Origin of the sequence: Microbacterium sp., from assembly GCF_046295495.1 — a bacterium.
In the GTDB taxonomy this organism is placed as follows: Bacteria; Actinomycetota; Actinomycetes; order Actinomycetales; family Microbacteriaceae; genus Microbacterium.
This window is the reverse complement of record NZ_JBKBNC010000011.1, coordinates 1-57211: the sequence shown is the minus strand read 5'-3', so window position 1 is coordinate 57211 and position 57211 is coordinate 1. Positions and strand designations below refer to the sequence as shown.

The 57211-nt window shown below is 67.1% G+C and carries 51 protein-coding genes and 3 tRNA genes (1 of these 54 cut by a window edge); 25 read left to right on the top strand and 29 right to left on the bottom strand.

The window, feature by feature from the left end; genetic code table 11:
• Positions 1-229, bottom strand: partial view of a class E sortase gene (locus tag ACK4LS_RS06430; protein ID WP_409714886.1) — the 5' portion only. Its footprint begins 563 nt before the window's first position; only the first 229 of its 792 coding nucleotides appear in the window; its start codon is at positions 227-229; its stop codon lies beyond the left edge, outside the window.
• A 54-nt stretch (positions 230-283) separates the two neighbouring features.
• On the opposite strand from ACK4LS_RS06430, the gene ACK4LS_RS06425 reads away from it, so the two are divergent.
• Positions 284-523 carry a cell division protein CrgA gene (locus tag ACK4LS_RS06425; protein WP_076673116.1) on the top strand — a complete coding sequence of 80 codons (240 nt, stop codon included), beginning with the start codon at positions 284-286 and terminating at the stop codon, positions 521-523.
• A 51-nt stretch (positions 524-574) separates the two neighbouring features.
• Here ACK4LS_RS06425 and ACK4LS_RS06420 read toward each other — a convergent pair whose 3' ends face one another.
• Positions 575-1501, bottom strand: a complete 927-nt coding sequence (locus ACK4LS_RS06420) for a rhomboid family intramembrane serine protease (protein ID WP_409714883.1) — start codon at positions 1499-1501, stop codon at positions 575-577.
• Positions 1502-1519: 18 nt separating this feature from the next.
• Positions 1520-2077 (bottom strand): peptidylprolyl isomerase, encoded by a 558-nt coding sequence (locus ACK4LS_RS06415; RefSeq protein ID WP_409714880.1) that lies wholly within the window; start codon positions 2075-2077, stop codon positions 1520-1522.
• Positions 2078-2177: 100 nt separating this feature from the next.
• Between ACK4LS_RS06415 and ACK4LS_RS06410 the strand changes: the two genes are divergently transcribed.
• Entirely contained in the window at positions 2178-2750 is a 573-nt protein-coding gene (locus ACK4LS_RS06410) for a DNA helicase (protein ID WP_409714877.1), read from the top strand.
• Positions 2747-3220: an aminoacyl-tRNA deacylase gene (locus ACK4LS_RS06405; RefSeq protein WP_409714875.1), complete on the top strand. Its 474-nt coding sequence runs from the start codon at positions 2747-2749 to the stop codon at positions 3218-3220. Before ACK4LS_RS06410 ends, ACK4LS_RS06405 begins: the two co-directional genes overlap by 4 nt.
• Positions 3221-3224: 4 nt before the next feature.
• On the opposite strand, the gene ACK4LS_RS06400 is transcribed toward ACK4LS_RS06405, so the two are convergent.
• Positions 3225-3656: an NUDIX hydrolase gene (locus tag ACK4LS_RS06400; RefSeq protein ID WP_409714872.1), complete on the bottom strand. Its 432-nt coding sequence runs from the start codon at positions 3654-3656 to the stop codon at positions 3225-3227.
• Positions 3657-4108: 452 nt separating this feature from the next.
• On the opposite strand from ACK4LS_RS06400, the gene ACK4LS_RS06395 reads away from it, so the two are divergent.
• The gene (locus tag ACK4LS_RS06395) at positions 4109-5224 is read left to right on the top strand and encodes a tyrosine-type recombinase/integrase (protein ID WP_409714869.1); all 1116 of its coding nucleotides are present in this window, start codon (positions 4109-4111) and stop codon (positions 5222-5224) included.
• A 212-nt stretch (positions 5225-5436) separates the two neighbouring features.
• On the opposite strand, the gene ACK4LS_RS06390 is transcribed toward ACK4LS_RS06395, so the two are convergent.
• The 4 genes from ACK4LS_RS06390 to ACK4LS_RS06375 form a co-directional block, all read right to left on the bottom strand.
• On the bottom strand, positions 5437-6315 hold the full coding sequence (locus ACK4LS_RS06390; RefSeq protein ID WP_409714866.1) for an MT-A70 family methyltransferase: 879 nt from the start codon (positions 6313-6315) through the stop codon (positions 5437-5439).
• A 76-nt stretch (positions 6316-6391) separates the two neighbouring features.
• Complete coding sequence (locus tag ACK4LS_RS06385; protein WP_409714863.1) at positions 6392-7258, bottom strand: BglII/BstYI family type II restriction endonuclease; 867 nt, start codon at positions 7256-7258, stop codon at positions 6392-6394.
• Between the two features lie 27 nt (positions 7259-7285).
• Positions 7286-8656, bottom strand: a complete 1371-nt coding sequence (locus tag ACK4LS_RS06380) for a 5-methylcytosine restriction system specificity protein McrC (RefSeq protein WP_409714860.1) — start codon at positions 8654-8656, stop codon at positions 7286-7288.
• Positions 8653-10392 carry an McrB family protein gene (locus ACK4LS_RS06375; protein WP_409714857.1) on the bottom strand — a complete coding sequence of 580 codons (1740 nt, stop codon included), beginning with the start codon at positions 10390-10392 and terminating at the stop codon, positions 8653-8655. Before ACK4LS_RS06375 ends, ACK4LS_RS06380 begins: the two co-directional genes overlap by 4 nt.
• A 100-nt stretch (positions 10393-10492) precedes the next feature.
• Between ACK4LS_RS06375 and ACK4LS_RS06370 the strand changes: the two genes are divergently transcribed.
• Positions 10493-11290, top strand: a complete 798-nt coding sequence (locus tag ACK4LS_RS06370) for a hypothetical protein (protein WP_409714854.1) — start codon at positions 10493-10495, stop codon at positions 11288-11290.
• Between the two features lie 105 nt (positions 11291-11395).
• On the opposite strand, the gene ACK4LS_RS06365 is transcribed toward ACK4LS_RS06370, so the two are convergent.
• Positions 11396-11971: a recombinase family protein gene (locus ACK4LS_RS06365; RefSeq protein ID WP_409714851.1), complete on the bottom strand. Its 576-nt coding sequence runs from the start codon at positions 11969-11971 to the stop codon at positions 11396-11398.
• 191 nt (positions 11972-12162) lie between these two features.
• Between ACK4LS_RS06365 and ACK4LS_RS06360 the strand changes: the two genes are divergently transcribed.
• The gene (locus ACK4LS_RS06360; protein ID WP_409714848.1) at positions 12163-12645 is read left to right on the top strand and encodes a hypothetical protein; all 483 of its coding nucleotides are present in this window, start codon (positions 12163-12165) and stop codon (positions 12643-12645) included.
• 71 nt (positions 12646-12716) lie between these two features.
• Positions 12717-13559, top strand: coding sequence for a hypothetical protein (locus tag ACK4LS_RS06355; protein WP_409714845.1), 843 nt, complete (start codon positions 12717-12719; stop codon positions 13557-13559).
• Positions 13560-13691: 132 nt separating this feature from the next.
• Here ACK4LS_RS06355 and ACK4LS_RS06350 read toward each other — a convergent pair.
• From ACK4LS_RS06350 to ACK4LS_RS06340, 3 genes are all read right to left on the bottom strand, one after another.
• Positions 13692-13763, bottom strand: a tRNA-Arg gene (locus tag ACK4LS_RS06350).
• Positions 13764-13776: 13 nt separating this feature from the next.
• The gene (locus ACK4LS_RS06345) at positions 13777-14157 is read right to left on the bottom strand and encodes a helix-turn-helix domain-containing protein (protein ID WP_409714842.1); all 381 of its coding nucleotides are present in this window, start codon (positions 14155-14157) and stop codon (positions 13777-13779) included.
• Between the two features lie 714 nt (positions 14158-14871).
• Positions 14872-15294 carry a hypothetical protein gene (locus ACK4LS_RS06340; RefSeq protein WP_409714840.1) on the bottom strand — a complete coding sequence of 141 codons (423 nt, stop codon included), beginning with the start codon at positions 15292-15294 and terminating at the stop codon, positions 14872-14874.
• A gap of 901 nt (positions 15295-16195) precedes the next feature.
• Here ACK4LS_RS06340 and ACK4LS_RS06335 point away from each other — a divergent pair.
• The gene (locus ACK4LS_RS06335) at positions 16196-17161 is read left to right on the top strand and encodes an Abi family protein (protein WP_409714837.1); all 966 of its coding nucleotides are present in this window, start codon (positions 16196-16198) and stop codon (positions 17159-17161) included.
• A gap of 146 nt (positions 17162-17307) precedes the next feature.
• On the opposite strand, the gene ACK4LS_RS06330 is transcribed toward ACK4LS_RS06335, so the two are convergent.
• The 9 genes from ACK4LS_RS06330 to dnaA all read right to left on the bottom strand — a co-directional run bounded on the left by ACK4LS_RS06330 (position 17308) and on the right by dnaA (position 27356).
• Positions 17308-17380, bottom strand: a tRNA-Ala gene (locus ACK4LS_RS06330).
• Positions 17381-17393: 13 nt separating this feature from the next.
• Positions 17394-17467 (bottom strand) — tRNA-Ile (locus ACK4LS_RS06325).
• A 68-nt stretch (positions 17468-17535) separates the two neighbouring features.
• Positions 17536-17937 carry a DUF3566 domain-containing protein gene (locus ACK4LS_RS06320; RefSeq protein WP_409714834.1) on the bottom strand — a complete coding sequence of 134 codons (402 nt, stop codon included), beginning with the start codon at positions 17935-17937 and terminating at the stop codon, positions 17536-17538.
• Complete coding sequence (gyrA, locus tag ACK4LS_RS06315) at positions 17934-20564, bottom strand: DNA gyrase subunit A (protein ID WP_409714831.1); 2631 nt, start codon at positions 20562-20564, stop codon at positions 17934-17936. Before gyrA ends, ACK4LS_RS06320 begins: the two co-directional genes overlap by 4 nt.
• Before the next feature lie 46 nt (positions 20565-20610).
• Positions 20611-22647, bottom strand: coding sequence for a DNA topoisomerase (ATP-hydrolyzing) subunit B (gyrB, locus tag ACK4LS_RS06310; protein WP_409714828.1), 2037 nt, complete (start codon positions 22645-22647; stop codon positions 20611-20613).
• 119 nt (positions 22648-22766) lie between these two features.
• Positions 22767-23255, bottom strand: coding sequence for a DUF721 domain-containing protein (locus tag ACK4LS_RS06305; protein ID WP_409714825.1), 489 nt, complete (start codon positions 23253-23255; stop codon positions 22767-22769).
• A complete protein-coding gene (recF, locus tag ACK4LS_RS06300) occupies positions 23248-24402 on the bottom strand; it encodes a DNA replication/repair protein RecF (protein ID WP_409714822.1) in 1155 nt (384 codons plus the stop codon). The genes ACK4LS_RS06305 and recF overlap by 8 nt, the downstream gene beginning before the upstream one ends.
• A gap of 45 nt (positions 24403-24447) precedes the next feature.
• Entirely contained in the window at positions 24448-25599 is a 1152-nt protein-coding gene (dnaN, locus tag ACK4LS_RS06295; protein WP_409714819.1) for a DNA polymerase III subunit beta, read from the bottom strand.
• Between the two features lie 449 nt (positions 25600-26048).
• Positions 26049-27356 carry a chromosomal replication initiator protein DnaA gene (dnaA, locus tag ACK4LS_RS06290; RefSeq protein WP_409714975.1) on the bottom strand — a complete coding sequence of 436 codons (1308 nt, stop codon included), beginning with the start codon at positions 27354-27356 and terminating at the stop codon, positions 26049-26051.
• 417 nt (positions 27357-27773) lie between these two features.
• Here dnaA and rpmH point away from each other — a divergent pair, with 417 nt between their 5' ends.
• The 9 genes from rpmH to ACK4LS_RS06245 all read left to right on the top strand — a co-directional run bounded on the left by rpmH (position 27774) and on the right by ACK4LS_RS06245 (position 37837).
• Positions 27774-27911: a 50S ribosomal protein L34 gene (rpmH, locus tag ACK4LS_RS06285; RefSeq protein WP_055952712.1), complete on the top strand. Its 138-nt coding sequence runs from the start codon at positions 27774-27776 to the stop codon at positions 27909-27911.
• A gap of 8 nt (positions 27912-27919) precedes the next feature.
• Positions 27920-28258: a ribonuclease P protein component gene (gene rnpA / locus ACK4LS_RS06280; protein ID WP_409714815.1), complete on the top strand. Its 339-nt coding sequence runs from the start codon at positions 27920-27922 to the stop codon at positions 28256-28258.
• The gene (gene yidD, locus ACK4LS_RS06275) at positions 28255-28611 is read left to right on the top strand and encodes a membrane protein insertion efficiency factor YidD (RefSeq protein WP_409714812.1); all 357 of its coding nucleotides are present in this window, start codon (positions 28255-28257) and stop codon (positions 28609-28611) included. The genes rnpA and yidD overlap by 4 nt, the downstream gene beginning before the upstream one ends.
• A 2-nt stretch (positions 28612-28613) precedes the next feature.
• Positions 28614-29687: a membrane protein insertase YidC gene (gene yidC, locus ACK4LS_RS06270; protein WP_409714809.1), complete on the top strand. Its 1074-nt coding sequence runs from the start codon at positions 28614-28616 to the stop codon at positions 29685-29687.
• A 15-nt stretch (positions 29688-29702) separates the two neighbouring features.
• Positions 29703-30206 (top strand): protein jag, encoded by a 504-nt coding sequence (locus ACK4LS_RS06265; RefSeq protein WP_409714806.1) that lies wholly within the window; start codon positions 29703-29705, stop codon positions 30204-30206.
• 8 nt (positions 30207-30214) lie between these two features.
• The gene (rsmG, locus tag ACK4LS_RS06260; RefSeq protein ID WP_409714803.1) at positions 30215-30844 is read left to right on the top strand and encodes a 16S rRNA (guanine(527)-N(7))-methyltransferase RsmG; all 630 of its coding nucleotides are present in this window, start codon (positions 30215-30217) and stop codon (positions 30842-30844) included.
• A gap of 4666 nt (positions 30845-35510) precedes the next feature.
• Positions 35511-36440, top strand: a complete 930-nt coding sequence (locus ACK4LS_RS06255; protein WP_409714972.1) for a ParA family protein — start codon at positions 35511-35513, stop codon at positions 36438-36440.
• Positions 36440-37408 carry a ParB/RepB/Spo0J family partition protein gene (locus tag ACK4LS_RS06250; protein WP_409714801.1) on the top strand — a complete coding sequence of 323 codons (969 nt, stop codon included), beginning with the start codon at positions 36440-36442 and terminating at the stop codon, positions 37406-37408. Before ACK4LS_RS06255 ends, ACK4LS_RS06250 begins: the two co-directional genes overlap by 1 nt.
• Positions 37409-37489: 81 nt before the next feature.
• Positions 37490-37837: a tryptophan synthase subunit alpha gene (locus tag ACK4LS_RS06245; RefSeq protein WP_409714798.1), complete on the top strand. Its 348-nt coding sequence runs from the start codon at positions 37490-37492 to the stop codon at positions 37835-37837.
• A gap of 500 nt (positions 37838-38337) precedes the next feature.
• Here ACK4LS_RS06245 and trxA read toward each other — a convergent pair whose 3' ends face one another.
• From trxA to ACK4LS_RS06225, 4 genes are all read right to left on the bottom strand, one after another.
• Positions 38338-38661 carry a thioredoxin gene (trxA, locus tag ACK4LS_RS06240; RefSeq protein WP_409714795.1) on the bottom strand — a complete coding sequence of 108 codons (324 nt, stop codon included), beginning with the start codon at positions 38659-38661 and terminating at the stop codon, positions 38338-38340.
• Positions 38662-38724: 63 nt separating this feature from the next.
• Positions 38725-39711: a thioredoxin-disulfide reductase gene (trxB, locus tag ACK4LS_RS06235; RefSeq protein WP_409714792.1), complete on the bottom strand. Its 987-nt coding sequence runs from the start codon at positions 39709-39711 to the stop codon at positions 38725-38727.
• A 75-nt stretch (positions 39712-39786) separates the two neighbouring features.
• Positions 39787-41382 carry a murein biosynthesis integral membrane protein MurJ gene (gene murJ, locus ACK4LS_RS06230; protein ID WP_409714789.1) on the bottom strand — a complete coding sequence of 532 codons (1596 nt, stop codon included), beginning with the start codon at positions 41380-41382 and terminating at the stop codon, positions 39787-39789.
• Positions 41379-43598, bottom strand: a complete 2220-nt coding sequence (locus tag ACK4LS_RS06225) for a DUF6049 family protein (protein WP_409714786.1) — start codon at positions 43596-43598, stop codon at positions 41379-41381. The genes murJ and ACK4LS_RS06225 overlap by 4 nt, the downstream gene beginning before the upstream one ends.
• Positions 43599-43704: 106 nt before the next feature.
• Between ACK4LS_RS06225 and ACK4LS_RS06220 the strand changes: the two genes are divergently transcribed.
• Both ACK4LS_RS06220 and ACK4LS_RS06215 read left to right on the top strand, forming a co-directional pair.
• Positions 43705-45216, top strand: coding sequence for a methyltransferase (locus ACK4LS_RS06220; protein ID WP_409714783.1), 1512 nt, complete (start codon positions 43705-43707; stop codon positions 45214-45216).
• Positions 45217-45321: 105 nt separating this feature from the next.
• Positions 45322-46749: a CCA tRNA nucleotidyltransferase gene (locus tag ACK4LS_RS06215; protein ID WP_409714780.1), complete on the top strand. Its 1428-nt coding sequence runs from the start codon at positions 45322-45324 to the stop codon at positions 46747-46749.
• Positions 46750-46826: 77 nt separating this feature from the next.
• On the opposite strand, the gene ACK4LS_RS06210 is transcribed toward ACK4LS_RS06215, so the two are convergent.
• Positions 46827-47861, bottom strand: a complete 1035-nt coding sequence (locus ACK4LS_RS06210) for an NAD(P)-dependent alcohol dehydrogenase (protein ID WP_409714777.1) — start codon at positions 47859-47861, stop codon at positions 46827-46829.
• 265 nt (positions 47862-48126) lie between these two features.
• Between ACK4LS_RS06210 and ACK4LS_RS06205 the strand changes: the two genes are divergently transcribed.
• From ACK4LS_RS06205 to ACK4LS_RS06190, 4 genes are all read left to right on the top strand, one after another.
• Entirely contained in the window at positions 48127-49413 is a 1287-nt protein-coding gene (locus tag ACK4LS_RS06205) for a GAF domain-containing protein (RefSeq protein WP_409714774.1), read from the top strand.
• Positions 49414-49490: 77 nt separating this feature from the next.
• The gene (locus ACK4LS_RS06200; RefSeq protein WP_409714771.1) at positions 49491-50015 is read left to right on the top strand and encodes a hypothetical protein; all 525 of its coding nucleotides are present in this window, start codon (positions 49491-49493) and stop codon (positions 50013-50015) included.
• 309 nt (positions 50016-50324) lie between these two features.
• Complete coding sequence (locus ACK4LS_RS06195) at positions 50325-51875, top strand: aldehyde dehydrogenase family protein (protein WP_409714768.1); 1551 nt, start codon at positions 50325-50327, stop codon at positions 51873-51875.
• A 127-nt stretch (positions 51876-52002) separates the two neighbouring features.
• Entirely contained in the window at positions 52003-52395 is a 393-nt protein-coding gene (locus ACK4LS_RS06190; RefSeq protein WP_409714765.1) for a DUF779 domain-containing protein, read from the top strand.
• 13 nt (positions 52396-52408) lie between these two features.
• Here ACK4LS_RS06190 and ACK4LS_RS06185 read toward each other — a convergent pair whose 3' ends face one another.
• The 3 genes from ACK4LS_RS06185 to ACK4LS_RS06175 all read right to left on the bottom strand — a co-directional run bounded on the left by ACK4LS_RS06185 (position 52409) and on the right by ACK4LS_RS06175 (position 54531).
• Positions 52409-53239 carry a class I SAM-dependent methyltransferase gene (locus ACK4LS_RS06185; protein WP_409714762.1) on the bottom strand — a complete coding sequence of 277 codons (831 nt, stop codon included), beginning with the start codon at positions 53237-53239 and terminating at the stop codon, positions 52409-52411.
• Between the two features lie 65 nt (positions 53240-53304).
• Positions 53305-53580: a hypothetical protein gene (locus ACK4LS_RS06180; RefSeq protein WP_409714759.1), complete on the bottom strand. Its 276-nt coding sequence runs from the start codon at positions 53578-53580 to the stop codon at positions 53305-53307.
• Positions 53581-53583: 3 nt separating this feature from the next.
• Positions 53584-54531 (bottom strand): hypothetical protein, encoded by a 948-nt coding sequence (locus ACK4LS_RS06175; protein WP_409714757.1) that lies wholly within the window; start codon positions 54529-54531, stop codon positions 53584-53586.
• A gap of 294 nt (positions 54532-54825) precedes the next feature.
• Here ACK4LS_RS06175 and ACK4LS_RS06170 point away from each other — a divergent pair, with 294 nt between their 5' ends.
• A complete protein-coding gene (locus ACK4LS_RS06170) occupies positions 54826-55767 on the top strand; it encodes a RimK family alpha-L-glutamate ligase (protein WP_409714754.1) in 942 nt (313 codons plus the stop codon).
• Positions 55760-57073, top strand: a complete 1314-nt coding sequence (locus ACK4LS_RS06165) for an O-acetylhomoserine aminocarboxypropyltransferase/cysteine synthase family protein (RefSeq protein WP_409714751.1) — start codon at positions 55760-55762, stop codon at positions 57071-57073. The genes ACK4LS_RS06170 and ACK4LS_RS06165 overlap by 8 nt, the downstream gene beginning before the upstream one ends.
• Positions 57074-57211: the final 138 nt, after the last annotated feature.

Here is a 57211-nt window from a genome sequence, read left to right as displayed (position 1 = left end):
GGGCGACCGGATCGCTCGCCCACTGCTCACTCAGATCGCGCCCCTGGTCTTTGAACTGTGCACCGATGATGGCGTCGCCGATCCACAACTGCCAGACCACGAAGAGCAGCACGAGCACACCCGCCGTGACCAGCAGATCACCGATCACACCGATCACCGAGACGCCGCGGCTTGCCGCACGCGTGGGCCGTCGACTGCGACGGGTCTGCGGCTGCGTGACGGTGTGCACGAGGCGATTCTAGTTCCGTGGGTTCACGCACGCCGGAGCATTAGACTGTGCCGCATGGCTCGAACTGGCAAAGGCGAAGACCCGATCGCCGAACGCAATGACGGTGGATCCGCCCCGAACCCGGTGTGGTTCCTCCCCATCATGATCGGCCTGATGCTCATCGGCCTCGTGTGGGTGCTGGTGTTCTACCTCAGCAACTCGCAGTTCCCCATCCCCGGGATCGGCCCGTGGAACCTCGTCATCGGCTTCGGCATCGCCTTCGTCGGCTTCCTGATGACCACGCGGTGGCGCTGACTTACACGCGTGTAATTCATCCCCACCTGTGGATGAGCCTGTGGATAACTCTTACAGGTAGGCCACGGCGGGGATGGCCAGCAGGGCGACCAGCACGACGCTGAAGCCCACGAGCAGACCCGTTTGCAGACCGCGCTGACGCGGTGCGCGAGTCCGTGAGTAGATGAGGCCCACCACGGCGCCGGTGAGCAGCCCACCGAGGTGCGCCTGCCAGGAGATGCCGACCGCGGCGAGGGAAGCGGCGAAATCACCCGAGCCGATCGCATTGATACCCGCGAGCACGAACGGCCATGCGAAGTTGATGCCGATCAAGATCGCGATCACCCGGATGTCGGCGCCGATGTGGCGACCGATCACGAGCAGGGCGCCGAACAGCGCGAAGATCGCGCCCGACGCCCCGACCGTCCAGACGCCGGGCGCGAGAAGCGCGACGGCTACGGACCCGCCCAGGGCGCCGATCAGATACAGCGCCAGGAACCGGGAACGACCGAGAAGCGGCTCGAGACTGCGGCCGATGAACCACAGAGCGAGCATGTTGAGCCCGACGTGGAAGAACCCGTCGTGAACGAGGGCGACCGTGAGCAGACGCCACGGCTGGATGACGCCGGCCTGCGGGAGCAGGAAGATGCTGTTGAACGCGAGGGCGTTCGTCAGGATCGAGCCGACCCCCGGAATGAGCGAGATGATGTACGCCAACCCGGTCACGGCGATGATGCCGAGGGTCATCGTCGGACGCTCGGACGACACCGCGGCCATCGGCCGCGAGGCCCAGCGCCTCTGCGCCTTCTTCTGCGCCGGGGTCTGCGAAGCGCGTTGCTGCGCCATGCACTCCGGGCAGATCACGCCGACGGCGGCGGGGGTGCGGCACTCCGAGCACACCGTGCGCATGCACCGCTGGCACAGCACGAAACTCTGCCGGTCAGGATGCCGGTAGCAGAAGTTCTCGCTGTTGCGACGGAACTCCTCGGTCGTGGACACCCGCCGCCGCCCGCTCGGTCAGACCGAGACGACGTCGACCGACTGCAGGACGACGTCTTGCTTCGGACGGTCCTGCGCACCGGTGGGCACCGCGGCGATCGCGTCGACGACGGCCTTGGAGGCGTCATCGGCGACCTCGCCGAAGATCGTGTGCTTGCCCTGGAGCCACGGGGTGGGGTCGGTGGTGATGAAGAACTGCGAGCCGTTGGTGCCCTCGGCCTGACCCGTGATGGCGTTGCGACGCAGGCCGGCGTTGGCCATGGCGAGCTTGTACGGAGCCGTGAAGTCGAGCTCGGGGTGGATCTCGTCGTTGAAGTTGTACCCGGGACCGCCGACGCCCTGACCGAGCGGGTCGCCGCCCTGGATCATGAAGTTGGGGATGATCCGGTGGAAGATGACGTCCTTGTAGAGCGGTCCGTCGCCCTTGGAGCCGGTGGCCGGGTCGGTCCACTCCTGGGTTCCATCGGAGAGTCCGATGAAGTTGCGGACGGTGCGCGGGGCATGGTCGCCGAACAGGTTGACGACGATGTCGCCGTGGTTGGTGTGCAGGGTCGCGACGGCGGTGTGGTTGGCCATGGGTACATTCTCTCAGAGTTATCTGCAAGGGTCGGCGGCGCAGGCGACCCGTTCTGGCAAGATGAACGAACGTACATCCCATCGACAGGGAGGATGAGCCGTGGGCCTCAGCCGCAAGAGCAAGAAGGAACTGCGCAAGCTCCAGAAGCACGCCGCCAAGGTGTGGGAGTCGCAGCAGGTGCTGCTGGGCGAGAGCGGGAAGGTCGCTCGTGAAGCGGGCCACCAGCTCGGTCGCTTCAGCCGCGAAGACCTCGTCCCCGCCGTGCAGGACGGGTACTCCAAGTACGCCGCACCGTACGTCGACAAGAGCGTGAAGTACAGCAACCGCTTCCTCAGCAACAAGGTCGTCCCGGCCGCAGGTGCTGTGGTCGGCGGTGCCATGTCCGTGTGGGACGCCGCAGGCGACACCCGCGATCGACTCGCCAAGGGCCGTGGCTTCGAGCTCGACGCCCACAAGTACGCCAAGCGCGCCGAGAAGTACGGCAAGCAGGCGTCGAAGCGTTTCGCCAAGAAGCTGCCCTCCCAGAACGACGGCATCGGCGCCGGTGGCGTCATCGCGATCATCCTGGGCGTCGTGGCCGCGGCCGGCGTCGCGTACGCCGCCTGGCAGACGCTGCGTGCCGACGACGAGCTGTGGGTGGCCGACGATCCGCTGCGTGCACCGGACGCGTGAGCGACCCCACCATCAGAGTCCGAGAGGCCGCGCGTGAGCGCGGCCTCTCTGTCGATGTGCGTGAGCGCCCCGCGGCCTCGACCCTCGATGAGGCCGCCGAGCTGCTCGGCATCCCGCCTGCATCCATCGTGAAGACCCTCGTCGTGAAGCGCTCCGACGATACGTACCTGTTCGCCCTCGTCCCGGGTGATCGCGCGATCTCCTGGCCGAAGCTCCGCTCGGTCGTGGGCGTGAACAAACTCCGACTCCCCGAGCCGGATCTCGCCCTGGCCGCCACCGGCTACGAGCGCGGCACCATCGTGCCGATCGGCAGTTCCACGGCGTGGCCCGTCTTCGCCGACGAGCGTATCGTCGGCACGCGCATCGCGATGGGTGCCGGCGCGCACGGCTACAGCCTGTTCGTCGACGCCGACGACCTCATCACCGCCTACGGCGCTGTCGTGGCCGACATCACGACCGAGCGCTCCTGACTTCTCAGCTGCTCGTCAGACCAGCCATCCGCAGGGCCACGTCGACGAGCTGGACGCGACGCACCTTGTGCACGGCGGGCAGGGTGAACCAGTCCGCCCGGTCGGTCGATCCGTCCGCCTCGGCGCGCAGACGCCCGCCGACGATCCGGGCGCGGTAGACGATCCGCAGAGCATGCAGCGGACCTGACGAGTCGGCAGCCAGTCGAGCCTCGGCCGGTATCACCCGGGAATGGATGCCGAGGAGGTCGCCCACCGTCACGCGGAAACCGGTCTCTTCTCGGACCTCGCGACGCACGGCGTGCGCGGGATCCTCCCCCGGCTCCAGACCGCCCCCCGGTAGCGTCCAGGACGCCCGACGCCCGTCGATCCAGTGGGCCAGCAACACGCGGTCGTCGGCGTCGGTGATGACGGCGTACGCGGCCACCCGCATGTCCATGTGCAGACTCTAGCGAAGCGTTCAGGGCGCGGATGCGCGAACGACGCCCGGGAAAGAGAAGAAGCCGGCCCGAGGGCCGGCTTGATCGTTCTCGATTGTGGAGCCTAGGAGATTCGAACTCCTGACATCCTGGCAGGAAGTCAAACAACCCGAGGGATGCTGAACCCTCTCTCAGCAGTGTTCACGCACTTGCGGTGGTCGTCTGAGCGAGTCGGACTGGTGGGATGCTTGATACCCGCTTGAATACTCGCTACTCAAACAGCATCCCCTTGCATAGCCGTGCGCTACTGAATCCCGCGTGGGCGCGGAGCCTGCCACTTGGGCGAGGTGCGCGGGCATACCCCCGCGCCCGCGCACCCTATGGGTGGGCGGAGGTCAGTAGTTGATTACTTTCTCCCCGGGTCGCAGACTGACGAGGGGGATGCAACAGCGGACTCTCCGACGAGGTTTCTATGGGCAGCGTAACGGCCTATCAAACGGCGCGCGGCCGCCGATACCGCGCGCGGTATCGGAAGCCCGACCACACCGAGGGCGAGAAGCGCGGTTTCGTGACCATCCGCGAAGCGCAGCTCTTCTTGGCTTCGGTGACCGTGGCGTCGGCGTCAGGTTTATACATCGACCCGTCACTATCCAAGGTTGCCCTGGGCCATTTTGCGGAGGCGTGGTTCCGGTCGAAGCGACCGCCGATGCTGGCACCGTCCTCATTCACGGCCCTCGAACACGCCTGGCGGGCGCACGTTGCACCCCTTTGGGCGCATCGAGAACTTGCATCCATTCACCGTTCGGAAGTTCAAGCATGGGTGGCAGACCTGGGCGTGCGTCGATCTCGTACCGTGGTGCTGCGCGCGCTCGGCGTGCTCGCCGGCATCCTGGACACGGCGGTTGACGACCATCGGCTCACGGAGAATCCCGCGCGGAATATCCGCAACCTTCCCCGCCGTTCCCTCGGCAGGAATCGCGTCTATCTGTCGCATGAGCAGGTGGGTTGCCTCGCGGCAGAATCCAAGCATCCTGCCCTAGTGCTGGTGCTCGCCTACACCGGACTGCGGTGGGGTGAGGCAACTGCCTTGCGCGTGCGCCACGTCAACCTTGCGCGCCGACGGCTAGCCATCGAGGAGAACGCCGTGCTCGTTGGCTGGGAGATTCATGTTGGACCACCGAAAAGCCATACGAGACGCTCGGTCCCCTACCCGGAACGTCTCGGTTCGCTCATTGCTGCCGCATGCGCGAAGAAGCCGCCGGATGCTCTGATCTTCGGAAACGGCAGCAACCACATGAAGAGAGACAGTGGGGAGCGAAGTTGGTTCGCGACAGCTGTACGGCACGCCCAAGCGCGCGACCCGTCATTTCCGCGCGTAACACCTCATGACCTTCGGCACACTGCCGCGTCGCTGGCGATCAGCGCGGGTGCAAACGTGAAAGCAGTCCAGCGCATGCTCGGTCACGCCTCGGCTGCGATGACGCTCGACACCTACGCCGACCTCTTCGATGACGACCTCGACGCTGTCGCGGCCCATTTGAACGACGCGGCGGCGCTGATTCCCTGGCCGACGCCTCACCATGCCTGAGCTCGGCAACTCGACCGTTAGAAGATCGCAACCGACCCACGACAGCGAACGACAGTCGGGTCGGACGAACCTCCGGGCACCTAGGCCAGGTTTGATGTGGTGGGCGGCGATCTGTTGGCGGGCACTCGATTGGGTCGAGGTATCCCGAAACGATTCTTTCCGCTTCCCGTAGCCCCTCGTCTCTGTGGAACTATGGCGCCGGCATCGTAAAGCTAATGGGAACCGCCTCGGGGTCGTAGATCGACGCCTGCCCGGATGAGGAGCGAGCGCACACGCTGCAGGGAGTAGCCGGTTACACCCACCAGGTCACGAAGGCTCTGCCCGCTCTCGTAGAACGCCCGGAGGGTCTCGCCTACTGCGTCTGCAACATCCTCCGACATACGCTCGTGTGGCTCGAGTGTCGGCGCTGCGGGACGCTCTATCGCGCCGCCACCATAACCGCGATGAGCTGCGCCACGTGGCTCGATGGTTTCGTCGGACTCGTCACCGAATAGTGACCATCCAGGACGGGCGTGACGCGCGAACATCTCCAGCCGTGGGCCCGGGCTACAGGCTTCGACCAGGTCATACATCTCGTCGGGCTTGCGGGAGTGCTCGCGCTTGCGCGTCTCGAGCATATTGACCTGTGAACGGCCCGGAGGAAGCGTGCGCATCGAGCCGCGAACTCCGAACAGGAGGATCTCCGTGACATTCCTGAAATAGAAGCCGACCCCCCGCCCGTCCGGTCCCCCGTCCTTCCGGCGTTTCGCCCAGATGATGTTACTGACGTAACGGTAGCCCCACGCCTCCATCACCGCGATGCCCTCGGGGAGCAGGGCGTTCGGCACCCACAAGTACAGGTGCGAGTTCTTGGCGGCGACGTCGGCAACCGGAAGCGCCTTGATGGCGTCGAGCGTCATCGTGGAGTAGCGGTCGAGTCGGCGATGCTCCGGCGCAACCTTGCCGGTGCGGTTCTGGAACTGCCACGGCGGGTCCGCGTAGATGCAAGCGAACCCTCCCTCAACCGTCGGAAGCGGCGGGGCTTCCAGCTCCGCGCGTAGGGGTGCGGCCCGCTTCGTGCGGGTGCGAGTGGGCTCAGCTGTCAGCGTCACGTGGGTCCTTCGAAAGTGGAACTTGGGAGTGAGCCCACTTTAGAACTTGGGCCCGACATTATTCGTCAGCGGCGCGCTACTCGTCGGCCCAGTTGCTTTCGTCCAGCATCTCGTCCTCGGTCAAGGTCGCCACGGGTTGAGTCAGGCGTCCAGGAGGAGGGGCATTCAACCTCACTCCATCGAACGTGCGAGCGCAGATCCCGAGAACGAGGATGGGGCAGCCTCCCCCGTCCCCCCGCTTGAGCCGCTCGATGATCTTCGTCGTGTTCGTTGAGGTTGTGGTGCCAAGCCGCAGCTCTTTCTTGCCTTCGGCGCGCGCCTTATTGATTCGTTCGATGCTCGCCTTGAACCCTTTCAACGGGTACCCGGTGACGGCCGCCGCCTGCTCCGCACCCACTTGCATCAGTTCGGATATGAGAGTTGCCTCAAGCTCCCTCAGGTCGAACATCGTGCGTGTCACGAGGACCGCTCCGTCGATGAAACCCGCCTCGTACAGCGAACGGTAGGAGGCGAAGTTTCGGTCGAGGTTTCCGTCCTTCGCGTTCCACTCGCAGTCTCCTGCGACGCGGCCCTTGACCCAATCCGCCTTGTAGCCCTCCCACGATTGCGCGGGCGGCCGCCATGTGGTTTCCGCTGTTTCATTCGTCCCGGGCGCTCTGAATTTGACGAGCGTGTGCTGCACGGACGTGTCTACCCGTGCCTCGCGCCATCCGCGCTTTCGCATCGCTGCGTTCAACTGCTTAGCGACTAGTCCCTCGTTGCCACCGGCGAGGAGCAGATGCGCGGCAGTGAGTGAGAAGCGGTCGAGAGTCTGAAGCACCTCGGTGAACGCCGCGAGGTCGGTCGCCTTGAGAATCGTGGCGGCGTTGCGTGTCTCCAGGACCTCGTAGCGGTCGACGACCTTGGGCGGGAGCACATTGCGCCATCCATGTGTCAGTTGCACGTCTCGACGCTACAGCGGGGACGGTGTTTACTCCGTCGGCGTGGTACCAGAGGCGCCACTATCCCGCCTCGCGTTCCGTGCCCCGAGACCCGCGATGGTTTGGATGAAGGACGCGACGTGTTCGCGGGCATGTCGCCCCACGTCCACGAAAACGAGCCAAATGGGGTCGCCAAGGCCCTGGACGACGTATGGGTCAGGCAACGCGTCGCCGGTCTTCACGATGACCGGATAGACCAGAGCGACGGGAGCAGAATCCCACGATGCATGCTGCCGGTACGCGGCGAGTTGGTAAAGGTCCGAGCGTGAGACACGAAGCGAGGGGCCGGTCTTGCTCTCGAGAAGGTCGGTGTCAGTCCCTCCAAGGCCAGGCAGTGCATCTTTGTACTTCGCGTCGAGCAGAACGATGCCATCTGGCCCGTCGACGATGTAGTCCGGGTCGATGCGTGATGAGCGTAAACGCCCACCCGCCGCGTCGTAGTACTTTGCCGTTGGTCGGCGCTCGCCACGCATCGTGAACAGTTCGCTCTCGCCGAGCAAACCGCGAACTGCCTCCTGGAATAGGTCAGGCATGCTCCAAAGAAATGACTCGACGCTCGCCTGCCCGAGGTTCTGGCCGAGGTAGCGCCCCTGTAGCAAGTCTGTGGTCGTGGCAAGGATGTTTTCGTAGTGACGCTCGGGACCGCGCGTACTCAAGGCGCGAAGCTGCGTCCCGTTCACCTCGACGTCCTGGACATCGGCGAAAAGAGGAAGTGTGCCGGCCACGGCGCGCCGAACGGCACGCTGGGCCGCGGGAACCGGGAGCGTCCGGGCGAGTATCCCGACGCGGCGCAGACCCGCTTTGAGGACACGGTTGTTGGCTGTGTCGACCGTGCGCTCGGTGATGGCGCACGGGATCTCGTTCGCTCTGGCGGAAGTCAGGGAGCGGTTGATGTAGGGCCCAGTGAGGACACGGCCGCGGACCCGCGAGTTGAGAATGACTCGACGTGTGCGGTAGCTGCGGCGGAGCCACCGCGTCGCGAACTCGCGTACGGCATCCACGTACCAGATCAGCAGCGTGGCAATGGGGTCGTTGTGTTGTGAGTCGATACCCACGCGGTCTGCCTTTGGCCGCCGAAGCGCCTCGACCTTCTGACCGTAGGCATGCTCGGCCAGGAACACGAGGTCAGCCCCCGGCAACTTGGGCTCGATGCGCACCGTGACATCGGCCGCGCGGGTGCGCAGGCGTGCGATCCCCGAAAGCGAGCCAGCCTTGAGCGTCCACTGATCAGCGCCCGGCGACTTGCTCACGGTCATGCCGAGAGCGGCCCAGAATTCAGCGTCGACGAGCTCCGCGAGCGTATCGTCGATGAGTGTTTCACCGTACTCGCCGAGCTCCACGACCTCGACACGTTGCGTCATACCAGAAGCGCCGCCTGGAGCGCGTCGACTTGAGCAGCGGTCGCGTCATCACGATTCACTCCGACCTCGCCCAGCAGTGAGGTCAGTGTCGCGTAGTCGAGCTCACCTTCCAGGACGTATTCATCTAGCAACGGGAGCACCTCGTAGATGAAGCGCGACGCTAGCTCGCGGACGGCGAGGTCCTCGGATACACCGGTACGTGACGGCAGGTAGTAGGAGGGTCCGACCTGGATGCCGGAGGCAGAATCGCCGAGCGCATCATGGACGACGTCGAATAGCCGGCGGGCAGCGCCACGATGTTTCGGACTCGCATAGCCGGGATGCTGGTCGATGGGCTTACTGGACGCGGGCACCGTCAAGAACACGAATCGTCGGCGGAGCGCATAGTCGATGACAGCGATGCTCCGGTCGGCGGTGTTCATGGTCCCGATGACGCTCAGCCGTTCCGGGATAGCGATGGAGGCGTCACCGTCCACAGAGTACGCGGTGGCGACGGGCTGCCCGCGGTATTCGAGCGCATAGAGCAGTTCCCCAAAGATGCTAGGAATGTTGCCACGGTTGACCTCGTCCAGCACCAAGATGAGCTCGCAGTCGGAATTGCGCGTTTCGAGCTCCGCGCCTACAGCGGCAATGAGGCTCAGGATGCGGTGACGAGGGACGAAGGTCACCCCGCCGGGCACCGGCTCTGCGGCGAGCGTGCGAACGAAGTCGTTGTACTCGTAAGACGGATGGAACTGCACGATCTCCCAGAGAGCGCTGAGGCCGAGGCGCTCCACCTCGTCGGCGATTCGCTGCGGCGTACGCTCCCTCAAGGGCAGATTGTCGAGGATGGTCTGAAGGCGGCTGTCCTCACGCCGCCCGCTGCTCGACCAGTCGATGTATGCCTTGGCAAGGTACGTCTTGCCGGTCCCTGGGGGGCCTTGCAGAACCACTTGCCTTTTCGTCTCGAGGAGCTCATGCAGCTCTACGAGGTCTTGGGGAACAGCCCGCCGCGGTGTCGGCGCAGTGACGGGACCTGGTCCCCGAGCCGCCCGGGTGAACTCCTCGCGGGTGAGGCCCAACCAGCGGTTGGATCCAAGGGCGAGCGCGAAGTCGACGATCTCGGCGCTCGATGCCGGTTGGAATGCCGCCGAATCGCCCCAGTAGTCCACTCGGTCCTGCAGAAGGCGCAGCAAGCCGGGCACAGCGTGAGCGGTCGGAAGCAGCCGCCGCACCCCGACGATGCTCTTACCGTGCTCTTCCGGCTCCATGACACCGCCGTCGGCGAGGAACCGAAGCATGTTGGTGATGGGCTTGTCGTTTCGTGTGGGCGTCCGGGTTCCGTTGCCGTTGTAGTCATCCCAGTTGGTGAGCGCCGCGGCGAGACCATCACCACTCATGTTTCCCTCGACGAAGCGGCCCTCTCCGTCGGTCAGCACCTCTCGTACGACGGCCTCCATTCGGTGATCCGCGATGAGCAGAGCGCACCATAGAAGCAGCCAGCGGTCTTCCCGTCCTGCTCGTGCCGCACGGAGCAACTCGTCATCCACAACGACTTCGGAGCCAGCTACAGTTCGTGCGTTGACTGGGCGTGGATCGAACTCGACTACGTCGTTCCAGAGCGGCCCGAGGGCGGGCAGCGCTTGAACCGCCACCCCAGTCGTCACCCCGGGAACGAGAGTAGCGAGCTCATCGATGACATCAGGAAATCTGTAGAACTTGGTGAGCGAAAGGACGCCGACGAGTCGGATGGGCATGATTCTCCTTGGGCACGCGCCCAACGCGAGGGCGAAGGTATGAATACCTGACCCAGAATCTACAGGCGCCCGTCGTGCCAGTAATCGATAAAGTGCCGACATGGACGACCTCGAGCCACTTATCGACCAACTCACCCGGGGGGCCGAGCGCCGAGGCCTCACGATAGTCGACGCGTCTTTTCCTGGAGAGCCAACGTTCATCTTGGACCACGAATCAACGTCCGTGGATGAGGCTCTCGACCTCGCGCAGCAGATGCTCGCTCCGTTCATCGCTATCTCTGTTGCCCACCTCGACGCCGACGAGCTGATCCACAGCATCGACGAGACTCCGGCGCCGCTCGCGCGGCTGGCACGTAAGCGCGACGGCCAGGCGATGGGCCTCGAATTGCGCTGGTACGGGTTGGGCGCGACCGCACTGTACTTGGCGGGTACTGACTGGGCCGGCCAGCTAGCCGACCTTCGAGCCCAGTGGGAATCGGACCGCAGGGCGTCGTGGAACGATGAACGCGAAACCCGCGCTGTACGTATCGCGCATCTGGCCGAGCAAATCGAACTCGACCCGCGCTACCGAGCCGCCACGCAGACGCAGCGAACCACCGTGGGCCGCGTTGTTCTGGACGAGCTCCGCAACGCGGAAGACGACGCCACAACGTTGAAATGGTCACTAGAAAACGCGAGTAGGGCGCTGCGCGAAAACTCCGCTCTCGCGTACGCACCCCTCGAGGCGGCGATTGATGACCTGTCGAGCGACCTCCGCGAGAGCGAGGGGTGGCGTGCCACCCGCACCGCCAGGGAGCGCGACGTCGTGACGCGCGCTTATCTGCTTGAGCACACGGGTTACGCAGCCCCCGTCGCGTTCGTAGCACAAGTTGCGCGTCTCGCGGCGAAGTCACGCTGAGCTCAGCCGTTGCTTCAAGCAGCGCGCGCGATCCGCGAGGTCTGCTTAGCGACGAACGGAGGCGCACCGTGCTCCAGTCAAGCCTGACGAGCTGACGCCTGAACGCTACGACGACCTCCGCTGCGTGCAGCGCCGTATCGTTCTAATCGAACAATCGAAAAGCGCAGCGACCTCGGCAGCGGGCCTTCCCTCAGCACGCATGCGGACGACCTCTGCGCGCTGCGCGTTAGTGAGTGCTTCAGGTCGGCCGCCTACGCGTCCCCGGGCGCGAGCAGCGGCGAGACCGTCAACCGTTCGTTGACGGGTGGTCTCGAGCTCCATTTCATGGATGGCGCTCATGACCGAAAGCAGCAAGTTCGATAAGGGGCTGCCGTCGAAGACGAGCCCCGGCTGCAGGATGCGTACGTCGACGCCGCGCCCAGTGAGTGCACGGACAAGCCCGACAACCTCGAGCGTTCGTCGACCCAGACGAGACAGGTCGTGCGCGACGACCGTATCCCCGGGACGCACGCGAAGCATCAAGGCATCAAGCCCGGCGCGATGGGCCGCCGCACCCGACACACCCTTCTCTGTCACGATGTTCTCGCCGGGAACGCCGAACGAGTGGAGAGCGTCGAGTTGGCGGTCCAGCGCCTGCTTTTCTGTTGAGACGCGGGCGAGACCGAAGAGTTGAGCGCTCATTACTCGTGCATGCGCGGTGCCACAAAGGTACGTGCGTCGCCAGCGGCCAAGACGCACCTTTTTGCCGTCCGGAAGTCGACCTCTGTGTCATCCCCGGAAGGTGGCACAACAGGAGGCCAAAATCGACCGATTGTGACGCGCTCGACTCGGGAGATCAGAGGTCCGGGTTCGACGTGGGCGAAGCTAGCAGGGTGCTCGACGATCTTCGCGTTAACTTCCTGCACCCGGTAAGCAGGTGGGCCAGCCCTTTCGATCTCAGTGTCGCGGGGTATGCCCACACCCGTTGGTGGGAGTACGTCGACTGGGCGCTCGGAAGACTTGGCGTCAGCTTCCTTGTCATCGCGAACAGTGACGAGGAGGTTGCAAGGGCGCTCGTTCTGGAGCGTCGAATCGAGACCCAGCATGCACTTTTCGAGGCGAGTAGGCCGACCATCGAGATCGATATGTTCGAGGTCCGACGGCACCTTTGGGGTTCGGGTGTCGGCCGTGGGTGTGTCGACCTGATCCGGGAGACCTACGCTGCTCACCAGACCGTCGCCTTCTCGTTGGACGCGGATGGCTTTTGGGAAAGCATCGGATTCTCGCGGAAACACCGGTTGGACGACGAAGTCGGTCACAGTCCTCTGTACGTCGCGTCACCCCTATTAGGTAGGAGTAGCCGACCTGCTGAGTGAGTTCAGTGACCCGATCCACGACTGCTGAAGGTTCCGCTACGCCCGCTCCCGTGGAATGGCAGAGTATTGCGATGCCTGTAGTCATCCCTGAACGCACGATTGATGCGCTTTTTGCCTTCGAGTTCTTGTCGGCCGCACCGACGGCCGTTCTTTGGTCGCCGAATGCGACCAACCCTGGAACGACAAAAGGTGTCGGGCCAACGGCGAGTCCAGGAAACATCGACCATGAAGTCGACGGGCATCGGCGGTTCGATGTCGAGTGCAAGACCATCTACTCCAACGCAAGCGGCGCCTGGGTGAACGAGATTTCGAATCGCCAACTCAGAGCTTACGTAGCCAACGCAAAGGCACCGATGTTCTATCTCTTGCCGTCAAAGCCGGTCTACCCTGACTCACCTTGGAGGCGCCACTGCGTTACCGACCCGGATGTACAGGGCCGTTGCCGAGCTTGCAGCAACCCCTCGAAGGACAGCGGTCCTGCCTACTTTCGTCGTTGGTCGGGACAGGAGCTGCATTACCGGAACCTGCCTCCCGAGCGGAAACTGCAGCCCTGGTTCAACCACTGGTCCTGGTGTGTGCGACCGGCCGATCTGGTGCGTCACATAAGCCCGGCAGGTGGGTTGCCCTGGTCCGGCACGACGGAGATCCCCGCCCTGGATGTCGCGCACGCCGGCATAGCCGGAGCCGTTCGCTTGTGTCACTTCCTCGACGCTGTAGCGACGGACTGGCGCGCGCAGGCCAGTTTCCTCCAGTCCGAAGCCAAGTCGGGCGATGCCGCCGGCAGCGACCCCGGCCAGCTGGCCGTCAACTTGAATGAGTGGTCTCTGCAGGATCCCACGCGAGGCGACGGTCGGGCTGTCGATCTGTCCGACGGTGACGAAGACGACACGCGCTTCGTCCAAGTCACCTACTAGGACGCTGGGCGAGACATCAGCCTAAGTAGGGGTAGTCGGCTCCGGAAAGGCGGTCCCCCGCGGTCAAGGCGACGCGAGTAGGTAGTTGCAGTGTGGTCGTGAGTGCCGTTGACAACGGCACTCCGTGAAAGGTGCCCCCGGAGGGATTCGAACCCCCGACCCTCTCCTTAGGACGGAGTGGCTCTTCCACTGAGCTACGGAGGCCGGCTCTTTGATCCTACCGCCGGGTATTCGCCTCAATGAAGGCGGCCAACGATGCACGCGAGATGTACTTGCCGGACCCCACCTGGGTGTACTCGATGCCGCCATCTTTCATTAGCGCGTGCAACGTGCCGTAAGAGATGCCGAGTTCGCCAGCCGCGTCTTTGAGCTTGAACAGCATCGGCCCGGACGTTGGCAACTGACCTTGTTCTGGGCTGCCAGCTTCGCGTTGAGACTCAACCACCTGTACCTCGGTCGCCTTCGTGTCCCACCGCCCGGCGTACGCCCAGGGCGTGGTCAGCTCGCCTCTGACCTTCTTAGTGGCGGACTCTTCGTCGGTTGCTCGCACCCACAGTTCGGCTACTTCGACCTTCGTCACCATCACCTTGAACCGCATTGATGCCTCCTCGAACGGGGGTGGGCCCCGGGTCGCCCCAGGGCCCGAGCAGCTCCGTCCTCAGCACATCGTACGTCCGGGGACCCACAGTGGGGGCCTGCGGACCATCTTGGGTCCGCGCGAGCCCCCGACACTCTTTTCAAGGCGATGCCGGGTCTCTGATGTCATGGGCAGGGCGTCACTTGGGCCACTCGTACCAGCGCACGCAGCTGCCCTCGTCCTCGCGCAGATCCACGAGAAGGTGGCCGCCGGCCTCAGGGGCCATGCTGCGAGTTCCAGAGATCTCGATTGCCCACCTCTCGGAGCCTTCGATGGTCCGGAGGGACTTCGCCGATCCGAGCTCCCATGCGCTCCACGTCGAAGCGGCGTTGCACTGAACGCTGGCTTCCCCGGATAGCCAGCGTTCGGCGAGGTCACGCGCTTCGGACCCGGGTGCAGAGCAACCAGCGAGAGTGACAGCGAGAGTCAGTGCGGCGCCAGCCGTCAGCAGGATGCGTTTCATTTCTTTTCCGTGCGCGGCGCTTCTGTCACTGAACACCGGATGAAGAGGAGGCCGTCGGGTCGAAGGGTCGACCACCGGCAGACAAAGGCTGGGTGCCCGGTCGCCCCACCGACCGGGCACCCAAGTGTTGTGAGCAGTGTCTCTCTATGCGCGACTAATGGCTCAGCGGCGGCACCAGTTCAGTCGAGGGATGCCGGGACTGCACAAGTGAACTACAGCCGACCGCTGCCATCGGTGCCGCGACGCAACATCCGAGCGGCGGCGTGCGCAAGCACGGCGTCGCTCGGCATGGTCGTCGTCAGCCATGTTGTCTGGGTGCGACGGTTGACCCGACGCGCGACGCGGTTGAGCCGCCATCCGGTCCGGGTCCGTTCGACCTCGGCGAAGCTCGCCGTTGCCTCCCCGCGCCGGGACTGTTCGCGGTCCGAAGAAGAGACCTCGATGCGGACGCCGACGCGTTCAGCGATGGTCAGACCAATGCCATCGAACACGGTCTCCGCTTCCGCCGCCGCGCGATTCAGGTGAGCGGCAGACAGCAGGCGGGCGCGGTACCTCGCCTGAGCGAAACGCAACGCACCACGAATGGTGGCGGTCTCCGACAAGTCGATGTTGATGGTGGTGAAGTCTTCGGACATTTGGGGATCCTCACGTAGTGGGGTGGAGGACGCGGGGTCCCGCGTCGAAGCCCCTATGCGCGCAACGGCGCGAGACCGTACTGCCTCTCGGCGGCAGCCGCTATAAGCGCATCTGGCGCGTAGTCGTGCCCGGCTGAGGGGCGAGCAGGAAGGGGCGTCGGGACGCACAGAAGGTGTTTATCGTGATCGCCGGCATCGACGTTCGATGTGAGAGGTTGCCCACATTGCGCATACAGAGGAGAACTCGCTGCGCGCTTCCGGGAGGCCGTCCCCGCCTCCCGCGCACACTCAGCTCGCCCGGTTCTCAACGACGTCAACCCGAGCCGCTGCTCGCTCCGCTCAGCTGCGGCCCGCAACGGCCGCAGCTGGTGGTGATGCTCGCCGGGGACAGTCCGTGGGTAGGGATTTTCGGCGAGATGCACGGCAGCTAACGCGCTCCCGTTGGCGATGCACGGCCGGTGACGAGTGCACAACACGGCGGATCACTGCGGCGCGGGGTCAGTCCGTTGCATTCCGCCGCGACCTCCATAGCGAAGTCGTTCCAGCTTGCCGTCGTGGCCGAGCACATGTCGGAGGCGCAGGCGGCCGCGCACGCGTTCGACTTCGCCGTTGTTGTCACCGAGCTGAATCCCGACGATGTCGTGTTCTGACCATCCTGCGGACAACCAGTCCGGCAGATCAGCGCATCTTCTTCGTCGTCGATGGCCTAGCGGTAGTGGCGCCTTAACTGCGTGCGTTCAAGGGTCGCGCATGCAGCGCCGCTTATGGTCTCCAGCGGCCGGTAGGACACGCCATTCGCGTCCTGTCACACGTCTCCGCTAAGGTGAAGTCACCAGTCCCCCCGCCGCCTCTCCTGGAAGCGCCCTGCGGGGGTCCTTTCTTTTCACCCGCAGGTAGACCGATGACCGACGACCGCCCATACTTGAGCCCAACCCAGCGCGCCGAGTACCTCGTCAGGCGTGGCTACATCGAGGATGGCGCTCTGAGCGACGACGCCTACACCTTCCTCAAGCGGACGAACTTTCACTATTTCCTTGGGTACGCACGCAACTTCCGCAAGCTGCGGCGCGAGGGTCTAATCGAGGGCGACGACCGTATCGACCGCGTCATTCAAATGGTGCGACTCGACCATGAAGTCTCGACGCGCCTGTTCGCCGCACTACGAACGCTCGAGTGGCGGCTACGAGCGGCGCTCGTGGATCACCACTGCGAGCTTTATACGCCCACCGGTTGCTTCCTGAAGCCCGACCACTTCTTGGTGATGAATTCCGACTCCACGCCGGTCGACGTCATCCTCCGGGAGCAGATCGTTCGGTCGCGAGAACCGTTCGTGCTTGGCATGTTTGAGGTCCACGAGAAGGCGCACGGGCGCCCATGGCGCGACACCCCGAAGAAGATGGCTGCGGCAGACCAACTCGCCGCGATGGAAACACTTCCGATCTGGGCCGCGGTAGACGGTTGGACCCTAGGTCTACTCGAACGCATGATCACCGAGACCGCACCGGTGCGGCACGAGGGCGAGGATCAGTGGCTTTGGAAGAAGGTCGCATCGACCTTCAGCGTCGCGAATCCGCTCTTTCAGACTCAGCTCACCGGACTCATAGTCCTACGAAACTTGGTCGCGCACCACTCGCGACTGTGGATGAGGCCTACCGCGTCTTCGCCGAAGAGGCCGAAGGTGTACGAGAAGATGTCGCGTGATGCGGATCACAAGTCGATGTACGTCTCATGGCTCACCCTCGCGTCGTTTCTCCGTGCGGATGGCGGCGACAAAGAGCTTCTGTCGGACATCGACGAGTTGATGGGGCGAGACTCCCTCTATGAGATGGGGGTCAAGCGTCCTCTGCTGTCCGCCACGGTCTCCTGACAGGACCTAGCCAAACGTGCTCAGGCACGGCAACGCGCGCGTCGCTAGACGTGCCTGTACCGACGCTGCTTGCATCCCGCGTGAATCAGCGGGGTAGTAAAACGAATGGGGCCCCGCCAGACTTTCTTCTGACGAGGCCTTTATCGTGGAGCCTAGGAGATTCGAACTCCTGACATCCTGCTTGCAAAGCAGGCGCTCTACCAGCTGAGCTAAGGCCCCGCGAGGGAAGGGGTGGGGCTACCAGGACTTGAACCTGGGACCTCTTCATTATCAGTGAAGCGCTCTAACCGCCTGAGCTATAGCCCCGTCTCGCTGACGTGATCTCGTCAACCTCGAAGACTTTACCGGACTTGCGAGGTTTTCACGAATCGACGTCAGTTGGAGGTGAAACCGACCAGCAGTCCGCCCGTCACCTTGACGGCGAGGTTGTAGATGCCGGCCATGACGGCACCGAGAACGGTCACCACGACGAGGTTGAGGATCGCCACGATCGCCGCGAACGCCATCACCTGCGGCAGCCCGATGTACTGCGAGAGGGTCGCCCCGCCGTCGGTGAAGCTCGTGAAGAACTCATCGAGCTTGCCGAGCAGCGTGGCGGACATCACGAGGTAGATCAGGAAGTACGACACGACCGTGACGATGGCCAGGGCCACCGCGACCAGGAACGACAGCTTCACGGCCGACCAGAAGTCGATGTAGACCAGGCGCAGCCGCACCTGCTTGGCAGGGGTCTTGTGAGTCGACTTCTTGGCGAGCTTGTCGGCTACCGTGCTCATGCGTCAGTACTTTCGTCGGGGGTCTCGGAAGCGGAGATGTCAGCCTCGTCCGCGGGGGAAGCGGCGGGCTCCGTGGTGTTCTCCGTCGTCTCGGCCAGGTTCCGCTCTGCGTTCCGGGCGATCGCGATGATCCTGTCATCGCCTCCTGCGCGGGCGAAGACGACACCCATGGTGTCGCGTCCCTTGGCAGGCACCTCGGCCACGGAGGAGCGTACCACCTTGCCACTGGCAAGAACCACAAGGACCTCGTCGGTCGCCGACACCATCATGCCGCCCGCGAGGACGCCGCGATCGTCGGTGAGACGGGCGACCTTGATGCCCAGGCCGCCGCGGTTCTGCATGCGATACTCCGTGACCGCCGTGCGCTTGGCGTAGCCGCCCTCGGTCACGACGAAGACGTACTCGTCGTCCTTCGCCACGGATGCCGAGAGGAGGCTGTCGCCCTCGCGGAAGTCCATGCCCTTCACACCCGAGGTGGAGCGACCCATTGGTCGCAGGGCGCTGTCGGTCGCGGAGAACCGCAGCGACATACCCAGCCGGCTGATGAGGAGGATGTCGTCGCCCTCGTCGACCAGCAGCGCACTGACCAGCTCGTCGGCACCGCCCTGTTCGGTGTCGTCGCCCTCCTCGGACGCCTGTCCACGGAGCTTGATGGCGATGACACCGCCCTGTCGGTTCGTGTCGTACTCCGCCAGGCGGGTCTTCTTGACCAGGCCGGCACGTGTGGCGAGCACGAGGTAGGTCGAGACGCCGTAGTCGCGGATGTCGAGGATCTGCGCGATCTCCTCGTCGGGCTGGAGCGCGAGCAGGTTCGCGACGTGCTGGCCCTTGGCATCCCGGCCCGCTTCGGGGACTTCGTACGCCTTGGAGCGGTAGACGCGTCCCTTGTTCGTGAAGAAGAGCAGCCAGTGATGCGTGGTGGTGACGAAGAAGTGCTCGACCACGTCGTCTGCTCTCAGCTGCGCGCCCTTCACGCCCTTGCCACCCCGGTGCTGCGACCGGTAGTTGTCGCTGCGCGTGCGCTTGATGTAACCGTCGCGGGTCACCGTGACGACCATCTCTTCTTCGGCGATGAGGTCTTCGATCGAGACGTCACCGTCGAAACCCTGAAGGATCTCGGTGCGGCGATCGTCGCCGAAGCGGTCGACGATCGCGGTGAGCTCGTCGCGGATGATCGTGCGCTGGCGTCCCGGCGTGGCGAGGATGTCGTGGTAATCCGCGATGCGGGCCTCGAGCTCGGTGGCTTCGTCGACGATCTTCTGTCGTTCGAGCGCAGCGAGGCGACGCAGCTGCATGTCGAGGATGGCCTGAGCCTGGATGTCGTCGATGTCGAGGAGCTTCTGCAGGCCCTCGTTGGCATCCTGGGCCGTCGGCGAGCGACGGATGAGCGCGATGACGTCGTCGAGCGCGTCGAGCGCCTTCAGGTAGCCGCGCAGGATGTGCATGCGCTCTTCGGCCTTGCGCAGGCGGTAGCGCGTGCGCCGCACGATGACCTCGACCTGGTGGTCGATCCACAGGCTGATGAACCCGTCGAGCGGGAGGGTGCGCGGCACGCCGTCGACGATCGCCAGCATGTTGGCGCCGAAGTTCTCCTGCAGCTGCGTGTGCTTGTACAGGTTGTTCAGCACGACCTTGGCCACCGCATCGCGCTTGAGCACGATAACCAATCGCTGACCGGTGCGACCCGAGGTCTCGTCGCGGATGTCGGCGATGCCCGTGATCTTGCCCTCGCGGGCCAGGTCGCCGATCTTGACCGCGACGTTGTCGGGGTTCACCTGGTACGGCAGCTCGGTGATCACGAGGCACGTACGGCCCTGGATCTCCTCGATGTTGACCACGGCGCGCATCGTGATCGATCCGCGTCCGGTGCGGTAGGCGTCTTTGATGCCGCGGGTTCCGAGGATCTGCGCGGCGGTGGGGAAGTCGGGACCGGGGATGCGGTCCATCAGGGCTTCGAGCAGCTCCTCACGGGTGGCATCCGGGTGCTCGAGGGCCCACAGTGCGCCGGCGGACACCTCGCGGAGGTTGTGCGGCGGGATGTTGGTGGCCATGCCGACGGCGATGCCGACCGAGCCGTTGACCAGCAGGTTCGGGAAACGCGACGGAAGCACCGTCGGCTCCTGCGTCTGCCCGTCGTAGTTGTCCTCGAAGTCGACGGTCTCTTCTTCGATGTCGCGCACCATCTCGAGCGCCAACGGGGCCATCTTGGTCTCGGTGTAGCGCGGGGCGGCAGCGCCCTGGTTTCCGGGCGAGCCGAAGTTGCCCTGGCCGAGAGCCAGCGGATAGCGCAGCGACCACGGCTGCACGAGGCGCACGAGAGCATCGTAGATGGGGGCGTCACCGTGCGGGTGATAGTGGCCCATGACCTCGCCCACGACGCGGGCGCACTTGGAGAACGACTTGTCGGGACGGAAACCGCCGTCGTACATGCCGTAGATGACTCGGCGGTGCACGGGCTTGAGGCCGTCGCGGACGTCGGGCAGGGCACGACCGACGATGACGCTCATCGCGTAGTCGAGGTAACTCCGCTGCATCTCGAGCTGCAGATCGACCTGGTCGATCCTGCCGTGGTTGTGTGCGGGCACGTCGCGAGCCTCGTCGGGCCCGGGAGTGGTGTCGTCAGCCATGGGTTCTCAGTTTCGTGTGCGTCGTTCGTCGTCGGCGGGGCCGGACTCAGATGTCGAGGAAGCGGACGTCTTTGGCGTTGCGCTGGATGAAGCTGCGTCGCGATTCGACGTCTTCGCCCATCAGGACCGAGAAGATCTCGTCGGCCGCGGCCGCGTCGTCGATCGTGACCTGCTTGAGCGTGCGGGTCTCCGGATCCATCGTGGTCTCCCAGAGCTCGTGATCGTTCATCTCACCGAGACCCTTGTAGCGCTGGATGCCGTTGTCCTTCGGGATGCGGCGACCCGAGGCCTGACCGTCGACGAGCATCGCGTCGCGCTCCCGGTCGCTGTAGGCGTACTCGTGCGGGTGGTTCGACCACTTCAAGCGGTACAGCGGCGGCTGGGCGAGGTAGACGTAGCCCGCCTCGATGAGCCCGCGCATGTAGCGGAACAGGAGCGTGAGCAGCAGTGTCGTGATGTGCTGACCGTCGACGTCGGCATCCGCCATCAGCACGATCTTGTGATACCGCGCCTTGGCCATGTCGAAGTCCTCGCCGATGCCGGTGCCGAAGGCCTGGATCATCGCCTGGACCTCTTTGTTGCCCAGTGCACGGTCGAGGCGCGCGCGCTCGACGTTCAGGATCTTGCCGCGCAGGGCGAGGATGGCCTGCGTGTGGGGATCACGGCCCTGCACCGCGGAGCCGCCGGCCGAGTCGCCCTCGACGAGGAAGATCTCGCTGATCGACGGATCTTTCGACGTGCAGTCCTTGAGTTTGTCGGGCATGGCCGCCGACTCGAAGACGCTCTTGCGACGGGCCGTCTCGCGCGCCTTGCGGGCGGCCAGACGGGCGGTCGCGGCGTCGATCGCCTTGCGGATGATGTTCTTCGCCTGGCCGGGGTTGCGGTCGAACCAGTCGCCGAGCTTGTCGCCGACGACCTTCTGCACGAACGCACGCGCTTCGGTGTTGCCGAGTTTCGTCTTGGTCTGGCCCTCGAACTGCGGCTCCGAGAGCTTCACCGAGATCACCGCGGTGAGACCCTCGCGGATGTCGTCACCGGTGAGGTTGTCATCCTTCTCCTTGAGAAGGTTGTTCGCGCGGGCGTAACGGTTGACCAGCGTGGTCAGTGCTGCGCGGAAGCCCTCTTCGTGCGTGCCACCCTCGTGGGTGTTGATGGTGTTGGCGTAGGTGAAGACGTTCTCGGTGTACGCCGTGGTCCACTGCATCGCCAGCTCGAGCGCGATCTTCCGGTCGGTGTCTTCCGACTCGACCTCGATGATCTCGTCGTTGACGACGTCGGCCTTGCGGACGCGGTTGAGGTGCTCAACGTAGTCGACGAGGCCGCGCTCGTAGAGGAACGAGTCGTGACGCGCCTCGGTGACCTCCGCGCCCGGTTCACCCTCGGTGACGATCGACTGCGGACGCTCGTCGCGCAGGCTGATCCGCAGGCCCTTGTTGAGGAACGCCATCTGCTGGAAGCGGGTGCGGAGGGTGTCGTAGTCGAAGTCGACGGTGTCGAAGATCGTGGCATCCGGCCAGAACGTGATCGAGGTGCCGGTCTCGTCGCTGGCCTCGCCCTTTTCGAGCGGCGCCTGCGGGACGCCGCCGTCGCGGAACGACTGGCGCCACACATGACCCTGACGCTGCACCTCGACCTCGAGGCGCGTCGAGAGAGCATTGACGACCGACGAGCCGACGCCGTGCAGACCACCGGAGACCGCGTATCCGCCGCCGCCGAACTTTCCACCGGCGTGCAGCACGGTGAGCACGACCTCGACGGTCGACTTCCCCTCGGTGCGGTGCATGTCGACCGGGATGCCGCGGCCGTTGTCGATCACGCGCACCGCTCCATCGCTGAGGATGGTGACGTCGATCGTGTCGCAGTAGCCGGCGAGGGCCTCGTCGACGGAGTTGTCGACGATCTCCTGCACGAGGTGGTGCAGGCCCCGCTCACCGGTGGAACCGATGTACATGCCGGGACGCTTCCGCACGGCTTCGAGACCTTCGAGCACCTGGATGGCGTCTGCCCCGTACTCGTTGGGAACCTTCGCGGGTGTGGTCGCTCGGGGTTCCTCGGAAACGCTGTCGGGGTTTTCGGACGTCATGAGTGAACGCGCTCCAGATCGATTCGTCGGAACCTCCATCTTACCGCGCGAGGGTCGCCGAAATCGCCTGTACGCCCTTATACGGGGAGAAATCGTGTCGACCCGGGACCGACCATGCCCTAGCCGTAGGTATCGCGCGGGCCGCGGCCTGGAACGGCTCTGGGCCCCCATTTCCAAGAGGGGACGTCGGGGCCCACGAAGCGGATGGACTCCACACCCGCCTCCGGGTAGCGGCGGAGGATCTCCGAGAGGATGTGCGCACGCATCAACTGGAGCTGCTTGGCCCACGCCGTCGAGTCGGCCTGGACGGTCAGTGTTCCGGCATCCAGTGCCACGGGTCGGGTGTGCGACGCCGTGTCGGCCCCGGCGACCTCGTCCCAGGTGCGCACGAGGTCTTCCCGCGACAGCTGCGCTTCCCAGCCGGCCGACCGGGTGAGCGCCGAGAGCACGTCGCCCAGACCGCGCGGGTCGCGACCCGGTGTGAACGGCGCGTTCTTTCCGTCGTCGCTGCGACGGCGGCGTTTCTTCTTGCGATACGGCGACGGCTCGAGACCGCGCAGGCGCAGGTAGGTCGCCACGGTCTCGGGGAGGTCGGGTTCGTCACTCATCGACGGACTCGCCGATCCGGCCGGCTTCGACCCGCACGACGTGCGCGCGCAGTCCGTCGGGGACGTCTTCCTCGACGGCCGACGTGACGATGACCTGCTCGTACCCGCCCGCGAGGTCGGCCAGTCGCGTGCGGCGGCCGGCATCGAGCTCGGCGAACACGTCGTCGAGGATGAGCACCGGGTCGCCCAGGCGTGACTCGGCGCGCAGGAGTTCTGCGGATGCCAACCGCAGCGCCAATGCCACCGACCACGACTCCCCTTGCGAGGCGTACCCCTTGACGGGCAGACCGCGGACCTCGAGCAGAAGGTCGTCGCGGTGAGGGCCGACGAGTGTCAGACCGCGCTCGAGCTCGGCGGAACGCCGGGCGGCCAGAGCGGCACGGAACTGCTCGGCGAGCGGGCCCGCCGGTCGTTCCGCGTCGGCGGCGTCGCCCTCTTCGGGATCCCCACCGCCGACCGACAGAGCCCAGGACAGTCGGGGGCCGTGATCGTCGCCGGCGATCGATGCGTAGGCGCGAGCGACCGGAGCGGACAGATCGGATGCCAGCGCGAGACGCGCCTCGATCACCTCGGTGCCGAGGGCCACGAGCTTGTCGTCCCACACGTCGAGGGTGCTGAGCGCGTCGCCACGCACGCCACGCGCCCGCGCGGACTTCAGAAGCGCGCTGCGCTGGCGGAGCACACGGTCGTAGTCCGCGAGGACCGCGGACATCCGAGGGGTGCGCTGCACGATCAACTGGTCGGCGAACCGCCGCCGGGCCGATGGATCTCCGCGCACGATCTGGAGGTCTTCGGGGGCGAACAGCACCACCTGCGCGTACCGGGGAAGCTCGGACGTCCGCACGTTCACCCCGTTGACGCGGGCTTTGTTGGCCCCCTGGCGGTTCAGCTGCAGCTCGAGCAGCACGCTGCGCTCACCGTGGGCGAGGCGCGCGCGGATGATCGCGGCATCCGTTCCGTCGCGAACCATGGGGGCGTCGCTCGAGACGCGATGGGAGCCCAGCGTGGCGAGGTAGGCCACGGCCTCGACGAGATTCGTCTTGCCCTGGCCGTTCCGACCGACGAACAGGTTCGCACCCGCCGACAGCGAGACATCGGCCCCCGCGTAATTGCGGAAGTCCTTCAGTCCGAGCTGTTCCACGATCACCGAGTCAGACTACCCGTCGCCTCCGACACGGCGACCGGAGCCTGCTCAGCGCAGCAGCAGGTTCGGCTGCAGCAGGTACTTGAACGAGCCCTCGCCGCCCTTGTCGACCGAGGTCTGCGGCGTGACGAGAACCGGGCTGAGCTTGTTGGCGTTGTCGCTGGAGGTGAACGTGATCCGCGTGAACTCGCTGCGCACCGCCCCGAGGGACTCGAGGAGGTACTGCGGGTTCAGGCCGAGGGTCACCTCGTCGCCCACCAGGGTGGCGTCGACCGACTCGGTCGCGCGGGCCTGCTCGGTGCCCGAGGCGTCCATCGAGACGCCGTCGGGTCCGAAGGTGAAGCGCAACGGCGCGGAGCGATCGAGAACAAGGGCGACACGACGCACGGCCTCGGCGAGCTCGGCGGTGTTGACGACGCTGTGGTGTTCGGTCTGCGCGGGGAACAGGCGGCGGACCGGGGGGAAGTTGCCCTTGATCAGCAACGAGGTCACGGTCTTGTTGCCGGCGGTGAAGGCGATGATCTCTCGGTCCCCCGAACCGGAGAAGGCGATCGAGATGTCACCACCGTGCGCGAAGGTCTTGCCGACCTCCTGGAGGGTGCGCGCGGGCACCAGGGCGGTGGTGGGTTCGTCGGATGCCGTCGACCCGCCGTCCCAGGGGATCTCGCGCAACGCCACACGGTAGCGGTCGGTGGCGACGAGGCTCAGGCGCGTACCGGTGACCTCGAGCTGGACGCCGGTGAGAACCGGGGTGACGTCGTCTCGGGAGGCCGCGAACGCGACCTGTGCGATGGCCGTGGCGAAATCATCGGCGGGGACGAGCCCCGACTCGCCGCTCACCTCGGGGATCGCGGGGTATTCCTGGACGGGCATGGAGGCGAGCGTGAACCGCGCCGAACCACACGTGAGAAGGATTCCTCCGTCGTCGTCGACGGCGATCTGGATCGGCGCGTTGGGCAGCCGGCTGGCGATGTCGCTGAGAAGGCGACCGTGCACGAGGATCGTGCCGGGTTCGTCGACCGTCGCCTCGATCGTCGTGCGCGCGGACGCTTCGTAGTCGAAAGCCGCGAGCGTGAGTCCCTGCTCGCCCGCCTCGATGAGCACACCGGCCAGGATCGGCTGCGGGTTGCGCTGAGGCAGGAGCTTGACCACGAACGAGACGGCTTCGCTGAACACATCGCGATTGACGTGGAACTTCACGGGCGCTCCCTTGACGGCGGGTATGGCTTACCCATGCTAGTGCCCTCGCTGCCGTCGACCCGTCGAGCCGTCTCCCATCACGAGGTCATCGAATCTCTCTTAACAAAGGGAAAGGGTCTTCATCTTCTTAACCGCTGTGGACAGTGTGGATAACTCCCGACACGCTTGATAACAGCAGGGATCGCGACCCCTGTTAACTGTGGACGCGTTGCGGAGAGCCTGGGTGGTTAACGCGCCGCCGGGCAGTGTGGACCATCGCGTCCTCCACAGAGTTAACAGCTCCGTGCACATGTCATCCGCAGGAATTTCGAGTTATCCACAGGTTTTCCACACTGTGTAGAACCTCTTCGGGAGAGGTCGTGCGAGACGCGGAGTGCGCTTCTCAGGGGCGAAAACGACCGAGGTGTCCGCCCGAAGACTCGGACGGACACCTCGGGGGAGACGGGCTCTCAGCGCATACGGCCGAGCTGGCTGGTGATCTCCGAAACCTGGTTGAAGATCGAGCGACGCTCCTTCATGAGGTCGCTGATCTTCTTGTAGGCGTACATCACCGTGGTGTGGTCGCGATTGCCGAAGAGCTGGCCGATCTTCGGCAATGACAGGCTCGTCCGCTCGCGGCAGAGGTACATCGCGATCTGTCGTGCGGTGGCGACGGCCTGCGAGCGGCTCGAGCCGTAGAGGTCGTCGACCGACAGCTTGAAGTACTGCGCGGTGGCCGTGATGATGTCGGTCGGCGAGATGACGTTGGCGTCGTCTTGGTCGATGATGTCGCGCAGCACCGTCTGGGCGAGCGACATGTCGAGCGTCGAGCGGTTCAGGCTGGCGAACGCGGAGACGCGGATCAGCGCACCCTCGAGCTCCCGGATGTTCGACGATACGACGGTGGCGATGTACTCCAGGACGTCGTCGGGAATCAGGAGTCGCTCGCTCTGGGCCTTCTTGCGGAGGATCGCGATGCGCGTCTCGAGGTCGGGCGCCTGGACGTCGGTGATGAGACCCCACTCGAACCGGCTGCGCATGCGGTCTTCGAAGCCGGTCAGCTGCTTCGGCGGCAGGTCGCTCGTGATCACGACCTGCTTGTCGTGGTCGTGGAGGGTGTTGAACGTGTGGAAGAACGCTTCCTGGGTCTCGGCACGACCCTGGAGGAACTGGATGTCGTCGATCAAGAGGATGTCGACGTCGCGGTAGCGGGCCTGGAATGCGGAGCCGCGGTTGTTCGCGATCGAGTTGATGAAGTCGTTCGTGAACTCCTCGCTCGACACGTACCGGACGCGGATGCCGGCGTACATGCTCGCGGCGTAATCGCCGATGGCATGGAGGAGGTGCGTCTTGCCGAGCCCGGAGTCGCCGTAGATGAACAGCGGGTTGTAGGCCTTGGCGGGGGCTTCGGCAACGGCGACGGCAGCGGCGTGCGCGAAGCGGTTGGACTGACCGATGACGAAGTTGTCGAAGGTGTACTTCGGATTCAGTCTGGTGTCGTTGCGCGACGCGGGCACGATCGGCTCCGGTGCCTGCTCGATCACGGCGGAGTGGGCCGCGGCCGCTTGCGTGGACGACGCGCGTTCATCTCGCTCGCGCGCCGAGGAGGATCGGTGGGTTTCGACGAGGTCGGGGTTCACCACGACGCGGAAAGTGCCCACCGCGGGGTCATCACCCTGGACCTGAGCGAGGGCCTCCAGGATCGACGCGCGCATGCGCTTGTTGAACTGCGCCGCCGTCAGGTCGTTCGGCACGTCGAGGTAGAGGGTGCCGCCCATCACGCCCTGCGGGACGGCCAGGTTGAGGAAGCCGTGCAGCTGCGGGGTGACGCGATCGTCGGTGAGAAGATGGTCCAGCACAGCCGACCAGACGGGGACATCCGGTACTTCGTGCAGAGACATATCCCCTCCGGGATCTAGACGCGACGGGCGATCGACGAGTCGCGCCGAACCTGTGGATAACTTCCGGGGCCACGCTAGTTCGCGGCTCTCACGGAGCAAAATCCACTGTAAGACCCGGCCGCGTGTCTTTGCCATGCTTGTGGACAACGCCTGGGGATAATGAACGGTCGCTCTCTCGGTTTGAGTTAAGGCCGCGCTCGACGTAGCCTTAGTCGGTTGACTTATGCCTATACGGCAGTCCCGACCCCGTCCCCGGCAGAAGAGCATCGGGCGACACCACCTCCGGAGTGACCCATGAGCAAGCGCACCTTCCAGCCCAACAACCGTCGTCGTGCCAAGAAGCACGGCTTCCGTGCCCGCATGCGCACGCGTGCCGGCCGCGGCATCCTCTCGGCGCGTCGCGCCAAGGGCCGCACCGAGCTCTCGGCCTGACCCGACCGGTGCTCGCGAAGCCGAACCGACTCACCCGCGGATCGGACTACAAAGCCACAGTCCGACGGGGTTCTCGTTGTGCCGGAGCGCACACCGTGACCTACGTCGGCACCTCGGCTGAGACCGATTCGCCTCGCTTCGGCTTCATCGTGAGCCGCCAGGTCGGCTCCGCGGTCACCCGCAACACCATCCGCCGCCGCCTCAAGGCGGTGTGCGCCGAGGCGCTCCCGTCCATCCGCGGGGGCGCCTCGATCGTCATCCGTGCCCTCCCCTCGGCTGCCACGACCGACTACGCGACGCTTCGCGCCGACGTGGTGAGGTGCCTCGAACGAAAAGCCACGGCATGAGCGCCTCGACACTTCCGACATCGGCGACCGGCTCGGCGCGGTTGGCGAGCGACGCCGTCGTGGCATCCATCCCCCTGCTCCCCCGTAATGCGGGGCTCGCCCTGCTGCATGCGTATCGGGCGACGATCTCGCACGTCTACGGCGACGTGTGCAAGTACTACCCGTCCTGCTCCGCCTATTCGGTGGGCGCCGTGCAGCAGCATGGACTCGTGAAGGGCATCGCGTTCACCGCGGCCCGTCTCGCACGGTGTCATCCCTGGGCTCAGGGTGGCATCGACGACGTCCGTCCTCACCGGGCCTTCCGCCACGAACTCACTCGGCACGGTTTCGTCGTGCCTGCCCGAAAGGACTGATCGTGCAATTCGATCTCATCGGAACCATCCTCTGGCCGCTGAAATGGGCGGTCGAACTCGTGCTGGTGGGATGGCACGCCCTGTTCACCGCCCTGGGGATGGCCCCGGCAGCGGGCCTGACCTGGGTGCTGTCGATCGTGGGCCTCGTGCTCATCGTGCGCGCGGCGTTGATCCCGCTCTTCGTGAAGCAGATCAAGAGCCAGCGCAAGATGATGGAGATCGCGCCCGAGCTCCGCAAGGTGCAGGAGAAGTACCGCGGCAAGAAGGATCAGCTCTCTCGCGAGGCCATGAGCCGCGAGACGATGGCGCTGTACAAGAAGCACGGCACCACCCCCGTCTCGAGCTGCCTGCCCCTCCTGGTGCAGATGCCGATCTTCTTCGCGCTCTTCAGCGTGCTGAACGACGTGTCGAAGCACGCGAACAGCAACCAGGGCGGCGTGGGTCTGCTGACGCCGGAGCTCACGCGTGAGTTCTACGACGCCCGCCTGTTCGACGTGGCATCCATGCACGTCAACCTCGTCACGGCCTGGGGCCAGTCCGATGGTCAGGTGACCGTCGCGATCCTGCTGACGCTCGTGGTGCTGATGATCGGCTCGCAGTTCTTCACGCAGCTGCAGATCATCTCGAAGAACCTGTCGCCCGAGGCCAAGACCGGTCAGGCGTACCAGATGCAGAAGATCATGCTGTACATCCTGCCGCTGGCGTTCATCTTCTCGGGCGTCTTCTTCCCGCTCGGCGTCGTCATCTACTGGTTCGTCAGCAACCTGTGGACCATGGTGCAGCAGTTCATCGTCATCCGTGAGATGCCGACTCCCGGTTCCGACGCGGCCAAGGCCCGTGAGGAGCGCCTGGCACGCAAGGGCAAGGCGATCGACTCCTCGGGCAAGGTCGTACCGATCGAGAAGTACGAAGCCGAGCAGCAGCGTCTGCTCGAAGAGGCCGAGCGTGCTCGTGCCGCGGCCCCCAAGCGTCAGCAGCCCGTTGGCAAGCAGCGTGCCAAGAAGCAGCAGTCGACCAAGAACACCGGTGCAGCGGGCGGGTCCGCTGCCAGTCCCGGCTCCTCCCCCGCCTCCTGAGATCCGGAGATCACGATGACGACGTCAGATCAGATGGCCCCCGAGCAGACGGCTGCGACCGAAGAGCAGCTCGAGCAGGAGGGCGACATCGCCGCCGACTACCTCGAGGGCCTTCTCGACATCGCCGACATCGAGGGCGACCTCGCCCTCGACGTGCGCGCCGGTCGAGCGTATGTGTCGGTCGAAGCCGACGATGCGGATGCGCTGTCGACGCTTTCGCACCCCGACACGGTGCAGGCCCTGCAGGAGCTGACCCGGCTGGCCGTGCAGAGCTCGACGGGACGCTTCTCCCGCCTGATCCTCGATATCGGCGGCTCGCGCGATGCTCGTCAGCGTCAGCTCGAGACGCTCGTCGATCGCGCCATCGAGCGACTGGAAGAGGGTGCCTCGCAGGCATCCCTGCCGGCGATGTCGAGCTATGAGCGGAAGCTCGTCCACGACATCGCTGCGGACCGCGGATACTCGTCGGAGTCCTTCGGGGAGGGTGCAGACCGTCACACCGTGCTGCGCCGCGCCTGAGAATCATCGTGCAGGTACAGCTCGAGTCCGAGCCCGCCGCCGCGGCCGTTCTCTTCGGCGCCGGGATCGAGCGCGCGCGCCGCTTCACGGCGAATCTCGCGGAACACGGCGAGGCGCGCGGGCTCATCGGTCCGCTGGAGGTGCCCCGCCTGTGGACGCGGCACATTCTGAACAGCGCGATCGCGGCGCCGTACTTCACGGGTCGCGCCGTCGACGTGGGGTCGGGGGCCGGCTTGCCCGGCCTCGTCCTGGCCATCGCTCGGCCGGATGTGGAATTCACCCTCATCGAGCCGATGGAGCGGCGCACCGCCTGGCTGACCGAGCAGGTGGCTGACCTCGGACTCGAGAATGTCACGGTGGAGCGTATGCGCGGCGAGGAGTGGGACCGCGGGCGCGTCTTCGACGTCGCGACCGCGCGTGCCGTCAGCGCACTGCGCACGCTCCTGCCGTTCACAGCGCCGCTCGTACGCCCCGGAGGCCGCCTGGTGTTCCTGAAGGGTGCCAACGTCGGCGCTGAAGTGGATGCCGCGGCGAAGCAGGTGCGGAAGTACGGTCTGCAGGACGTTTCCGTCGAGGTCGTGGGAGAAGATGTGCTCGATGAGCCGACCCGGGTTTTCCTGGCGACGGTTGTGCGCTGAACTCGATCCTACCCTCGTGACCTATTTGTACCGCTGATCTGGGATTTATCTGACCTCTCCGGTCGGGCAGGTGTGAGACGTCCCTCCTCGCAGGCGACGTTGGTCTGGGAGCGCGGTCGTCGAGGCGGTCCCCGACGGCGCAGAGCATCGGCTACCGCCCCCGTGGGTTGCGGATCTTCCCGTGCGGCGGTCGGGTGCCGAATGCGAGGTGACGGGTGCCCTCGGGGTGGTTCAGCTCGTTGGGGCGGCGTGAGTGTGTCGCCGAGATCGGATGAATATTTGAGAACCGTGTGGCCCCTTGGCAAGAGCGTCGGGGTGCATCGCCTGTGCAGCTCGCTCCCCAGCGCATGTGGATGCCGAGCCCGGGTCTTACGCCGGTGGTGGCGGGGGGTTGGTCAGCTGACACGGAGCCATCGCGGAGTTCTGGGTAGTGGCGCCAGTCCACGATGAGCACCCGACAGCTGGACACGATGGTGCTTCCGTCCTGGAGGGCCGCGAAGGTCCTCGGGACGCGATAGTGAGGCGCTCGCTCACCGCCCGTCTCGACCGGCGCGGGTCGGGTAGGTGCCCCGGGTGAAACGTCGCGCATGTCGACACGGGAAGCACCCGCGACGGCGGCCGTGCTGACACCGGGCTGCGTGAGGTATGAACTGGCGGCTGAGGCCGTTCGGGATCGGAGTCCTCCGTTCGGGGCGCGGGCAGTGGACCGGTGGCTCTTGGTCACGGGAGCTGACGCCGTTTCACGTGAAACGCATTGCGCGAAGTCGATCCCCTACGCAGACCGTGGCGATCGGGCCGGCCGGAGAGTGGACGTACCCGGGACGGGGAGCGACTTCGGATCGTCCAAGCTGGCCGCGTTGCGCCTCGCGTGGGCGGTCTGGGTGAGTGGACCCGACCAGTCCGATGCGATCCGACGCGATTGGGCGCGCATAGCAACGAGGATGTTTTCTGCTGCTGCGAAAGGCAGGATCGACCACGGCATGCCGCATCGGGAGGCCCACTGTGATTCGATCTGGACCTCAGCTGTCTTCGCGGGGCGCGGGCTTGAACGACTCCCGCTCCGATCGACGTCCCAGAGTGATGGACGCCGTGCGCGCACCGGATGCGAGGTCGGAACGGTTGGTGGCGTACGGCCACACTCCGGGAGTCGCGGCGAGGTGGTGACCCCCGCTCGTTGCATCACGTGTTTCGAGGAACTGGTTGCGGGGTGCTAACAACTCGAAAGCATTCTCCGTCCCCGACCATGATCGAACGGTGATCGCGACGGGGCTCAGCAGTCGCGCGGGCCCTCGGTTGTCTGGCACCGGGACTCGTCCGGGCGGCCAGCGAACGGTTCGTTGTGGTTTGGGTTGGGGCGTCAGACGCGGCGACGGCGGGGTCGACCACCGGACGCTGGTGCTGCGGGATGGTGGCTGCTCCTGCACCGAGACGGGTTCCGTTTACGTTGATGAGATGGTGCCCCTCCCCTATCGAGCATGTGGAGCGACGATGTGGGTCGACTCGACGTGACTCTCATCCGGTCGACAGCATTCGTGCGGCCGGGTCGCATGATCGCCGAGGCTTGTTGTCCTCGGGCGTCGCCTAGGCGTGGGCGGTCTCGTGCGCGCTGTTTCACGTGAAACATCAGATCGGCGTCACGGTCGTCGGTGAGCTGTGTCCCACGAGTCCATCGGTCATCTGGTCGCAAAGGCCGGTCATCGCTCTCGAGCTCGGATTATGGGGCAGTCTTGGGAACGCCCGCGCTCGAACCGGCGGGGCAATGTGAAGTGGCCCGCACGTGCGCCGACAAGCGGGTGCGCGTCCGATCACGGACGGCGTCGCGCGGCGGGTGGCCGGATCTGTGAAGTCCGCTTCGGATGGATCGCGACGCCGACTTTGTCGGTCGGGACGCCTCCTCTGTCATCGCGTGAGGACGAACCGCGCATGAATGCCAAAGGGCGAGTCCTACCCGCTGTGATGCCACCGAAGCCGGTCGACCGGGGTTGTGGAAGGCCGGGAAAGAACGGTCTGTGTCGTGGTGCATCGCTCGCCCGCATCGCCCAGCACACGAGGGCTACCAATGTAGGGATCCGTGCCCGGTCAGAACGATGAGTCCATCAGAGCGGATCACCACGCTCAGTGTGCACGAGGCTTTCCCTCAGTCGTGTGTCGCTAGGCCGCGCGGTGTTCTAAGGCTCAGATTGTGGGGCGTGGGACTTCGGGCGGGCGGTGTGCCATTGAGTGAAAGACCCCCGGGACCGGTCGTCCCCCGCGCACGCGTGCAGGGGCAGCGGTTCACATACGCACCATGAGGGGGCGCGCGCGACCCTCGGACGCATGCGCGACCATGCGCAGCCGGTACCGCGGGCTCGGCTCGACGGGCGCTGCCACCGCGACACACATCGGTGGCGCACGGTGGCGAGTCGCTCTGCGCGCCCCCTCCCCTGCGCAGCAGGCGCCCATAACAGCACACGCCGCCACTAGCGTCGCTCTTGTGACGCGTAAGCCGCGGCCACGGTGCTCGCCGCGGGATGTTTCACGTGAAACGACTGACACGCTCAGCGCCTGATGAAGGATCGGTACCTGTCACTCATCGATCATTGGCGCCGCGTGCATCAATGCGCGCGCTGAAGCGGGCCGGAGCAACGTTCAGCGCCCTCGTGAACATGGCATGTCCCGTCCGGCCCCCTCTGAGGGGGCGTTCCGGTGGGTGCGGGTGTCGGCAGTCCGTTAGTGGTACCGTTCACAGTGTCCGGGAGGCACTCGCGCTGCTTCGCTGGTGACGCCGCCGAGCCGAAGAAGCCCCCGATAGCCGGTTTCGGCGGGACACTGACACGGCCGTATGAAGCTGCCTGTTTCACGTGAAGCATTTACACACGGCACGAATGCGACGAGTTGTGTTTCGAGTGGGGCAATCGTTTGCTCGCTCCTGTGTGACACCACAGAGGTCTAGTCCCGCGACGGCGTGCGGGCCACTTCGTCTGAGGGGGGTCCCACGTTGTACCCCCCTCGAATTCGCAGCGACATGAGGGTCCGGTCGGGCCCCGCCGCGCGCGGCCATTGGCGATGGGGCCCGGCTGCTGGTGACGCGAACAAGCAAATCCAGGGGTGCGGTGGTGTCCCCTGTCGTGTGAAGACTGCGTTCGGCGACGATGGTGTGGTGATGCGCCAGATCCATCGGCGGATCGTCTCGCGGCCGGCCAGGTCGGTCGCCTGAGGTGTTCGCCGGACCGCCTGAGTTCCCGGTTCCATCGGCGGACTCATGAAAGACGGGCCCGCAGTTTGGCTTGCAGCAGGGCCGTCAGGATGTGAGCCATCGAGCGACATTCGACGGGTTGGATCGCTCGGCCCCGGATACGGTCCGAGCTGGTGTGTTGGTCGTCGGTGCATGCGCGGGGCCGGCCGAGGATCACGTCGGCCGACCGTTAGTGATGCGACGTCGTGGCGCGGCCCTCAGGTCGCCGCGGGGGCTCATCTCCCTCTTCCTCGCCAAATCCGCGCGACCGGGGTCGCCCCGATCTCGGTGGGCGTCAAGGACGCCGGATTCTCCTTGGCCTGAGGCCAGGCGCAGGCGCTGCGCCGGTCTCGATCGTCCGCACGTGGTGCGTGCTGACTGCGCGGCGCAGGCACTGTTTCCAAGGTCGGGGTAAGACTGAAACTCGCGACACGTGGTCGTGTCAGGATCGCGCCCTTGCGCGCCGACCTGCATCCCTCGTCCTCTTCGGTGTCTCGATTCGCCGCGGATTCCCCGGCTCGGCGATGTGTTTCCTGCCGCCACTTCGCCTGATGGCAGCACCGCGACAGCCTTGCGCCTGCTCACAGGGTGGTCCGTGCCGCGGCGCGGGCGGTGTCCGGCTGTGGCGTGGGCCCGCGTTCAATCACCGGTCGCGTGTGCGGAGGCGCTCATCTCCTCGCGGCAGTCATGGCGGGAAGCTGACGGACGCATGATCGAGCTGCGTGCCCAGCTGTCACGGGTTGTGACATGTTTCACGTGAAACGCTCGAATCCACCCGCATTGTGGGTTAGAGCGACGGAGGTGAGGCAGTGACCCGGTGGTGTTGAACCGCTTCGCCCGAAGATGTGCGGACGCGCGCGCGAGGTTCTGCAGAACCCGTTGGTGACGCGCCAGCGGGAAGCCTGACACGTTCGATCTTGTCGTGCTCAGCGGCGCGTTAAAGCACAAGCTGTTATCCCAGCCCAGCTACCAATGTTTCACGTGAAACAGCCCGCTGGGAGTGCGCCAGCGGATGCGTTGGCGCCATGACGTGGACGTTTCGAGGACCTGGTCCTGGTGTCTGAGTGCGCGAGTCGCCAGGGGTTAGCGCGTCGTCGCCTGCAGGATGACTCAACCCGCCCCCCCACACACCTCCCACTCGGTGGCTGCCGAATGCGGATAAGCGGTCCCATCCGCGCTAAGGGCGACACCCATGGGTGGGTGCGAAGCTCGCAGAGAAGTCGCAACGCAGCAGGTAGCAAGAGGGCTCCCTTCCAGTCAGTATCGTCCGCCGGCCGACTACGCCTGGTAGCTCACGGGCGGGCATGCGTTAGCCGAAGCGGCTGGGTGGTCGGCGAGCCAGTCTTCTTGCGTTTGCTCTCTATTGCGTAGTCGTCGTACGAGCAGACCTGATGAACCGTTGGGATGTCTGGCGTCGCGGGTAGACTGGGCAAGTTCGAGACGGTGAGAGGTGTGTTTCACGTGAAACAGTCCGATGAGGCGTCCACGTCGTCTTTCGACGACTCCCCCATCGCTCGCGAGATCGCGAATCTCTCTGCTCGTCGCCGCGCGCTCGAGGCCAAGACAGAGACGATTGAACTGTCGGGTCGGACGCGGGTCTTCACCGTGTCGAATCAGAAGGGCGGCGTCGGCAAGACGACGACGGCCGTGAACATCGCCGCCGCGCTTGCCTCCGTCGGCGCACGCGTCCTCGTGATCGATCTCGACCCGCAGGGAAACGCGTCCACGGCCCTCGGGGTAGCTCACAACGCGGAGACGCCCAGTATTTACGATGTGCTGATCGATGACTTCCCGCTGGTCGACATCATCCAGACGAGCCCTGAGTCGTCCAATCTCCTGTGCGCGCCCAGCACGATCCATCTCGCCGGCGCCGAAATCGAGTTGGTTTCGCAAGTTGCACGTGAGCACAGGCTCCGCGGTGCGCTTCGTGACTACCTCGCCGACGAGGACAACCGACTCGACTTCGTGATCATCGATTGCCCTCCCTCGCTCGGCCTCCTGACCATCAATGCGTTCACCGCGGCGGATGAGGTGTTGATCCCGATCCAGTGCGAGTACTACGCACTGGAGGGGCTGAGTCAGCTTCTCGGTAGCGTGCAGATGATCCAGAAGCACTTGAATCCCACACTGCACGTGTCGACCATCCTGCTCACCATGTACGACGGACGCACGCGTCTCGCGCAGCAGGTCGCCGAAGAGGTTCGCTCTCACTTCACGGACGAGGTCCTCGACACGGTCATCCCCCGTTCCGTGCGCGTGTCAGAGGCACCGAGTTTCGGGCAGACCGTCATCGCGTACGATGGCCAGTCAGCGGGCGCCATCGCCTACCGCGAAGCCGCGGTTGAAATCGTCGCGCGAGACACCACGAAGAAGGGTTCCTGATGGCCAAGAGGACCGGACTGGGCCGCGGTATCGGCGCCCTCATCCCCACGGCGGAGCCCTCCGAGGCCCGCCCCGTCGACGTGTTCTTCCCCGAGGGCAAGGCTCCTCAGCAGGAATCGTCTACGACGGCGTCCGCATCGGAGAACGGTGAAGATCTCGTCTCCGTGCCCGGCGCTCGTCTCGTTCACATCGACCCGAAGTCGATTGTTCCCAATCCGCGGCAGCCGCGAACGCACTTCGATCCGGACGACCTCGCGGAGCTCATCCACTCCGTCCGCGAATTCGGTGTCCTGCAGCCGGTCGTCGTCCGCGACAAGGGTGACGGTACTTTCGAGCTGATCATGGGCGAGCGTCGCACGCGCGCTTCTCGCGAGGCCGGCCTCGAGACGATCCCCGCGGTGGTTCGTGAGACCGACGACGAGTACCTGCTCCGTGACGCTCTTCTTGAAAACCTGCATCGTTCCCAGCTGAACCCGCTGGAAGAAGCTTCGGCCTACCAGCAGTTGCTCGAGGACTTCGGAATCACGCAGGAAGAGCTGGCGACCCGCATCGGTCGGTCTCGTCCCCAGATCAGCAACACCATCAGACTGCTGAAGCTGCCGGTGCCGGTGCAGCAGCGCGTCGCGGTCGGCATTCTCAGCGCGGGTCACGCCCGCGCCATCCTCTCGCTCGAGGACCCGAAGGAGATGCAGAAGCTCGCTGACAAGATCGTCAACGAAGATCTTTCGGTGCGCGCCGCCGAGGCGGCGGCGAAGATGCCGGGTGTTGCACCTGTCCGTCAGAAGCCCGCCGCTGGTTCCCGCCGGTCCGGTCTGGATGATGTCGCGGAGCGTTTGGGTGACCGCCTCGATACAAAGGTCCGCGTTTCTCTCACGGCCAGAAAAGGCCAGATCAGCATTGATTTTGCCAGCATCCAGGACCTCAATCGCATTCTCGCCGCCCTTGGTGAGGACGGATACACGGGCTGACCCCGCGCAAGAGGCGTTCGTCACGCGATCAGCGAACGATGCTCGGAGCCCCGTGTCGGTGGTCCGTCGTACGCTGGAGTGGTGACTGCGAACGATGACAGCCCCCGCCGTCGCGCCAGCCTCGAACTTCTGCGCGCGGAGGCCTCAGACGAAATCGCGGTGTTGATCCACGAGCGACTGCGCGGTGGCGAAGACCCGTGGGAGTTCATGGAAGACCTGCCCAGCGTTGATGAACTGGTCGTTCTGACCCTTCGCTCGGAGAACATCGCCGAGAACGGCGGTGTTCGACCCAATCGGTCCCGCAACTATCGTGTGCTTCGCCAAATCGCGCTCGAGTATCCGCCTCTCACGCGAGCCGTGTGGCGCATCCTGGGCGACGAAGAGCCGCACCGCCGTTGGGACGCCAGTGCGCGCCTCGACGCCTCCTGAGGCCCTCCAGGCCCGCTGAGACCACTTCCGGCCCACTGAGACCATTGCTTGTTGGCGGTCCGCCTGCCGGCTCCGATGCGTCGACAGGTGCCAGCCGCGCCTCGCCCGCCCGCTGACCGCCCCGCTTCGAGGTGCTGAGCTCGGGAGGCGCCACCTTTCACGACTTCGTGCACGGCGCTACCCACCACGCCCCGGGCGCTGAGCCGTGAGCCGCGACGTGGCCCGACCTCCGGCGCGCGCCAACCGCCCCGCCCCAGGTCGCCGCGCGCCACGTCGCCGCGCGCACGCGCCACGCCCACGCGCCAGGCGCACGCGCCACGTCGCCACGCGCATGCGCCACGACCTCACGCCATCGCGGAGCGCCACGCCCCACGGCGCTGCCCCGGGCAAACATCCCGTCGGGGCCGTAGCTCCATCAGTGGCCCCATGGCATCCAAAGTGGACGCGGAAAAGACGAAGCCCCCGACACCGGGGGTGTCGGGGGCTTCGGGGTGCAGGTGTCAGCCGATGAAGGCTGCGAGGTCCTGCTCGAGCGCGTACTTGGGCTTCGCGCCGATGATGGTCGTCTTGACCTCACCGCCCTGGAAGACCTTCATCGCGGGGATCGACGTGATCTGGTACTTCATCGCCAGATCGGGGTTCTCGTCGACGTTGAGCTTGAGGACCGTGATCTTGCCCGCGTTCTCGTTCTGGATCTCGTCGAGCACGGGCGCGACCATGCGACACGGTCCACACCACTCGGCCCAGAAGTCCACGAGGACGGGTCCGTCGGCCTTCAGCACGTCCTGCTCGAACGTTGCGGAGGTCGTCGCCTTGGCAGTCATTTGGTTTTCTCCTTAGATGAGAGCGTCAGTGAATGAAAACGCCGGTGAACCCGGTTTTGTTCCTCAGACCACCGCGGCGTCGGGGAGGCCCTCGATGGGGCTCTCGGCGACGGCGGGCTCGCCGGCCTCACCGCGGGCGGCGAGGAAGTGCTCCACGTCGAGGGCGGCGACGGTACCGCTGCCCGCGGCGGTGATGGCCTGGCGGTAAGTGGGGTCGATCACGTCGCCGGCCGCGAAGATGCCCTCGACCGAGGTACGCGACGAACGTCCGTCGACCCAGATGGTGCCCTGGTCGGTCAGCTGCAGCTTGTCGTGCACGAGGTGCGTTCGGGGGTCGTTTCCGATGGCGACGAACAGTCCGTCGAGCGGGAGCTCGCGCAGGGTGTCGTCGACGGTCGAGCGCAGACGCACGCCGTTCACGGCCTCGTCGCCGAGGATCTCGTCGACGGCGCTGTTCCAGATGAACTCGATCTTGGGGTTCGCGAAGGCGCGCTCCTGCATGATCTTCGAGGCCCGCAGCGAGTCCTTGCGGTGGATGATGTACACCTTCGACGCGAACTTGGTCAGGAAGTTCGCCTCTTCCATGGCGGAGTCACCGCCACCCACCACGGCGATCGTGCGGTCGCGGAAGAAGAAACCGTCGCACGTGGCGCACCACGACACACCTCGGCCGGACAGGCGGTCCTCGCCCTCCAGGCCGAGCTTGCGGTAGGCGGAACCGGTCGCGTAGATCACCGAGACGGCTTCTTCGACCTTGCCGCTGCCCAGCGTGATCCGCTTGACGGGTCCGTCGAGCTCGAGCGAGACGACGTCGTCGTAGAGCACCTGCGCACCGAACCGCTCGGCCTGCGCCTGCATCTTGGCCATGAGGTCGGGCCCCTGGATGCCTTCGGGGAAGCCGGGGAAGTTCTCGACCTCGGTCGTGTTCATGAGGTCGCCGCCGGCTTCGACGGAACTCGCGACGACGAGGGGCTCGAGGTTGGCACGGGCGGCGTAGATGGCGGCGGTATAGCCGGCCGGGCCGGATCCGATGATGATGACGTGACGCACGGTAGCGCGTTCCCTTCGTTGATTCCGTCGGATGAAACCCATGCTAGCCCTGCGGTATTCCGCGGCTCGGGGGGGCTAGCGCTGGGGGAGGAAGCGTCGGCCCAGAGAGATCGCCGGGGCGAGCTCGGGGGTCCGGAACACCGCGAGGATCCCGAGGTACACGACCAGCACGACCGAGCCCACGATAGCGGCGCCCGCCGCTCCCGCCAGGGGACTGCTCGTCGTCCAGCCGTCGTTCCCCCCGAGCAGGAGGAAGACGCCGTATCCGACGGCTCCGGCGGGGATCGCCGCGAGTCCGAAGCGGACGAGGGCCCACGACCAGGATGCCGTGTGGATGCCGGAGAGCCGTCGGTGCAGAAGCACGGTGGCGATGACGACCTGGACGATGCTCGCGAACGACTGCGTCAGGGCGACACCGGCGGCGAGATCGGCGCGATCGAGCACGGCGCCGGCGGCGATCGCGCCCCCGGCGACGAGCACGCACTGCAGGAGCGTGAAGAAGAACGGGGTGCGGGTGTCGTTGTAGGCGTAGAAGGTGCGTTGCACGACGAACAAAACGGCCAGGGGGACCAGGCAGAACAGGAAGCACAGCAGCACGGGCGCGACCGCCGCAGCCTGCTCGGCGGTCTTCGTGAAGATGCGGCTGGCGGGGACGGCGGAGACCGCCAGGGCCACGGTGGACACGACGATGAACAATCCGAGCGTGCGGATGCTGCGCGCGATGTCGGAGCGCACCTCGTCGTGACGGCCGGCGCTGGCGTGTTCGCTGAGCTGCGTGAAGTACGGGGTCCCGATCGAGAGCACGATGATCGAATACGGCAGCATGAAGAGCAGCCAGGCATTCTGCGAGGCGAAGATCGCCGGGTCGTTCCCCGTCGCTCCGGACAGCACGTTCGACTGCACGATCCCGGCGAGCTGGCCGGCGACCACCATGAGGAACGTCCAGCCGGCGAGGCGGCCGATGTGGCGAAGCCCCACACCTCGCCACCGGAAATCGGGGCGAAGGGCGAGACCGGCACGGCGCCAGAACACCAGCAGCACGATCGTCTGCACGATGATGCCGGCGGTGGCTGTTCCGGCGACGATCGCGATCATCGTCGGCGTCCACGTCTCCACCCGCTCCTGCGGGCCGAAGACGAGGATGAAGGCGCCGAAACCGGCGATCGAGACGACGTTGTTGACGATGGGCGCCCAGGTGTACGGCCCGAAGACGCGGCGGGCGTTGAGGATCTCGCCCAGGAGCGCATAGAGGCCGTAGAAGAAGATCTGCGGCAGGCACCAGTAGGCGAAGGCCGTCGACAGCGCCAACTGATCGGGCGAGAACTTGCTCGCGTACACCTGGACCAGCAGGGGCGCCGCGATCATGGCCAGCGCGGTGGCGCCGAGCAGCCCCACCGTCCCGAGCGTGAACAGTTTCGAGATGAAGGCCTGCCCGCCGTCCGCGTGGGCCGCGGCCTTGACGATCTGCGGCACGACCACGGCCGTCAGAAGCCCGGTCGAGATGATCGCGTAGATGTTGTTCGGCAGCTGGTTCGCCACCGCAAAGGCATCGCCGGCTCCACCGATGGAGCCGATGGCCGCCACGAGCACGATGCTGCGCAGCAGCCCGCTCAGTCGCGAGACGATGGTCCCCGCTCCGATGAGAACACTCGCGCGTCCGATACCGCTCACGTGCGTGTCTCCTGATCGATCTCGACGTCGTCCGGTGCCTCGGGGTCGGCGTCGCCGCGCCCGTCGGCATCCGGGTCTTTCAGACCGACCCCGTCGACCGCCTCGGGGGCATCGGTGGGACCGGCGGATTCTTCTTCGCGGCGGGCGCGCCGACGTCTCGTGACGGTCCGCAGAACGCCCAGGCCCAGGAAGGCCACCACCAGCACGATGATGACGATGAGGCCAATGCTCTCCCACTCGGCGCGCACCTCGACGTCGACCGCCTGCGGGGCGCCGATCGGCTCTCCGGTGGGGCTGTACAGCTGCAGGTCGACGCTCACCTCGCCGTTGGCGATGCGGGCTTCGACCGGAACCTCGACGCGGGTGTTCGCCGACGCCTGCGCCTCGACCGTCGTGCGGTCCTGCACGCGCAGCCGGGGGTCGTCGGGGCGCACCGCGAGCTCGACCGTCACGGGCCAGGGAAGGTCGTTGCGCACCCACGGGCGCAGCGGGGCGCTCGAGCTGACGAGCCGGAAGTCGGATGACAGGATGCCGACCGAGTCGAGCGTGGTGCGCGTCGCGGCGCGGTGGTCGGCCACCGCCTGGGGGGCGGCATCCCCCGTCCAGGAGTTGTTGGTGACCTGCAGCATCTCGGCGCGTTCGCGGCCCGTGAGCAGTTCGGGCTGGTCGAGGATGCTCGCGAACCGGTCGATGATCTGCTCGTCGGCCAGCAGTTCGCCGATGTCGGCGACACGGGCGGAGTCGACGCTCGGTTCGCCGATCGACACCTCGGATGCCGGCAGCTCTGCGAGCGCGGCGAGGCGGGTGCCGGCGAAGCCCGGGGCGGTGGCGAGGAGGCCGAGCGTCGCGCGCAGGCTCACGCGCGAGCGGTCGGTCCCGCGATCGAGGACGGCGAGCACCGGCTGATCGCCGGTGGCCGAACGGGCGAGGGCGAGATATCCCTGCGCGGCGGCGAGGGACGCCCCTCGGCTCGTGGCGTCGTTCTGTCCCGCGGCATCCGCCAGGGCACGCGACACCTCCGCGTCGTAGACGGGGGTGGACACGCCCCCGACCGCCGCCGTCGCCTGCCGGGAACCGCCCGACACGCTCGTCGACGGCAGCAGCACGTGCACGGGGTCGTCGGGGGTGCCCAGCCCACCCAGCGCGGTGACGGTCTCAGCACCGGCGGAGCCCGTGGCCGGCCAGTAGACGTTCGGGGTGGCCGTGCCGATGTCGAGGAGCGCCGACAGGGACGGGTAGGTCGGTTGGCCGGGGGTGACGGCCGGCGACGGGTCGGGAGTGGAGACGGCCGAGACGGCGGGGGCCGGCTGCGTGAAGTCGGCCGCGGCCATGTACGACTGCAGCGAGGTGGGGGTGAGCGGCGCCGACAATCCGGCGCGCAGCTGAGCCGCGACGTCGGAGTCGCCGAACTGCAGCGCGAAACGGTCGTTCGGCAGCGCGAGCAGGCGCTCCAGCCACGCCACGGCGGTGGGAGGAGCCGCGGAGCCCAGTACGCGGATGGCCGCGGGGATGGCCGGATCGATCGCGAGCGTGGCGCCGGTGCCGTCGACGGCGTCGAGCTGGGCCGACAGGGCCCCGTCGACGGCGGTGAGGTCGGCCAGCTCGTCGGCGCTCAGCAGCCCGCGGGTCAGGGGTGCGGCGGTGATCGGCACGACGAGGGCGATCGGCGTCTGCGCGCCCGACTCGGCGGGTACCACGACCACGCTGGCCGCGGACAGGCCGGTCGAGGGTGCGCTGACGAGCACGGGGTAGACGCCGGGTGCACGACCCGCCAGCGCGGGGTCGGTCGCGGCCGCGGAGACGGTGGTGGTGGTCTGAGCGCCGGAGGCCGTGGCATCCAGGGAACCGACGGCGATCTGCTGGAGGCTCACGCCGGTCGCGTCGCCGCCGAGCCAGCGGTCGAGGGCGGCATCGTCGGCGAGCGGAGCCTGCGCGAGCGCGAGCGTCAGACCGGTCGCGGCGACGCCCGACGATCCGGCCGAGATCGTGGTCACCACCGACAGGGCCTCGCCCGAGCGGAAGACGCCGTTGCCGGCCGGTGCGGCCGACAGGACCGCCGACGACGACGAGGCGGAGGGCGAGGGGGTCGCGGACGCGACGGCCGCCGACGCCGGCAGGGCCATCCCCGCGGCGAGGACGCCCGCCGCCAGGGTCGACAGCAACCGGCGCGTGAGGGAGCGCCGCGGCACGGGTGGGCCCGAAGGCGGGGAGGTCACGGTCATACGAACGTCGGTGGCACGAGGGGGCCTCGCATCGCGACGAGTCTAGGCCCGGCATCCTTCAAGCCCCCCGATAGCCTCGCGCAGACGGTTGAATGGACCGGTGCTCCCCGAACCCGACCCGCAGCTGTGTCTCGCCCTCGCCGACGATCTGCGTGCCGCCGGGTACACCAGCGCCGCCCTGCGCGAGGCCTGGGGGACGCAGGCCGACGACGCCGTCGCGCGGGGGCTGCGCCGACCCGCGGCCCGAGCGCTGGGCGCCCGAGACGATGCCCTCGCCGTCCTCGGTCGACTGTGGGGCCTCGGGCTGACGGTGGCGCGATCGGATGCCGCGGCCGCCCTTCCCGCGCTGGGCGTCGCGGGTGCCGCCGCCCTCGGGCTGCTCACGGTGTCCGGCGGTGACGCGGTCCCGGCTGTGCTGGTGCGGCCGCAGGCCTTCGCGGATGACGAGGGGGAGGTCGAGTGGTGGATCGCCAGCGACCTCGACGAGGCGGCACTGGAGGGCCCTCTCCCCGAGGACCACGTGCTGGGCGTGGGCGGGGCGTCGCAGACCCTGGCCCGGTTGCAGCTGACGCGCCGAGCGCGCACCGCGCTCGATCTGGGCACGGGATGCGGCATCCAGGCCCTTCGCCTGCGACGACTCGTCGATCACGTCGTCGCGACCGACATCTCCGAGCGCGCGCTGCGCTTCACCCGCCTCAACGCCCAGGTGAACGGCGTCGACGGCATCGAGACGCGGCTCGGCTCGCTGTTCGCTCCCGTCGAGGGAGAGGCGTTCGACCGGGTCGCCTCCAATCCCCCGTTCGTCATCACCCCGCGCGTCGCCGGGGTTCCGGCCTACGAGTACCGCGACGGGGGCATGGAGGGCGACGCCCTCGTCGCGGCGGTGATCGGCGGGGTCGGCGCGCACCTCTCCCCCGGCGGCGTGGCGCAGTCGCTGGGCAATTGGGAGTACCGCGAGGGAGAATCGGGGCTCGATCGGGTGAAGGCGTGGGTCGGGCCGTCGCTCGACGCCTGGGTCGTCGAGCGCGAGGTGCTCGACCCGCTGGCCTACGCCGAACTCTGGGTGCGCGACGGCGGAACGGTGCCCGGAACGCCCGCCTACGCGCGGCTCATCGACGCGTGGCTCGACGACTTCGCCGCGCGCGGGGTCACGGGTGTCGGCTTCGGTTACGTGCTGGTGCGCCGGCCCCTCGCGGGCGCGCCGACCCTCGCTCGCTACGAACGCGTCGCGGGCGGCGGAGAGGCGGCTTTCGGGCCCCACCTCGCGGCCTGCCTCGCCGCGCACGACCGCGCGGCGCTGCTGGACGACGACGATCTCGCCGACAGCGTGCTGCGCGTGGCGCCCGACGTCACCGAGGCGCGCCACCACCGTCCCGGTGAGGGCGACCCCTCCGTCATCGAACTGCACCAGGGCGGCGGATTCGCCCGCCGGATCGAGGTGGACCCGGCGCTCGCCGCGCTGGTGGGCGCGTGCGACGGCGATCTCACGGTCGGCACGCTCATCGACGCGATCGCGCGGCTCATGGAGGTGGATGCCGCGCACCTGCGCGCCGATCTGCTGCCGCGCGTGCGCGAGTTGCTGGTGACCGGCTTCCTGGCGTTCGAGGACTGAGCTCGTCGCCTCGTGCCGGTGTCGAGGCATCGGCGCGTCGGCACAGCCCGAGACGACGTCCGCGCCCGCCGAGCCCTGTCGGCGGCCCCGGTTAGGCTCGAAGGCATGCTGAACATGGCCGAGGGTCTCGCGCGCCTCGAGGAGCTCGCCGCGCACCCCGTCGTCGCCACCGTCGCCCGTGTCTTCGCCGACGCCGGTCGCGATCTGGCGATCGTGGGGGGTCCCGTGCGCGACGCGCTGCTGGGCCGCGTCACCCACGACTTCGACTTCACCACCGACGCGCGTCCCGACGAGATCCTGGCGCTCATCAAGCCGGTCTCCTCGGTGCAGTGGGACGTCGGCCGGGCCTTCGGCACGATCGGAGCGCGCGTGCAGGGCGAGCAGGTCGAGATCACCACCTACCGTGCCGACAGCTACGACGGCGTCACCCGCAAGCCCACCGTGGAGTTCGGCGACACGCTCGAGGCCGACCTCAGTCGCCGCGACTTCACCGTCAACGCCATGGCGCTCCGCGTCCCCGCGCGCACGCTCGTCGACCCCACCGGTGGTGTCGAAGACCTCATCGCCGGGCGCCTGCGCACCCCCATCGACCCGGCCGTCAGCTTCGGCGACGATCCGCTGCGCATGCTCCGCGCCGCCCGCTTCTCTTCGCAGCTCGACTTCGCGGTCGATCCCGCGACGCTCGACGCCATCGCCGAGCTGCGTGGGTCGCTCGGGATCGTCAGCCCCGAGCGCGTGCAGGCCGAGCTCGTGCGCCTGCTGCAGACCGATGACCCGGTCCGCGGCATCCGCGTGCTGGTGGAGACGGGCTTGATCGAGGAGTTCTTGCCCGAGGTCCCCGCCCTGCGGCTCGAGGTCGACGAGCACCACCACCACAAAGACGTGTACGAGCACTCCCTCACCGTGCTGCGTCAGGCGATCGCGCTCGAAAAGGTTCGACACCCGGATGCCGCACCCGATGTGCCGCTGCGCCTGGCCGCTCTGCTGCACGACATCGGCAAGCCCGCCACGCGTCGCCTCGAGGCGGGCGGGGGCGTGACCTTCCACCACCACGATGTGAAGGGGGCGCGCATGGCGCGCAAGCGCCTGCAGGCCCTCCGGTTCGACGCGCACACCACCACCGTCGTCTCGCGGCTCGTCGAGCTGCACCTGCGGTTCTTCGGCTATGCCGAAGGGGCTTGGACGGATGCCGCCGTACGTCGGTACGTGCGCGATGCCGGCGACGAGCTCGAGCGCCTGCACATCCTCACGCGCGCCGACGTGACCACGCGCAACAAGCGCAAGGCACAGCGTCTGGCATCCGCCTACGACGACATCGAGACGCGCATCGCCACGCTGCGCGAGCAGGAACAGCTCGACGCGATCCGCCCCGAGCTCGACGGCAACCGCATCCAGGAGGTGCTCGGACTGAAGCCCGGCCGAGAGGTGGGCGAGGCCTATCGCTTCCTGCTCGATCTGCGTCTCGACGAGGGCGTCCTGGGCGAGGACGAGGCCGAGAAGAGGCTGCGGGAGTGGTGGGCGGCGCGGGGCTGAGCCGCGTATGCCGGAGGTGGCATGGACGACGAGGGGGTGGCATCCCTGATTCGGATGCCACCCCCTCGGTGCTTGGGTCAGGGGACGACGACCGCGCGGCCGCGCACCTCTCCCTTGTGCAGCTTCGCGTAGGCCTCGACGGCGCCGTCGAAGCCGTAGCGCTCCACGTGCACGCCCACCGCGCCGCTGCGCGCGAGGTCGAGGACCTCGATCAGCTCGCTGCGCGTGCCCCAGTACGGCGCGCGCACGGCGGCGCCCATCGGCGTCGAGAAGAAGCCGGCGGGCATGATCCCACCGCCGATGCCGACGATGTGGATGAAGCTGTCCATACCGGCCACCGCGCGAGCGAGGTCGATCGTGGGCTGCACACCCACGAAGTCGAACACGGCGGTCGCTCCGAGGCCGTTCGTCAGCTCGCGGATGCGCTCGGCGGCGTGCTCGTCGGAGGTCACCGTGTGGTGTGCCCCGACCTCGCGGGCGAGGGCGAGCTTGTCTTCGCCGAGGTCGACGGCGATGACGGTGGCCTGCGTGATCGCGCGGAGGATCTGCACACCGACGTGCCCGAGGCCGCCCACGCCGATGACCACTGCCGTCGCGCCGGGGTACAGCTTCTCTTTCGCGGCGACGATCGCGTGGTACGGCGTGAGTCCGGCGTCGGTGAGCGACACGGTCTCGACGGGGTCGAGGTCGCCGAGAGGGGCGAGGTGGCGCGGATCGTCGACGATCACGTACTCGGCCATGGCGCCGGGGCTACCGAGTCCGGGAGGGGCGATGCCCATCTCGGCCGCGTACGGGCAGTAGTTCTCGGCGCCCTGCGCGCACGCGTGGCAGCGGCCGCAGCCCCACGGACCGTAGATCGCGTAGGCGGCGCCCATCTCGACACCCTCGACGCCCTCGCCGAGTTCGTCGACGACGCCGGCCCCCTCGTGGCCGAGCGTGAGCGGCAGACCGTAGGTGTACTGGTCTTCGGGGAGGTCCATCACGAACCAGTCGGAGTGGCACAGCCCCGCGGCCGTCACCTTGAGCCGCACCTGGCCCGGACCCGCGTGGGGTTCCTCGATCTCGACGACCTCGGGGCCCTTGCCGATCTCGCGATACTGCACTGCCTTCATGGCATCCCTTTCTCTCGGTCTCTCAACCGTGCCTCCGCGGTCTCGCGGTGGGGGCGGGGGTTGACGGCGTTTTCCGCTGATCGGGAATGGTTCTCACGGGCAGGGTGGGGGATGCCTGCGGAGGTTCGCGTCCGTCATCGGGTGTCCCGCCCGCGGCGGCCGCAGATCGTTCCGGGGTGAGGCGCCCTCGCGGGGCACGACCGGTGCGTCGAGGCGCTCACGGACCTACACTTGACCCACCTCCGTCACCGTCGATGGGAGTTCCGTGCTTTCTCCGTGGTCGCGACCCGCGATCTCCCCCGAGACATCGGGGCTGCTGATCGCGCGCGCCCACGACGAGCTGCTCGCCGGCAACGAGGACCGTCGGCTCGCCGACGTGCGTCCGCTCGTGCAGGAGTCGTGGCGGCGGTCGCTGGCGTCCCTCGTCGGACCCGAAGGACTGCCCCACCTGGAGTTCGCGAGCGACGAGCTCGAGGCGTACCGACGCGCCCACCCGCTCGCGGGGGTGATGGACATGGTCCGCTCGCTCCTGCTGCCCGGAACCGCGGAGGAGTCGGGGGTCGTCGTGGCCGTGGGCGACGCGGCGGGCCGCCTGCTGTGGGTGGAGGGGGATCGGCACATCCGCTCGCTCACGGGCGACATGGGCTTCGTCGCGGGGGCGAACTGGGCGGAGGATGCCGTGGGCACCTCGGCCCCGGGAACGGCCCTGACGCTCGACCGGTCGGTGCAGATCCGCGGCGCCGAGCACTTCAACCGGCTCGTGCAGCCCTGGTCGTGCACCGCGGCGCCCGTGCACGATCCCGAGACGCGGCGCCTGCTCGGCGTGATCGACGTCACGGGAGGACCCGAGGCCGTCACCCCGCAGGCGCAGCTTCTCGTGGATGCCACGGCCCGGGCGATCGAGAGCGAACTGCTCGTCGCCCGGCTGCGCGCGCAGCAGACTCCTCCTCCGCGTCGGTCGGCGCCCGCGCGGGCGCTGCTGCGCATCCTCGGCCGCGACCGGGCGGTGCTGGAAGCCGGCGGAGCGACGCTCGAACTGACCGCTCGCCACGCCGAGATCCTCCTGTTGCTCGCCGTGCACCGGGAGGGCTTGTCGGCTGAGGCGCTGAGCGAGGCCGTCTACGGCCACGCGGCCGTCGAGACGCTCCGGCCCGAGATGGTGCGTCTGCGGCGCGCGCTCGTTCCGGTGGCGCCGCGGTTCGTTCCGGCATCCCGTCCCTACCGGCTTCCCGACGACCTCGAGACCGACGCGCAGCACGTGCTGTCGCTGCTCGACCGCGGAGCGCACCGTGTCGCCCTGGCGGCGTACTCGGGCCCGGTGCTGCCCGAGTCCGAGGCGCCGGGCGTCGTCGAGGTGCGCGACTCGGTGCGCTCGGCCCTTCGCGAGGCGTTGATCGCGGAGGCGGGCGTCGACGTGCTGCTGGCCTACGCCGAGACCCTCGACGGCCGCGACGACGACGAGGTGCTGCGATTGTGCCTGTCGATGCTGCCCGCGCGGTCGCCGAAGCGTGCCGGTCTGGTGGCGCGCATCGAGCGGATCGAACGCGGCTGAGGGGGTCTGTTGCGCGTATCCACGGGCGACGCGCCGCGCGGATGCCCGATGTCGGAGGCCGTGGTTACAGTGAACATATGGACGAAAAAGCGCTCGACATCTTCTCGGCAGCCCGTGCCCGTCGCGACGTGGCGCGCATTCGCGAGGCGCTCGCCGAGGTCAAGGCCGGCGATGTCGCCCGCGTCATCGTCCGCTCGCCCCGCTACGGCCTGTACGCCCTCGAGGGCACCGTGCGCATCGGCGTCGGCGGGCAGCCGCTCGTCGGCGACGTCATCCTCGCGACGAGCTCCGAGATCCAGCGCATCGACCTGGGGATCGAGGCACCGCGACCCGCGCTCGAGGCCGATGTCGTCGATCCGTCGACGCTCCCCCACGGCACGCCCGTGCGCGTGACCTTCCTCACGCCCACCCACCAGACGTTCGCCCTGACCGGGCCGATCACCGCCGGCAACGACCGATTCCTCCTGGTCGGCAGCTGGATCGTGGCCGACGACCGCGCGATCGCCCCGCGCGTGCAGAGCATCGAGCGTCTCGACGAGGTCGACCTGCACGAGGTCAACGTGCCCCCGCTGCGTTCGGTGCTCGCCGACGCCGACGCGTGAACTCTCGCGACGAAAGACGGATGCCACGGCCGCGGGGTGGTGGCATCCGTCATTCGTTCGCGGGTCAGCGCGCTATCGCTGTGCCGGCACCGTCGCGTCGCCGAATCGCACGATCGCGCCGAGATGACACGCTTTCGGCTCGCGATCGCGTGTGATCTCGCGCGGATCGTGTGATCTCGTGCTGTCGCGGCTCGCCCGCGGCCCGCGCCCGCGTGCCCTGCGCAACCGGATGCAACCTCCCCCGGCGTAGCGTCGGCGCATCGCCGCCCGGAGCCGTCGCGGCGTTCATGACCGTCGAAGGAGACACGCATGACCATCGTCGAAGAAGGCGTCTCGAGCGTCTACGCCGCACCCGGAACCCGCGGGGCCGTCGCCGAGTACCGCTCGCGGTACGGGCATTACATCGGCGGCGAATGGGTCGATCCGCACAGCGGCGAGTACTTCGAGAACATCACCCCCGTCACCGGCAAGCCGTTCTGCGAGGTCGCGCGTGGCGACGCGCACGACATCGACCGCGCCGTGGACGTCGCGTGGAAGGCGTTCGCCTCGTGGAAGAAGACCACTCCCGCCGAGCGCAGCGTCATCCTGAACAAGATTGCCGACCGGATCGAGGAGAACCTCGAGAAGATCGCCGTCGCCGAGACGTGGGAGAACGGCAAGCCGGTGCGCGAGACGCTCGCGGCCGACATTCCGCTGACCGTCGACCATTTCCGCTACTTCGCCGGGGTGCTGCGGGCGCAGGAGGGCTCGCTGAGCCAGCTCGACGAGAACACCGTCGCGTACCACTTCAACGAACCGCTCGGTGTGGTCGGGCAGATCATCCCGTGGAACTTCCCGATCCTCATGGCCGCGTGGAAGCTCGCCCCCGCCCTCGCCGCGGGCAACTGCGTGGTGATCAAGCCGGCCGAGCAGACCCCGGCATCCCTGCTGTTCCTGTTCGACATCATCGGCGACCTGCTGCCGGCCGGTGTGGTGAACATCGTCAACGGCTTCGGCATCGAGGCCGGTGCGCCTCTCGCGCAGCACAAGCGCATCCGCAAGATCGCGTTCACGGGTGAGACCACGACCGGCCGCCTGATCATGCAGTACGCCTCGCAGAACCTCATCCCGGTGACGCTCGAACTCGGTGGCAAGAGCCCGAACGTGTTCTTCGAAGACGTCGCGCTCCGCAGCGACGACGCGTACTACGACAAGGCGCTCGAGGGCTTCACGATGTTCGCGCTCAACCAGGGCGAGGTCTGCACGTGCCCCTCGCGTTCGCTGATCCAGCGCTCGATCTACGACCGGTTCCTCGGAGACGGCCTCGAGCGCGTGAAGAAGGTGCGTCAGGGCAACCCGCTCGACCCCGAGACGATGATCGGCGCGCAGGCCTCGAACGACCAGCTCGAGAAGATCCTGTCGTACATCGACATCGGAAAGCAGGGCGGCGCCAAGCTGCTCGTGGGCGGCGAGCGGGTCGACCTCGGCGGCGACCTGACGGGCGGTTACTACGTCGCCCCGACGGTGTTCGAGGGCACGAACGACATGCGCATCTTCCAGGAGGAGATCTTCGGCCCGGTGCTCTCGGTGACGTCGTTCGACGACTTCGACGACGCCATCTCGATCGCCAACGACACGCTCTACGGCCTCGGTGCGGGCGTGTGGAGCCGCAGCGGCGACACCGCCTACCGCGCGGGGCGGGCCATCGAGGCGGGCCGCGTCTGGACGAACACCTACCACCAGTACCCCGCGCACGCCGCGTTCGGCGGGTACAAGCAGTCGGGCATCGGTCGCGAGAACCACCTCAAGATGCTCGACCACTACCAGCAGACGAAGAACCTGCTCGTGTCGTACGCCGAGGGCGCGATGGGCTTCTTCTGAGTCCTGGTTGCGGCGCGTGAGCGCCGCTGCTCGACGGAGCGTCGGGGCGGCGGGTCGTCGGCGCTCGCGACCCCCGGGTTCGCGCCCGGGGGTCGCACCCGTTTCCGGTTTCGAAGGAGAAGAACGGATGCCAGACCTCTCACGCGTCGCCGTGACGGACGCCGCGGCCGCGCTGCTGCGCGATCTGACCGTGAAGCACGGCCCCCTGATGTTCCACCAGTCGGGCGGCTGCTGCGACGGCAGCTCCCCCATGTGTTACCCGGTGGGGATGTTCCTCACCGGCCCCAGCGACGTGCACCTCGGTGCCGTCGAGGTCGGCCTCGACGACCCCATCGAGGTCTACATGTCGGAGTCCCAGTTCGAGTACTGGAAGTTCACCCACCTCACGATCGACGTCGTGCCGGGGCGCGGGGCGGGGTTCTCGGTCGAGGGACCGACGGGGATGCGATTCCTCATCCGATCGCGGATGCTGACCGAGGAGGAGGCGGTGGCGTTCGGAGTCGGGTCACGCACGCAGTGAGGCACCGGGAGCCCTATGCCGGCTTCGACGCTCTGATCGTGTAGCTCAGCGGCATCACCGACGGTTGCTCGGTCAGCGCGAACTCGCCGTTCGGGCGCTCGGTCATCCGTCCCGGCAGGGCCTCCCACGGCACGCTGTCGTGCTCGACGAGCGCGTCGATGCGAAGGCCCCGATCGAGCAGAGCCGTGACGATCTCGCCGAGACCGTGGTTCCACTCGTACGTGCGCGTGGCCTGCAGCGGAGCGGACACCTCCACGTATGTACCGTCGTCATCCCACTCGAGCGGTTCGCGCTGCTCGAAGTAGGGGAACCGCAGGGCGAGGCCGGGGAGTTCTTCGTTCATCGACCAGAGGATCGGATGCCCCTCGCGGATGTGCAGCGTGCCGCCCGGCGCCAGCAGATCGGCGACGACACCGGCCCAGTCTTCGATCGACGGCAGCCAGCACAGTGCCCCGATGCCGGTGTAGACGAGGTCGAACGATCCCCGCGGCAGCTTGTCGGCGGCATCCCGCACATCCGCCCGCACGAACTCGACCGAGACGCCGGCTTCATCGGCCAAGCGCCGGGCTTCGGTGACGGCGTTCTCGGAGAAGTCGAGGCCGGTCACGGTGGCTCCCAGGCGGGCCAGAGAGAGGGTGTCGGTTCCGATGTGGCACTGCAGGTGCACCACGCGAGCACCGGTGATGTCACCGAGCAGGGGCCGGTCGAAGCGGACCACGTCCGACAGTGCGTCCGTGTCCTGGATGTAGCGCTCGACCCCGTAGCCCGAACCGTCTCGGGCCGCGTGCAGCGTCGCGCGCTCGTCCCAGTTGGCGCGGTTCGCATCGATGAATTCAGTGGTCATGGGATCCCTTTCCGCCACCCGAGCCTACGCAGGAGCGCCCCGACTGCGATCGGGGCGCTCCTGCGTCATTTCCCTTCCGTCTCGCTCCGCGCTCTGCGTCGTCGCCGCACGTCGCGGAGGACACCGGTTGCCGCGAACCCGATGACGATCCCCGCGGGGGCGAGCGGCGCGTCCGTCGCGCTGAGGCCGACGAGCAGTGTCGTCAGGCCGACGGCGACCGCCCAGAGCCACCGCGCACGACCTGGGCCGGGCTGGGGAAGGAGGCCGAGTGCGACGCCGGTGAGCACGCCGAGGATGATCAGGACCGCGGGAAGGCGGAGGACGTCGGTGATGTGCTCCACGGCTCAGCAGGACGTGTGGGAGATGGCGCCGGGCAAGGGCGCCACCACGATGTGCAGGCAGCCCTTCGGGCGCAGGTTGTTCGCGGTCGCCGCTTGAACCTGCAGGTACCCCGACCACACGCCGCACGCGAGCACGAGTCGCTGGTTCTTCGCGAGCGCAGCGCAGAACGACGCTGCGGCGGCGTAGTCCTTGATCTTCGCCGTCTCCGACCGGCTGAGGGTGAGACCCCACGCGGCGTTGCGCCAGCCCCAGGTCGGGTCCGCGACGACGGGATACACGGTCCGCTCCGTGGGGGTCACGATCTGCACCAGCCGTTCGCCGCGCACTTCGTAGTGGGTCGGGACGGGTTCTCCTTCGGCATCCGTCGCCCACGGTGCCTCCACCGGTACGAACGCACCTTCCCGTCCCGTCTGCTGGAATCCAGCGTTTCCGGCGTCGTCGACGATCGCGCGGAAGCCGTCCATCCCGAACGCGGCCTCGTGCGTGGCATACCGATCGGGGATGATCGTCTGCACCCGCGTGTCGCCGCTCGGCAAGGTCTGCACCGCGACGCTCGCGTCGCTTTCGCTGGCATAGACCACCGTTCCCGCGTCGGATGCTTCCGCCGCGGCGAGGTCGAGGCCCGCGGGCAGTGTGATGCTTGCGGATATCTCGCGGCCGCCGGCCGTGGCGGACACCTCGATGGACTGATCCGGTTCGATGGGGATGGCGGTGTCGGTGCCGCCGGCGGACGTGTCGAATCCGTCTTCCGTGGCTGTGGCGGCGACGGGTCGGGCTCCGTCGGGCGCGGCTTCGCGGACGAGTGCCGCGACGGCTTCCGGATCGGAAGTGTCGATCTCGCCCGCGGCGGACGCCGGCGTCGCCGAGAAGGCGATGACGCAGGTCGCGATCGCTGCGACGGTCACGGTTCGCATCAGCGAGGCCCTGCGGGGGAAGGACGTGGTTCTCATGGAATCAACCTCTCGACGGCCGAGGATGCACAGCGAACCCGCCACCTGCGATACAGGACGGGGTGCCCGTGGCCGCTCGATGGAGGCTACGAACATTCACATGTTTACGTGTGGATGTTGGCGATAGTTCACCCGCGGCTCCGGGTGACCCGCGGCCGGCACCGACAACGCCTTCACCCCCCGATGCGCACCCACCGCCTCCCGGCGGCGTGACCGATCGACGAGGCCGCGGCGCCGTGTCGTCCCGTGACGGCGCGGGGGCGCGATGTCGGAGGTGCGGGTTAGCCTGGCGACATGTCGGGCAAGGTCTATGTCATCCATGAGAACCCCCAGTGGATCCCGCCGTTCGCGGCGGCGTTCGAGGCCGAGGGCGTGCCCTTCGAAGAGTGGATGCTGACCGACGGGTCGATCGACCTGGCGGTCGAGCCGCCCGAGGGCGTGTTCTGGTCGCGCCTCAGCGCCTCCGCCCACACCCGCGACCACGCCCACAGCAAGGAGTTCGGTCGCGCGGTGCTGCGCTGGCTCGCCTCGTGGGGGCGCACGGTCATCAACGGCGCCGACGTCCTGGAGCTTGAGGTCAGCAAGGTCGCGCAGCACGCTGCGCTTCGGCACGCCGGCATCGACGTTCCGCGCACAGTGGCCGTCTTCGGTACCGACGATCTCGTCGCGCAGGCCGAGGTATTCGGGGCGCCGTTCATCAGCAAGCACAACCAGGGCGGCAAGGGTCTCGGTGTGCGGCGGTGGGAGACGGTCGCCGAGTTCGCCGCGTGGGTCGGCGGGGCCGACTTCGAGCCCTCCCCCGACGGGATCACCCTTCTGCAGGAACTCCTCGTCGCGAAGTCGCCGTTCATCACGCGCGCCGAGTTCGTCGCCGGCGACTTCGTCTACGCGGTGCGCGTCGACACGAGCGCCGGCAGCTTCGAACTCTGCCCCGCCGAAGCCTGCGCCGTTCCGGGCGCCGACGGTGTCGAGCCTGAACCCCTGTTCCGCCGTCGCGACGACGTCGATCCGGCGCTCATCGACCGGTATCTCGCCTTCCTCGCGGCCGAGGGCGTCGGCATCGCCGGCATCGAGTTCATCGAGACGCGCGATGGACGCACCGTCACCTACGACGTCAACACGAACACGAACTACAACCCCGATGTCGAGGCGACGGCACCGCGTTCCGGCCCGCGCGAGATCGCGCGCTGGCTCGGCACGCTGCTGCCGCACGAGGTGGTCGGCGTCCGTGGCTGAGCCCGCGCCGCCGCACACCGACTGGGCGGGCTTCGGCTTCGCCACGCGCCAGGTGCACGCCGGTGAGGAGGAAGACCTCACGCACGGGGCGCGCATCACTCCGGTGCATCTGTCGGCGGCGTACCGGTTCGCGTCGTTTCAGGAGGCGACCGACCGCTTCGCGGGCGCCGATCTGGGCCACCTCTATTCACGCAACGCCAACCCCACCAATCAGGTCGCGGAGCGCCGTCTCGCCTCCTTGGAGGGCGGCTCAGGGGCGATCGTCGTGGGATCGGGTCAGGCCGCCATCACGATCGCGCTGCTCGGTCTCGCGGGCAGCGGCGAGCACGTCGTCTCGACCGCCAGCATCTACAGCGGCACGCGCGTCTTGTTCGACCGCACCTTCGCCCGCATGGGCGTGTCCGTCGAATACGTGTGGGACCCGACAGACGAGGCCGAGTGGGACGCCCTCATCCGCCCCGAGACGAAGGCGATCTTCACCGAGACACTGCCGAACCCGAAGAACGACGTCGTCGACATCGACGCCGTCGTGCGCGTCGCGCAGCGGCACGGCATCCCTCTCGTCGTCGACAACACGATCGCGACGCCGTTCCTGATCCGTCCGCTCGAGCACGGCGCCGACGTCGTCGTGCACTCGGCGACGAAGTTCCTGTCGGGGCACGGCGCCAACCTCGCGGGCGCGGTCGTCGACGGCGGTCGATTCGACTGGGCGGCATCCGATCGGTCCTACCCCGCGCTGACCGGCACACCGATCGCCGGGCATGAGTCGTTCGTCGACGCTTTCGGCCCGCGCGCCTTCGAGCTGTCGCTGCGTTTCGGCATCGCGAACGACACCGGGCCGTCGCTCTCCCCGCTCAACGGCTTCCTCCTGGTGCAGGGTATGGAGACGCTCTCGGTGCGGATGCGGCAGCACCTCGCGACCGCGCACGCGATCGCGCAGTGGCTCGATCAGCACGAGGCGGTCGAGAGCGTCGACTACGCCGGGCTCCCCTCGCATCCGCAGCACCACCTGGCGCTCCGCGACTACGGCGGACTGTCGGGCTCGGTGTTCTCGTTCACCGTGCGCGGCGGGCGAGACGCGGCGGAACGCTTCTTCGACGCCCTGCGCCTGTTCAGCCGCATGACCAACATCGGCGACACCCGCTCGATGGCCCTGCATCCCGCGACGACCACGCATCTCGGCTTCACGCAAGAGACACGTGACCGCCTCGGCATCGGCGACGGGCTCGTGCGCCTGTCGATCGGTCTCGAGGATGCCGACGACCTCATCACCGACCTCGACCAGGCGCTCCGAGCGGCGATCTGACGCCGATCCGCGCCGACATCTGAACGGGCGATCCGCCGCGCGGGCCGTCCTCGCGTGGCATCCCGGTCGTCCGCCACGCCCGACCGAACGTCGAGTGTCCGGAACACGCCGCTCGCCCGGCGCGGGAAGCGGCGTGTC

Bases quoted from the DNA above. Each gene is read 5' to 3' on its own strand.
- ACK4LS_RS06355 (WP_409714845.1), top strand. From the start codon at position 12,717: ATGCCTGTAGTCATCCCTGAACGCACGATTGATGCGCTTTTTGCCTTC.
- rpmH (WP_055952712.1), top strand. From the start codon at position 27,774: ATGAGCAAGCGCACCTTCCAGCCCAACAACCGTCGTCGTGCCAAGAAG.
- ACK4LS_RS06305 (WP_409714825.1), bottom strand. From the start codon at position 23,255: ATGAGTGACGAACCCGACCTCCCCGAGACCGTGGCGACCTACCTGCGC.
- gyrA (WP_409714831.1), bottom strand. From the start codon at position 20,564: ATGGCTGACGACACCACTCCCGGGCCCGACGAGGCTCGCGACGTGCCC.
- ACK4LS_RS06375 (WP_409714857.1), bottom strand. From the start codon at position 10,392: ATGCCCATCCGACTCGTCGGCGTCCTTTCGCTCACCAAGTTCTACAGA.
- ACK4LS_RS06340 (WP_409714840.1), bottom strand. From the start codon at position 15,294: ATGTCCGAAGACTTCACCACCATCAACATCGACTTGTCGGAGACCGCC.
- ACK4LS_RS06425 (WP_076673116.1), top strand. From the start codon at position 284: ATGGCTCGAACTGGCAAAGGCGAAGACCCGATCGCCGAACGCAATGAC.
- ACK4LS_RS06415 (WP_409714880.1), bottom strand. From the start codon at position 2,077: ATGGCCAACCACACCGCCGTCGCGACCCTGCACACCAACCACGGCGAC.
- ACK4LS_RS06190 (WP_409714765.1), top strand. From the start codon at position 52,003: ATGCCAGACCTCTCACGCGTCGCCGTGACGGACGCCGCGGCCGCGCTG.
- ACK4LS_RS06200 (WP_409714771.1), top strand. From the start codon at position 49,491: ATGGACGAAAAAGCGCTCGACATCTTCTCGGCAGCCCGTGCCCGTCGC.
- ACK4LS_RS06215 (WP_409714780.1), top strand. From the start codon at position 45,322: ATGCTGAACATGGCCGAGGGTCTCGCGCGCCTCGAGGAGCTCGCCGCG.
- dnaA (WP_409714975.1), bottom strand. From the start codon at position 27,356: ATGGGCGGCACCCTCTACCTCGACGTGCCGAACGACCTGACGGCGGCG.
- ACK4LS_RS06320 (WP_409714834.1), bottom strand. From the start codon at position 17,937: ATGAGCACGGTAGCCGACAAGCTCGCCAAGAAGTCGACTCACAAGACC.
- ACK4LS_RS06250 (WP_409714801.1), top strand. From the start codon at position 36,440: ATGGCCAAGAGGACCGGACTGGGCCGCGGTATCGGCGCCCTCATCCCC.
- ACK4LS_RS06395 (WP_409714869.1), top strand. From the start codon at position 4,109: ATGGGCAGCGTAACGGCCTATCAAACGGCGCGCGGCCGCCGATACCGC.
- ACK4LS_RS06380 (WP_409714860.1), bottom strand. From the start codon at position 8,656: ATGACGCAACGTGTCGAGGTCGTGGAGCTCGGCGAGTACGGTGAAACA.
- ACK4LS_RS06400 (WP_409714872.1), bottom strand. From the start codon at position 3,656: ATGGACATGCGGGTGGCCGCGTACGCCGTCATCACCGACGCCGACGAC.
- ACK4LS_RS06335 (WP_409714837.1), top strand. From the start codon at position 16,196: ATGACCGACGACCGCCCATACTTGAGCCCAACCCAGCGCGCCGAGTAC.
- ACK4LS_RS06345 (WP_409714842.1), bottom strand. From the start codon at position 14,157: ATGCGGTTCAAGGTGATGGTGACGAAGGTCGAAGTAGCCGAACTGTGG.
- ACK4LS_RS06185 (WP_409714762.1), bottom strand. From the start codon at position 53,239: ATGACCACTGAATTCATCGATGCGAACCGCGCCAACTGGGACGAGCGC.
- ACK4LS_RS06210 (WP_409714777.1), bottom strand. From the start codon at position 47,861: ATGAAGGCAGTGCAGTATCGCGAGATCGGCAAGGGCCCCGAGGTCGTC.
- ACK4LS_RS06265 (WP_409714806.1), top strand. From the start codon at position 29,703: ATGACGACGTCAGATCAGATGGCCCCCGAGCAGACGGCTGCGACCGAA.
- trxA (WP_409714795.1), bottom strand. From the start codon at position 38,661: ATGACTGCCAAGGCGACGACCTCCGCAACGTTCGAGCAGGACGTGCTG.
- ACK4LS_RS06195 (WP_409714768.1), top strand. From the start codon at position 50,325: ATGACCATCGTCGAAGAAGGCGTCTCGAGCGTCTACGCCGCACCCGGA.
- ACK4LS_RS06370 (WP_409714854.1), top strand. From the start codon at position 10,493: ATGGACGACCTCGAGCCACTTATCGACCAACTCACCCGGGGGGCCGAG.
- yidD (WP_409714812.1), top strand. From the start codon at position 28,255: ATGAGCGCCTCGACACTTCCGACATCGGCGACCGGCTCGGCGCGGTTG.
- ACK4LS_RS06365 (WP_409714851.1), bottom strand. From the start codon at position 11,971: ATGAGCGCTCAACTCTTCGGTCTCGCCCGCGTCTCAACAGAAAAGCAG.
- ACK4LS_RS06170 (WP_409714754.1), top strand. From the start codon at position 54,826: ATGTCGGGCAAGGTCTATGTCATCCATGAGAACCCCCAGTGGATCCCG.
- gyrB (WP_409714828.1), bottom strand. From the start codon at position 22,647: ATGACGTCCGAAAACCCCGACAGCGTTTCCGAGGAACCCCGAGCGACC.
- ACK4LS_RS06175 (WP_409714757.1), bottom strand. From the start codon at position 54,531: ATGAGAACCACGTCCTTCCCCCGCAGGGCCTCGCTGATGCGAACCGTG.